General features: G+C 64.4%; 44 protein-coding genes and 1 pseudogene. 21 read left to right on the plus strand and 24 right to left on the minus strand.

Annotated features, from left to right (window positions below):
- From ACLL97_RS10835 to ACLL97_RS10850, 4 genes are all read left to right on the plus strand, one after another.
- Positions 1–1,514 (plus strand): TonB-dependent receptor domain-containing protein (locus ACLL97_RS10835; RefSeq protein ID WP_411280486.1); only part of this gene is annotated, 1,514 nt, incomplete at its 5' end.
- Between the two features lie 16 nt (positions 1,515–1,530).
- The gene (locus ACLL97_RS10840) at positions 1,531–2,922 is read left to right on the plus strand and encodes a hypothetical protein (protein WP_411280487.1); all 1,392 of its coding nucleotides are present in this window, start codon (positions 1,531–1,533) and stop codon (positions 2,920–2,922) included.
- 47 nt (positions 2,923–2,969) lie between these two features.
- Positions 2,970–3,428 carry a hypothetical protein gene (locus ACLL97_RS10845; protein WP_411280488.1) on the plus strand — a complete coding sequence of 153 codons (459 nt, stop codon included), beginning with the start codon at positions 2,970–2,972 and terminating at the stop codon, positions 3,426–3,428.
- An 82-nt stretch (positions 3,429–3,510) separates the two neighbouring features.
- A complete protein-coding gene (locus ACLL97_RS10850; RefSeq protein WP_411280489.1) occupies positions 3,511–5,184 on the plus strand; it encodes an amidohydrolase family protein in 1,674 nt (557 codons plus the stop codon).
- Positions 5,185–5,251: 67 nt separating this feature from the next.
- On the opposite strand, the gene ACLL97_RS10855 is transcribed toward ACLL97_RS10850, so the two are convergent.
- Both ACLL97_RS10855 and ACLL97_RS10860 read right to left on the minus strand, forming a co-directional pair.
- A complete protein-coding gene (locus tag ACLL97_RS10855; protein ID WP_411280490.1) occupies positions 5,252–6,064 on the minus strand; it encodes a metallophosphoesterase family protein in 813 nt (270 codons plus the stop codon).
- 3 nt (positions 6,065–6,067) lie between these two features.
- Positions 6,068–6,961, minus strand: a complete 894-nt coding sequence (locus ACLL97_RS10860) for a diacylglycerol/lipid kinase family protein (protein WP_411280491.1) — start codon at positions 6,959–6,961, stop codon at positions 6,068–6,070.
- Positions 6,962–7,020: 59 nt separating this feature from the next.
- Between ACLL97_RS10860 and ACLL97_RS10865 the strand changes: the two genes are divergently transcribed.
- A complete protein-coding gene (locus tag ACLL97_RS10865) occupies positions 7,021–7,656 on the plus strand; it encodes a phosphatase PAP2 family protein (protein WP_411280492.1) in 636 nt (211 codons plus the stop codon).
- 243 nt (positions 7,657–7,899) lie between these two features.
- The gene (locus ACLL97_RS10870) at positions 7,900–8,394 is read left to right on the plus strand and encodes a PA2169 family four-helix-bundle protein (RefSeq protein ID WP_411280493.1); all 495 of its coding nucleotides are present in this window, start codon (positions 7,900–7,902) and stop codon (positions 8,392–8,394) included.
- Between the two features lie 109 nt (positions 8,395–8,503).
- On the opposite strand, the gene ACLL97_RS10875 is transcribed toward ACLL97_RS10870, so the two are convergent.
- The 6 genes from ACLL97_RS10875 to ACLL97_RS10900 all read right to left on the minus strand — a co-directional run bounded on the left by ACLL97_RS10875 (position 8,504) and on the right by ACLL97_RS10900 (position 15,796).
- A complete protein-coding gene (locus ACLL97_RS10875) occupies positions 8,504–8,689 on the minus strand; it encodes a hypothetical protein (RefSeq protein ID WP_411280494.1) in 186 nt (61 codons plus the stop codon).
- Between the two features lie 200 nt (positions 8,690–8,889).
- A complete protein-coding gene (locus ACLL97_RS10880; RefSeq protein WP_411280495.1) occupies positions 8,890–10,041 on the minus strand; it encodes a hypothetical protein in 1,152 nt (383 codons plus the stop codon).
- A 108-nt stretch (positions 10,042–10,149) separates the two neighbouring features.
- On the minus strand, positions 10,150–12,135 hold the full coding sequence (locus tag ACLL97_RS10885; RefSeq protein WP_411280496.1) for a pyrroloquinoline quinone-dependent dehydrogenase: 1,986 nt from the start codon (positions 12,133–12,135) through the stop codon (positions 10,150–10,152).
- 123 nt (positions 12,136–12,258) lie between these two features.
- A complete protein-coding gene (locus ACLL97_RS10890) occupies positions 12,259–12,996 on the minus strand; it encodes a LytR/AlgR family response regulator transcription factor (RefSeq protein ID WP_411280497.1) in 738 nt (245 codons plus the stop codon).
- A gap of 2 nt (positions 12,997–12,998) precedes the next feature.
- The gene (locus ACLL97_RS10895; protein ID WP_411280498.1) at positions 12,999–14,096 is read right to left on the minus strand and encodes a sensor histidine kinase; all 1,098 of its coding nucleotides are present in this window, start codon (positions 14,094–14,096) and stop codon (positions 12,999–13,001) included.
- A gap of 218 nt (positions 14,097–14,314) precedes the next feature.
- Positions 14,315–15,796, minus strand: coding sequence for a S8 family serine peptidase (locus tag ACLL97_RS10900; RefSeq protein ID WP_411280499.1), 1,482 nt, complete (start codon positions 15,794–15,796; stop codon positions 14,315–14,317).
- A gap of 573 nt (positions 15,797–16,369) precedes the next feature.
- Here ACLL97_RS10900 and ACLL97_RS10905 point away from each other — a divergent pair.
- The 5 genes from ACLL97_RS10905 to ACLL97_RS10925 all read left to right on the plus strand — a co-directional run bounded on the left by ACLL97_RS10905 (position 16,370) and on the right by ACLL97_RS10925 (position 22,079).
- The gene (locus ACLL97_RS10905; RefSeq protein WP_411280500.1) at positions 16,370–17,095 is read left to right on the plus strand and encodes a PEP-CTERM sorting domain-containing protein; all 726 of its coding nucleotides are present in this window, start codon (positions 16,370–16,372) and stop codon (positions 17,093–17,095) included.
- Between the two features lie 606 nt (positions 17,096–17,701).
- Positions 17,702–18,832 (plus strand): hypothetical protein, encoded by a 1,131-nt coding sequence (locus tag ACLL97_RS10910; protein ID WP_411280501.1) that lies wholly within the window; start codon positions 17,702–17,704, stop codon positions 18,830–18,832.
- Between the two features lie 12 nt (positions 18,833–18,844).
- Complete coding sequence (locus tag ACLL97_RS10915; protein ID WP_411280502.1) at positions 18,845–19,282, plus strand: phosphate ABC transporter substrate-binding protein; 438 nt, start codon at positions 18,845–18,847, stop codon at positions 19,280–19,282.
- 101 nt (positions 19,283–19,383) lie between these two features.
- Positions 19,384–21,078 (plus strand): LuxR C-terminal-related transcriptional regulator, encoded by a 1,695-nt coding sequence (locus ACLL97_RS10920; RefSeq protein WP_411280503.1) that lies wholly within the window; start codon positions 19,384–19,386, stop codon positions 21,076–21,078.
- A gap of 167 nt (positions 21,079–21,245) precedes the next feature.
- On the plus strand, positions 21,246–22,079 hold the full coding sequence (locus ACLL97_RS10925; RefSeq protein WP_411280504.1) for a class I SAM-dependent methyltransferase: 834 nt from the start codon (positions 21,246–21,248) through the stop codon (positions 22,077–22,079).
- A gap of 51 nt (positions 22,080–22,130) precedes the next feature.
- Here the strand turns inward: ACLL97_RS10925 and ACLL97_RS10930 are convergent, their stop codons facing one another.
- The 6 genes from ACLL97_RS10930 to ACLL97_RS10955 all read right to left on the minus strand — a co-directional run bounded on the left by ACLL97_RS10930 (position 22,131) and on the right by ACLL97_RS10955 (position 30,926).
- Complete coding sequence (locus tag ACLL97_RS10930; RefSeq protein ID WP_411280505.1) at positions 22,131–23,234, minus strand: serine hydrolase domain-containing protein; 1,104 nt, start codon at positions 23,232–23,234, stop codon at positions 22,131–22,133.
- Between the two features lie 373 nt (positions 23,235–23,607).
- Entirely contained in the window at positions 23,608–24,702 is a 1,095-nt protein-coding gene (locus tag ACLL97_RS10935) for a DNA glycosylase AlkZ-like family protein (protein WP_411280506.1), read from the minus strand.
- Between the two features lie 128 nt (positions 24,703–24,830).
- Positions 24,831–25,628, minus strand: coding sequence for a DUF4397 domain-containing protein (locus ACLL97_RS10940; protein ID WP_411280507.1), 798 nt, complete (start codon positions 25,626–25,628; stop codon positions 24,831–24,833).
- An 11-nt stretch (positions 25,629–25,639) separates the two neighbouring features.
- Positions 25,640–26,998 (minus strand): RagB/SusD family nutrient uptake outer membrane protein, encoded by a 1,359-nt coding sequence (locus tag ACLL97_RS10945; RefSeq protein WP_411280508.1) that lies wholly within the window; start codon positions 26,996–26,998, stop codon positions 25,640–25,642.
- A 19-nt stretch (positions 26,999–27,017) separates the two neighbouring features.
- Positions 27,018–30,122, minus strand: coding sequence for a TonB-dependent receptor domain-containing protein (locus ACLL97_RS10950; protein ID WP_411280509.1), 3,105 nt, complete (start codon positions 30,120–30,122; stop codon positions 27,018–27,020).
- Between the two features lie 99 nt (positions 30,123–30,221).
- Entirely contained in the window at positions 30,222–30,926 is a 705-nt protein-coding gene (locus ACLL97_RS10955; protein ID WP_411280510.1) for a class I SAM-dependent methyltransferase, read from the minus strand.
- 156 nt (positions 30,927–31,082) lie between these two features.
- On the opposite strand from ACLL97_RS10955, the gene ACLL97_RS10960 reads away from it, so the two are divergent.
- The 8 genes from ACLL97_RS10960 to ACLL97_RS10995 all read left to right on the plus strand — a co-directional run bounded on the left by ACLL97_RS10960 (position 31,083) and on the right by ACLL97_RS10995 (position 41,915).
- Complete coding sequence (locus ACLL97_RS10960; protein ID WP_411280511.1) at positions 31,083–32,993, plus strand: CocE/NonD family hydrolase; 1,911 nt, start codon at positions 31,083–31,085, stop codon at positions 32,991–32,993.
- 8 nt (positions 32,994–33,001) lie between these two features.
- On the plus strand, positions 33,002–34,339 hold the full coding sequence (locus ACLL97_RS10965; protein WP_411280512.1) for a CitMHS family transporter: 1,338 nt from the start codon (positions 33,002–33,004) through the stop codon (positions 34,337–34,339).
- A 119-nt stretch (positions 34,340–34,458) separates the two neighbouring features.
- Complete coding sequence (locus ACLL97_RS10970) at positions 34,459–34,605, plus strand: hypothetical protein (RefSeq protein WP_411280513.1); 147 nt, start codon at positions 34,459–34,461, stop codon at positions 34,603–34,605.
- Positions 34,606–35,612: 1,007 nt separating this feature from the next.
- On the plus strand, positions 35,613–37,469 hold the full coding sequence (locus ACLL97_RS10975) for a CocE/NonD family hydrolase (protein WP_411280514.1): 1,857 nt from the start codon (positions 35,613–35,615) through the stop codon (positions 37,467–37,469).
- The gene (locus ACLL97_RS10980; RefSeq protein WP_411280515.1) at positions 37,466–39,187 is read left to right on the plus strand and encodes an amidase family protein; all 1,722 of its coding nucleotides are present in this window, start codon (positions 37,466–37,468) and stop codon (positions 39,185–39,187) included. Before ACLL97_RS10975 ends, ACLL97_RS10980 begins: the two co-directional genes overlap by 4 nt.
- Before the next feature lie 157 nt (positions 39,188–39,344).
- Complete coding sequence (locus tag ACLL97_RS10985) at positions 39,345–40,820, plus strand: hypothetical protein (RefSeq protein ID WP_411280516.1); 1,476 nt, start codon at positions 39,345–39,347, stop codon at positions 40,818–40,820.
- A gap of 87 nt (positions 40,821–40,907) precedes the next feature.
- Entirely contained in the window at positions 40,908–41,330 is a 423-nt protein-coding gene (locus tag ACLL97_RS10990; RefSeq protein WP_411280517.1) for a PaaI family thioesterase, read from the plus strand.
- A gap of 129 nt (positions 41,331–41,459) precedes the next feature.
- Positions 41,460–41,915 (plus strand): NIPSNAP family protein, encoded by a 456-nt coding sequence (locus tag ACLL97_RS10995; protein ID WP_411280518.1) that lies wholly within the window; start codon positions 41,460–41,462, stop codon positions 41,913–41,915.
- A gap of 3 nt (positions 41,916–41,918) precedes the next feature.
- Here the strand turns inward: ACLL97_RS10995 and ACLL97_RS11000 are convergent, their stop codons facing one another.
- From ACLL97_RS11000 to ACLL97_RS11045, 10 genes and pseudogenes are all read right to left on the minus strand, one after another.
- On the minus strand, positions 41,919–42,413 hold the full coding sequence (locus tag ACLL97_RS11000) for an FAD-dependent oxidoreductase (protein ID WP_411280519.1): 495 nt from the start codon (positions 42,411–42,413) through the stop codon (positions 41,919–41,921).
- A gap of 51 nt (positions 42,414–42,464) precedes the next feature.
- Positions 42,465–42,713, minus strand: a complete 249-nt coding sequence (locus tag ACLL97_RS11005) for a hypothetical protein (RefSeq protein ID WP_411280529.1) — start codon at positions 42,711–42,713, stop codon at positions 42,465–42,467.
- A gap of 121 nt (positions 42,714–42,834) precedes the next feature.
- A pseudogene (locus ACLL97_RS11010) lies at positions 42,835–43,074 on the minus strand (FAD-dependent oxidoreductase); the annotation flags it as partial.
- A 65-nt stretch (positions 43,075–43,139) separates the two neighbouring features.
- Entirely contained in the window at positions 43,140–43,508 is a 369-nt protein-coding gene (locus ACLL97_RS11015) for a YbjQ family protein (protein ID WP_411280520.1), read from the minus strand.
- A gap of 197 nt (positions 43,509–43,705) precedes the next feature.
- Positions 43,706–45,034, minus strand: coding sequence for a tetratricopeptide repeat protein (locus tag ACLL97_RS11020; RefSeq protein ID WP_411280521.1), 1,329 nt, complete (start codon positions 45,032–45,034; stop codon positions 43,706–43,708).
- 68 nt (positions 45,035–45,102) lie between these two features.
- Positions 45,103–45,873, minus strand: a complete 771-nt coding sequence (locus ACLL97_RS11025; protein WP_411280522.1) for a DUF4331 family protein — start codon at positions 45,871–45,873, stop codon at positions 45,103–45,105.
- A 29-nt stretch (positions 45,874–45,902) separates the two neighbouring features.
- Positions 45,903–46,673: a DUF4331 family protein gene (locus ACLL97_RS11030; RefSeq protein WP_411280523.1), complete on the minus strand. Its 771-nt coding sequence runs from the start codon at positions 46,671–46,673 to the stop codon at positions 45,903–45,905.
- Positions 46,674–46,792: 119 nt separating this feature from the next.
- Positions 46,793–46,930 carry a hypothetical protein gene (locus ACLL97_RS11035; protein WP_411280524.1) on the minus strand — a complete coding sequence of 46 codons (138 nt, stop codon included), beginning with the start codon at positions 46,928–46,930 and terminating at the stop codon, positions 46,793–46,795.
- A gap of 380 nt (positions 46,931–47,310) precedes the next feature.
- Positions 47,311–47,616 (minus strand): response regulator transcription factor, encoded by a 306-nt coding sequence (locus tag ACLL97_RS11040; protein WP_411280525.1) that lies wholly within the window; start codon positions 47,614–47,616, stop codon positions 47,311–47,313.
- Between the two features lie 664 nt (positions 47,617–48,280).
- A complete protein-coding gene (locus tag ACLL97_RS11045) occupies positions 48,281–49,636 on the minus strand; it encodes a cation:proton antiporter (RefSeq protein WP_411280526.1) in 1,356 nt (451 codons plus the stop codon).
- 217 nt (positions 49,637–49,853) lie between these two features.
- On the opposite strand from ACLL97_RS11045, the gene ACLL97_RS11050 reads away from it, so the two are divergent.
- Positions 49,854–50,309 carry a hypothetical protein gene (locus ACLL97_RS11050; RefSeq protein WP_411280527.1) on the plus strand — a complete coding sequence of 152 codons (456 nt, stop codon included), beginning with the start codon at positions 49,854–49,856 and terminating at the stop codon, positions 50,307–50,309.
- 92 nt (positions 50,310–50,401) lie between these two features.
- Positions 50,402–53,360: S41 family peptidase (locus tag ACLL97_RS11055; protein ID WP_411280528.1), on the plus strand; the 2,959-nt coding region annotated here is incomplete at its 3' end.

Below are 53,360 nucleotides of genomic sequence, written 5' to 3' on the forward strand. Positions count from 1 at the left end.
CGTTCATCACTACGGTGAATGGCGGCTACTTCGGCCAGACGCAAATTGGCTACAAGGAGTGGATCTTCGGTACCGCCGGTGGCCGCTACGACTTCTCCAGCGCGTTTGGCAAAAGCGCGGGCGGTGTGTTCTATCCGAAGGCGTCGCTGTCGGTCGTGCCGTCGGATCGCCAGAGCTGGACCAACACCATCGTGTCCACGCTGCGCCTGCGCGCGGCGATTGGTCAGTCGGGTCGTCAGCCCGGCGCCTTCGACCAGTTCACGACGTTCTCCCCGCTGGTAACGTCGCTGGGTTCCGGACTGCTGCCGTCGCAGCTTGGGAACTCGGACCTGCGTCCGGAAATCTCCACGGAACTCGAAGGCGGATTCGAAGCCGGCCTCTTCAACAACAAAGTGGCACTCGAGTTCACGTACTGGGATCGCAAGGTGAAGGATGCCTTGGTGCCGCGTACGTTTGCGCAGTCGGGCGGCTTCCGTGCCGCGCAGCTCACGAACATCGGTGAGATCTCGGCCAACGGTATGGAAATCGCGTTGCGCGGCAGTCCGATCCAGAGTGCCAATACAAGGCTGGAGCTGTTTGCCAATGCGGCGTATCTCAAGCAGACGCTCACGAGTTTGGGTGGTGCTCCGCCCATTCGCGTGTCGGGCGGCTACGCGCGCTACCGCATCTACCTGAAGGAAGGCGATCCCCTCGGCTCCATCTACGAGCCGCGCCTGGCGCAGGCGTGTGGCGCCGGCGGTCCGGCCACCAACAGTGCCGGCAAGCCGATCGCTTGTTATACCGCGGGTCAGCTGCCGATCAACTACGCTGGCCGAGGCACGGCCGCCACGCAGGCGGAACTGCTGGCCTATTTCGCGCAGCCGCGCAACATTCAGTCGTCGGCCGTGCAGAACGTGCTGCAGCCGTTGCTGGCCGATTACGACGGGAGCGGTATCCTGTTCGAGCAGCGCGTTGGCAGCTCCATTCCGGAGTGGACCGGCGCCTTCGGTGGCTCGTTCTCCTTCGCGAATCACTGGAAGATTCAGTCCACGCTCGAGTATCGCACGGGCTATCTCGTGTCGAACCTCACCGATGGCTTCCGTCTCTCCCAGCACCCATCGATCGGCTCGAACCGGAAAGAGTTTTCCGACGTGCAATCGGTCATGGAAAACCCGGCCAGCACGCCGGAACAGCGCGTGGCCGCCGCTACCGAGTACATCACGAAGTACCGTCGCCTTCTGGAGCCGGGTCTGAACCAAGGCCAAAACGGATCGTTTCTGCGCTGGCGTGAAATCGCGGTGACGTACGATTTGGGCGCCGACGCGGCGAAGCGGATCGGCTTCCGCAACGCCAACATCACGTTGGCCGGTCGCAACGTCTTTATGTGGACCAAGTATCCCGGCCAGGACCCCGAGTCCAACGAGAACGGTCGCGGCTCAACTGGCACGCTCGCCGACAATTTCCAGAACGCCACCGATGGATTCGGCCTGCCGATTCCCCGTCGCGTGTCGATCGCGTTGAACCTTGGCTTCTAACCCGGACCACTGCCCAATGACCATCGGAACCTCGATCGTGGGTACGGCGACCCGTCGCCGTCGATCCGCGGTAGGTGCACTCGCGTTCGGCGCACTCACGCTCTCCTCCTGCCAGATTTTCTCGACAGAAATCAAGAACCCCAACGCCGTCACGGAATCGGCCATTGCCGATGCCGCTTCGGCCGCCACGTCGTTGGTCAATGGCCTGTATGGGTCGGTGAACGCGGCCGGAAACCAGATCATCGGCACCGTGGGTGCCGCGTCCGACGAGCTTACGTGGGTGGGCTCCCGCGAGTATTGGAACTTGCTCGACGTGGGCGATGTGGGCGACCCGCTCAACGAGTACACTGACGGCATGTTCCCGTACGTTTCGCAAGCGCGCTGGTTATCCGACTACACGATCCCCAAGCTTGAAGCCTACAGCACGGCGGGGACGTTGCGGAATCGCGCGGACCTCGGTCAGGCGTACTTCCTCGGCGCCACCGTGTATACGCTCATCGGCGAGAACTACGAAGACTTCGTAATCTCGTCCGACCGCACTGTAAACGGCGCACCGGTGGGCGAGGCCAACATGCGACGCATGTTCGACTCGGCCACGGTGTTCCTCGACAAGGGCTTGGCACTGGCCACGGCGACCAGCAACACGGCGTTGCGGGCGCGCGTGCTCGGCCTCCGAGCTCGTGCGAAATTCTCGAAGGCGGTCTGGAGCTCACTGCGTGCACCGCGCGGCTTTCCGGCCAACCCGCTCATCAACGATGCGGGTGCTAACGCGGATGCCGCAGCGGCCCTCGTGGCGATGGGCCCGGACAACTTCCGCTACCGGTTCGACGCGGTCACCCAGAATAACGGTGGGTACTTTTCCACCGGCAGCGAAATGAACTCACGTCTCGAGATCCGCGCCGGCTCGCGCTACATCAACACGACTGGCGCCGGCACGCGACCGCTCGACGGTATTGCGGGCATTAAGCTCATCGATCCCATCACCGGGCAGCCGGATCCGGTGACGGCCGCCGCGATCGACGAGTGCTGCCGTCTTTCGTCAACGGTCGTCACCGGTTGGACCGTGACGTCGGCGAAGGAAATGCGGCTCATCCTCGCCGAAGCGGCACTCGCGAGCGGCAATACCGCCGAATTCGCGACGCAGATCAATGCCGTGCGCGCCGTGAATGGCCTGCCGGCTTGGACCGGAACACCGTCGGCCCGCGACATTCTGATTCACTCGCGCAGCGTCAACCTGTTCCAGCAGGGCCGTCGTCTGAACGACCACTATCGGTTCCAGATCCGTGCGGACAATTGGGTGTCCACGCGAGGCCTCCGCCCCTGCTTCTTCCCGATCTCGTACAACGAGCGCCAGCAAAATCCACTGACACCGCAACCGGCGGATATTCGACCGGCGGCGTGTCGGTAGCGCCTCGTTCCTCAGCGTCGTATCCGAACGACCGGCCACGGAGAACTGTGGCCGGTCGTTTCGGCGCTGCGCCGGTGCTCTCGCTGACCGCGTGGTCCCTCCTGGGCTGTTACGCGTATCAACCGTCGTCGGAGGTGCTACCCGCGGCCCCCTCCGCCAACGTGCGAGTGACGTTGAACCCCGCCGGCAGCGCGTTCGTGCGGCAGTCGCTCGGCAATGACGTGCGCGACATCGAGGGCGTCGTGTTGCGACGCACCGCCGACTCCCTGGTGCTGGCGGTGGAGCGGACCTACACGAGTGCGAACGAACGCTACCAGTCGTCCGGCGACACGGTGACGGTGGCCGTGTCGGGCACCGAGCGGGTCGACGTGCGGAAGATCTCCCGCTCGCGCAGTCTGTTGTTTGGGCTGGGCATCGTGGCGGCGGTCGCGCTGGCACTGGTCGGCATTGCGTCAAGTGTGGGCGGCGCGTCCGGCGACGGATTGCCGAGCCCCATCCAACCCTAGTTTTCTCCTTTCACGTGGGACGGCGCGCTCGCTCGCTCGTGCCATCGCGCTGAGACGCCGTTTCCCGCACCCAGCCCACATTATGCAACCTTCCCGCCCGCTGTCGTCCTTCTTTGGCGCGCTGTCGTTCGCCGCCCCGATGCTGCTGTCGCTTATCCCGCACGTCGCCTTTGCGCAGGCCCGACGCGCCCCGGACGCGCCGCCTGACTCCACCATGCAGGCGCGACTCGCCGCCGAACGCAGCGAGGATCCCAACCGCGCGCCGGCGCGCAAGGAAGGCGAAGGGCCCTTCCAAAAGCTCATCATCCGTGGCGTGCACCTGATCGACGGCTACGGCAGCGCGCCGCGCGGCCCGGTGGATGTCGTGATTGTCGGCAACAAGATTTCGGAGATCGTCAGCGTCGGTACGCCGAATGTGCCAATCGATCAATCCAAGCGACCCAAGGGCGCCACCAAGGAGATCGATGCCAACGGCATGTACATGATGCCCGGATTGGTCGACCTGCATGTCCACCAGGGCACGCAGCAGAAGGCGCCCGAGAGCGAGTATTACAACAAGCTCTGGCTCGCCAACGGCATCACGACGGTACGTGGCGTGCCCTTCGCCAGCTTCGACTACTCGGTCAAGGAACGCGACCGCAGCGCGAAGAACGAAATCACCGCGCCGCGGTACTCCGTGTACCAGCGCCCGGGCACAGGGTGGGGGCGTGGGGTGCCACGTACGCCCGAGACGGCGCGCGAGTGGGTACGCTGGGCCAAGGCCAACGGCGTGGACGGCCTGAAGCTGGGCGCGGAGCGCGCCGATATCATGGAGGCGTTGCTCGATGAAACTAAAAAGCTCGGACTCGGCTCCACCGCCCATTTGCAGCAGGGCGGCGTGGGACAAATGAACGCGGACATGGCCACCAAGCTCGGACTCGACGCCGTCACGCACTTCTATGGCATTTTCGAGTCGATGTACGAGAACAACCAGATCCAGCCGTGGCCCGTGGGCTCCAACCTGAACGACGAGCAGACACGCTTTGGTCAGGTGGCGCGGCAGTGGAATCTGGTGAAGCCGCACAGTGAAAAGTGGAATGCCTTCCTGAAGAACCTGAAGGATCGCGACGTCACACTCGATCCCACGATGACCACGTACCTCACCGGACGTGATCTGGTGAAGCGCATGAACGAGCCCTGGCATGCGAAGTACACCATCCCCTCGCAGTGGGCCTACTACCAGCCCAGTCGCACCAACCACGGAGCGTACTTCTACGACTGGACCACCGAAGACGAAGTGGCGTGGCGCAACTTCTATCATGTGTGGATGGAGTTTTTGAACGAATACAAGAACATGGGCGGGCGCGTGACGGCCAGCTCGGACGCGGGCTTCATTTACAACACGCCGGGGTTCTCCACCATCGAGGAGTTGGAACTGCTGCAGGAAGCCGGCTTCACACCCGGTGAGGCCATTCGGGCGGGCACCTTGCACGCGGCCGAAACGCTATTCAAGCCCATGAAGAAGCACATCGAGTTCGGTGTGGTGGAACCCGGCATGCTGGCCGACCTCGTGGTGGTCGATGCCAACCCGTTCGCCAATTTGAAGGTACTCTACGGCACCGGATGGTTTCGCCTGAACGACGCCACCGGCAAGGTGGAGCAGTACGGCGGCATCAAGTGGACGATCAAGGACGGCATCGTCTTCGACGCGAAAAAGCTGCTTGATGACATCGAGAAGATGGGCGACGCGCAACGCGCCGCTATGCCCTCCCGTTAGCTCACGCAACGTCATCGGCGACTGCTGGCCCTGTGGCGGGGATGCGGACGGCGGTGCGCAACGACCCTCAATGCTTTTGCGTTTTGGGGAAGCCACCGCTCACTCGTGCGAAGCTTCGCGTATCCGTGTGTTGGAACGCCGTTGTCTGTGCGTTCCACGAGTAGGTATCGCACTCGATCACGCGCGGATGAACGCGAAAGACAAAAAACGAGTTCGGCTCCCCCCGTGCACGGGTAGACACCGCGGTGCCCGCCACCAGCATCGGCGCCTCGTAACCAGTCACATACTTGGCGGTGCTGGCGGTGTGGGTGAGATGCAAGTGTCCAGACAAGTACAGGTCCACGTCGTGACGCGCCAAGGCCGTGATGGCGCGCTCGGCGCCGCGCACTATCTCCACGCCGGACAATCCGACCGGGACGTCGAGGGGGTGGTGCGCGACCACGATGCGAGCGACGTGGGGAGCAATCGGAGCAAGAAATGACGTGGCGGCCGTAAGCTGTTTCTCGCCGATACGACCGCCCTTGAACGTCAACGACCGCGCGGTATTGAGACCAATCACCGCGATCTCGTCGTCAAGAAACACGGGATCGAGCTCGGTGGCAATGTGTGTCCGATAACGACCGAGCGGCGATAGAAACCGGCGAACCACATCGTACAGGGGTACGTCGTGATTGCCGGGGACCACGAGTTGTGGCGTTGGCAGGCGTTCCAAATAGGCGCGCGCCGCGATGAACTGTGCACTGGTTGCGCGTTGGGTGAGATCGCCGGAGATGATCACGAGATCAGGCGCCAAATCGCTGAGCAGCCGAACGAGTGGAGTGAGCGTGTCGGCGATCGTCGTACCAAAGTGCAGGTCGGACAGCTGTACCACTGTACGCATCCCTTACTCCTTCGGCGCAAGGACACGCAGCGCGCCTACGCGCGAACGAAACAGGAGCGGCGTCGGAAGACGCAGCAGTTCGCCGTCTATCGATACGCGAACTACCGGCCGTTTCGACTCGACCGTGAAGTCGCGAGTGATCAACCGCTCAAAGCCCTCGCTGTCGCCGACGCTTCCAACCAGGGCAATCATCGCATCCCAGATCAATCGCCAACGACCACGCGCGCGTGGAATGTACACGGCCAGCACACCCGATGTGAGCGACGGACGGCGCGGTTCCAGTGAGTCGGCATTCGTGTACTGGTTGTTGCCGACGAACAACGCCGCGGTACGTCGGAGCAGCACCGTGTCGTCGGTGCGAATGCGCACGCCAAACTTCTGGAAGCGAACAAGCGCCTGCAGGGTCGCAACGATCGCAGCAGGCCACTTCCAGAGACCCGCCCGTTGCTTCCTCTCGCGACGCTCGACGATTTCAGGGTACAATCCAATGCCCGCGTTATTGAGAAAAATTCGGTCGTTCACGCCACCAACGTCGACTTCGCGTACCACGCCATGGCGCAGCAGCTCGACGGCATCAGTCAGCGTCGTCGGGATACCCAGGTCGGCCGCAAAGTGATTCAAAGTGCCGAGTGGAAGTACGCCGAGTATGATGGGGGTGTCGACAAGCGCCGAGGCGACGGCGTTGATGGTGCCATCGCCACCGCCGGCAACGAGTACTGTCGGGGCGTCCGTTACCGCTTGACGGATCAGCTCGTTCATCGTTACGTGCTCGTCCGTGCATCGAGCCTCGGCGTTCGGCACAGACACTGCCAGCAGCCCCAGCAGTTGTGCCCGATCGCTCTCATTTTTAATAGAACCGGCGCCGCTGTTGAGCAGCACGATCATGCTTGTCTTCACGAGCTTCGATGATTGACGGTGAGCGCCGTGACCCGATGGCGCTGACTACACTGTCTGCGATGATAATGTTCGGCGCGGCCGCATTGGTCGCGTTCGGCTTTCTCGCGCACTCCGTTTCGCACGGACGTGCATTGTCCGGTGTGGATCGGCATGTCTTCACGAGCTGCCGCGGTACGGTCACGGGCACGGCGGCGGGTGAACGGTTTTGGGTGCTCGCTTCGCTCGCCGGCTCACCAGCATCGATGACACTCCTCGCCGTACTCGGTGCCCTGTGGCTGGGGTGGCGACGCCGTACCCCGATGCTCGTCTGGTGGATTACCGCCTTTGCCGGCACGAGTCTGCTTATCTTCGTGCTCAAGCGGGCCTTCCACCGTGTGAGACCCGATGGCGCGGAGCTATTCCTGCACGGCGCGTCTCTCAGTTTCCCGAGTGGCCATGCCGCTGGAGCTATGGTTGGGTTTGGCATGCTCACGTACATGCTGTCGCGGTACGTGGTCAATAGCGCTATTCATCGTGCGTCCCTCGTCGTGATCGCGGCCGGTATCGTGGGCCTGATCGCATACAGCCGCCTCTGCCTTGGCGTGCACTACCCGAGTGATGTGATCGCCGGGCTCTTGCTTGGTACCGCGTGGTTGATCATCGGCGTGACGGCCAACGAGTTCACGTACCGCCAGCGCGTGCGCGATCGCGCCTGAGTTCGGTGTCGTTGAGCAGCCCTGACGCATCGACCAACGCCGGTATCATTCTGCGGCCTCTTGTAACCTTGGCCTGCGATTCCACAGGTGACGGGCTTACCACGATCGGATACCTGGATGCGACCGATCAGAATATTCCGTGATGGCCCGTCGCTTGCACGTGAGGTATGGCACGGCGTGCAGCTGTCGATGACGATCGCCGATCATCCTGTATCTCATCATGCAACACAGGGAGCCGTTACGATGTCGACCGATGCCAACGAGGAAGCCGTCTCCGCGATGAACGATCTGATCGAGACCTTGCGAGACGGCGAGAAGGGGTTTGCGGCTGCTGCAGCGCGCGCCGATCGTGGCGATCTCAAGCAGCTCTTCTCGACGCTTTCATCACAACGTGCCGCGTTTACGCATGAGCTTGAAGTTCAGGTCGAACGGTTCGGTGGAAAGCCCGCGGATATGGGGCACGTGGCGGGCGCGGTTCATCGCGGCTGGATGGCGGTGAAGGCGAGCGTGACGAGCGATGACGATCACGCGATTCTCGATGAGTGCGAACGTGGTGAAGATTACGCGAAGAAAGCGTATGCCGAAGCACTCGAGAAAGAGCTGCCGATTGATTTGCGTCCGTTGATAGCACGCCAGGCGGACGATGTGCGCGCGGCGCACGATCGCGTGCGTGATCTTCGAAACCAACAGCACCACGCACACGACGCACACGACGCGCACGACGGCCCGGCGGCGTAGGCTGGAATGCGTTGGCGCCCGCAGATACGAAGGTAGGACGTGCGACGATGATGATGCAGTCGTCGTACGTACCGCCCTCCGTGGTCGCACCGTGACGCAAGTCGGGTTGTCAGCCCGTTACGCGCGATCCGGTTATCGGTGTCGGGTGAGCCGCCTCGATCATTCCTGGTGAGACAGGCAGCTGTTGGCCTGTCAGCTCGTCGCGGGTGGCGATCAAGATCCATGAGACGGTGATGTAGAGCATCGCGCTCTGACACGTAATAGTGAGCACGCCGGTGGCCATCATCGGAGTCACGACGTCATGCTCGACCTGTCGTCCGCGTTGTATTCGATGTTCCAGCGGTCAACCATGGTGGGAGGTTGCGCCGACAGCGCGCTGCCCAAAGCGATGGTGCCGAGAACGCGTGTGGCGAACAGTCGACGCAAGGACCTGGAGGACTCCGCCAACCCCTAACCAGTTGCGGTAGCGCCAGGCGGCACGGCGCAGCGACCCAGCTACCGCACCATCTGCACCGCGCCGACCATCGACCACGTGCTGACCGGGGCCGAGCAGCTGTTCCCGACGAAGTTCTCAACCATGCGAATACTGAGGGTGTTCGGGCTGGTCAGTGTCACGAGCCAACTGAGCCATGGCTGGTCGATGTCCGGCCCGTAACAATAGATCAGGCCATCGTTGGTGACCTGCTCGAACGGTCGATTGACACGTCCGCTGCCGGATCCACGGCTCACGACCGCGACGCCAGCGCCAAGCACATTGGGCCCGAGACTGAGGGCAAGTTGATCTTCAGGGCGGTATGGGTAGTTCGCGAGTGTGATGTACGCGGTTTCGTTTCCGCGCAGCGGCGACGTCTCCGTGGGGAGCGCCCAGACGCCTTTGGCCGTGCCGGCAACATCGACCTGCATGGTGCCGCACCGTGGTGCACCGGCGGGCACCGTCCGCCTGCGCGACGGATCGCGAAGCTTGGCCAACAGCGGCGCTTGCACCGCCGACTCGAACTTATCCCAGGCGCAGATCGATTGCCGTGAGGGGTCAGGATGACGCCAATTCGCGACGTAGCCGTTATTGACGCGGTCGTCGAGCAATCCGAAATCGAGTCCCATCAGACCCAGTGCAATCGACAGTCCGCTGGTACCCATCACTTCTCCGGCCGCCACCGTGACCCCCTCCAGCTTCGCGCTACACGTCTCGACGGTTTCGAGCGACGTGTTGTACCGTTCGCACTCTTTCCAACTTCCGTTGACCGGTATGGCGGCGGAAAGCGTCGAGAGGTGCCCAAACCAGCCGGACACCTGCTTGCACAACTGAAATTCTGCCGTGAAGTCGGTCTTACCCTGACGGTTCGGCGACGTCACGTACGTAGTGCGACGCAGCTTCGTGATTTGCATCGCGCCCGGCGCTCGCACCACAGCACCTTCGGTGGCGAGGTAGAAGCCGGCGTGTGCGGTCGGCAACGTATGACCAGGAGCGCCCAGTCCACCGACCACCGTGATCAGATCGATGTCCGCCATTGCGACCGGACTGGTACTGAAAAACGGAGCTGCCGCACAGTTACCCGCGGCCGGGCCGACCAGTTTCACGCCCGGGTCGCAGGCCGCAAGTGCCATCACGCCCATAATGCCACAGAGAGCCCAAAGCATACGGATCATTGGCTGACCACCTAAGTGAGAGACGGTGATTCGGCAACAGTTTTATCATACGGCCGCATCAGCGGTGCCGCCACGCGAAATGGTTCGGTGGGCCATGCATCGCGCACACTACGGCAGCGCGAAGGCGATCACCGCGTCGCCGCGACCGAATCGACTCCCGTCTCCTCCGGCGGCGATCACCACGTACTGCCGACCATCGGCACCGACGTAGGTCATGGGCGTGGCCTTTCCACCTGCCGGCAACACGGTGCTCCACAGCTCACGACCCGTCTCCGCATCGAAGGCACGGAACTGCCGGTCGAGTGTGGCGGCGATGAACACCAGACCGCCGGCGGTGGCAATCGGTCCGCCAAGGTTGGGAGAGCCGGTAGCCGGAGTTGCGCCCGGCACCATGTTGCCGAGTGGAATGTCCCACGAAATGCGGCCGTTGGCGATGTCCATCGCCACGAGCTTTCCAAACGGTGGTGGTGTGCACGGCACGCCGTCGTCACCCACGAGCAGCCCGCGCACCTGGAGGAACGGCGTGCCGCGCAGCCGGTTCACCTGACCGCCCCGCGCCTCAGCCTCACGGCGCAGGGCGGCGATGTCCGTGCCCTCGGCGGGCACCAGCTGTACGTACGCCGCCACCGTGTTCACCGGCACGATGGCGATGTTGCCCGGGGCGTACCACGCCAGACCGCCCCAGTGCGCGCCGCCGATATTCGATGGCATGGCGAGGGTGCCGCGCAGCGAGGGCGGCGTAAAGATGCCTTCGTTGCGGAGACGACGAAGGCGCTCCGCACACGCGCCGCGCGTGGCGTCGGACCCGCCGAACGCCTGCTCGGCGTTGAGCGCGTGCGGGCTGAGTGGGGGCAATGTGCTGAAGGGCTGCGTGGGCCACGACTCCTCACCCTCGACGTCACTCGCGGGTACGGTGCGTTCCTCTACGGCAACGAGTGGCTCGCCGCTGTCACGATCGAGCACGAACAGCATACCCGTCTTGGTGGCCTGCAGCACGGCCGCGCGCCGCTGGCCGTTGATCGTCACGTCGACGAGGGCGGGAGGCGACGCGTTGTCGTAGTCCCACAGGTCGTGATGTACCGTCTGAAAGTGCCACGCGACCTCGCCGGTGGCGGCCCGGAGGGCGACAATGCTGTTGGCGTAGTCGTTGCGCCCCAGCCGCTTGCCGCCGTAGTAGTCCGGGCTGGCCGAACCGGTGGGAACGAACACCAGGCCGCGTACGGGATCGGCGGCGATCACACTCCACGCGTTGGCGGCACCGGTGCGATGTGCGCTGTCACCACGCCAGGTGGCGTACGCCGCATCCCGCGCATTCTGCGGCACGGGATCCCATGTCCACCGCTTGGCTCCCGTGCGCGCATCATACGCGCGCACCTCGCCGCTGGCCGCGTTGACGCGATTGTTGTCGGCCACGGCCGAACCCACCACGATCACGCCATTGAGCACGGCCGGTGGTGACGTGACTTCGTACTCCGCGAACTCGAACGGCGCATTGCGGAGCCCCTCGCGGAGTGACACGGTACCCTTGTTGCCGAACGTGCTACACGGCGTCCCCGTTTGCGCGTCCAGCGCGATGAGCCGGGCATCGGTGGTGGCCACGATGATGCGACGGCGGCAGGGCGAGCTGACCACGGCCGCGCTGTCGAGCCAGGTGGAGACGCCACGAGAGGTGAAGTCGCCAAAGCCGCTACGCACCGGCACGCCCGCGTCGAACGTCCACTTGGTGGTGCCGGTGACCGGGTCGAGCGCGAAGACTTTGCCAAGCGGCGTGCTCAGATAGATCGTGCCGTCCACCAGAATGGGGGTCGCCTCGAACGACCGCTCGCCCTCGTCGAGCTCACCCGTAGTGAACCGCCACGCTTCGCGCAGCTGCGCCACGTTGCGGCGATTGATCTGCGAGATGGGTGCGTAGCGGCTACCGCCCGCGTCGCCACCATAGGCGGGCCATTCGGTGGCAGCCAACGCCGCGCGGGTCGCGCGACCCGTGGACTGCGCGAGCAGCGGAACGGCTCCCAGGCCTACGACTAGGCCGGCGACAACAATGCGACGTCGGCGTCCAGCGACGACGATGTAGGACAGTGCAACACGCGCCATGGCACAACTCCTGATGAGTGAATGCCGAAGCTTCGCCCGTCCAGCGCACGAACACCGCACGGAGCGGGACGACCGGGACGCCCGCTCGGACAGGCGGAGAGAGCGAGCGCACGCGCCGACCACCTATTCCGCCGCTGCCGCCCGAAAGCGTCGGCTCCAACTCAGCGTGCGACCGTCGTGCAGCACCACGCGATAGTCGCCATGCGACCACGGCTGGATTTCGCGCACCGCGTCGAGTCGCACGACGTCACTTTTGTTGATGCGCAGGAAGCACGCTGGATCGAGGCGCTCCGCCAACGACGTGAGCGTGCGGCGCACACGAAACACGCGTCCACGCGCGTGCACGTCGCAGTGATTGCGGTCGGCGCGGATGTGATCCACCTGATCGACGGGCAAGAGATACGCCCGGTTCGAATCTCGCACGAGCAGCCGCGCCAGAAATCCACCCTGCGACTCCACGATGTCGCTAACCGACTTCATGCCGCGTGACCGGGATGCCGCCGTGCCCGCGAGTAGCGCGCGCGCCCGCTCCACGGCGGCCGCGAGTCGCTCGGGCTTCACGGGCTTGAGAAGGTAGTCCACCGCGCGCGCATCAAAGGCCTGGAGGGCGTGTTCGTCGTATGCGGTGCAGAAGACGGTGAGCGGCATCTCGTCACCCATGGCGTCCACCAGGCCAAAGCCGTCCAGCCGCGGCATCCGAATGTCGAGCAGCACGAGGTCTGGTGCCAGCGTCGTGATCGCCTGCACGGCCACTTCTCCGTCTTCCGCCAGACCGACCAGCTCCACGTGCGGAATCGCCGCCACCAAGCGCGTGAGACGCGCGCGCGCGGGCGCTTCGTCGTCCACGATGAGGACGCGCATGGTCACGTGATCGGCAGCGTAATGCGCACGAGGAAGCCACCGCGCGGATCGTTGCCCGCCTGTATGCGAGCCGCGCTCCCGTGCAACAGCTCCAGACGCCGCGCGGTCGTGCTGAGTCCCGTCCCCGATGCCAGCGGATCTCGCCCGTGGGCGATACCGGGTCCATCGTCGTGCACCTGCAGCGTGAGCGTTCCTGCATCGCGGGCGATGTGCACGCGGATGCGCGCCACGCCTTGTCGTTCGAGGCCACCGTGCCGGATGGCATTCTCCACGAGCGGTTGGAGCAGCACCGGAGGCACCCGCACGTCGGCGAGGCGGTGGTCACTCTCCACCGCCAGGCAGAGTCGCTCGCCAAAGCGCGCGTGCATGAGTGCCGCATAGTCGTCGAGCAAGGCGAGTTCGTCGCGCAGCGGCACCTCCGCCCCATGAGTGGACCGCAACGAGGCGCGCAGCAGGTCCGACAGGTGCCCAATCAAGCGGTCGGCCACCGCGGGATTTTCGTGCAGCTGCGCGGAGATGGTATTCAGTGCGTTGAACAGAAAGTGCGGCTGCATCTGGAGTCGCAGGGCACGCAGCTGGCTTTCGGCGAGCTCGCGCTCGAGTTCGAGTTGCTGCGTGTGCCGCGCTCGCCGGGCACGGACCTCGTCGGTGAGCGCAATCATGGTGAGCACGGTGGCAAAGCCGATGAGCGACCCCGGCAACTCCATGAAATAGCGCAGCGGCATGCGCCCGTAGTCGTAGTGCCCAAGACCAAGTAGTGGAAAAGCGACCGAGCGCGAGCCCCACATGAACGACGTGTTGGCGAAGCTGAGGAGTACGCCGAGCGTTAGGTAGCCGGGAACGTGACGCCAGACCTGCTCCGTGCGCCACGGCGACCGGCACCACGCGAGGTAGATGAACACGCTCAGCAGCGCCGAGCCGAGCGCGCCGCTCAGCTCCTCGACGAACGTGGGCAGGAACGTGTTCGACACCCCACGGACGACGTCGTCGAGCCACATGTAGGTGAAGCGCAGCACGAAGAACAACACGTGTACGCTGACCGACGCGATGAGGAACTCGCGCGGCGTGATGCGGGTGGGCGTTCGGTCGGGCGTGGTCACCTAGGCAATCTGGCCAGTGTGGCTGACGCGTCCAGTGTCGGCGGGAGGTCAGGGATCGCCGGCGGGACGACCGGGCGCACTACCGCCGTGATCGTATGTCTTCTGTCAGCACCGTCAAACGCGCGGTCAGGATCGCGTGTAACGTGTGCGGCGACGACGTGAACGCAGGCGTGTGGGGGTGAGTGCCGGCGCGATGACCCACCTCGGTCGACCTCGGATCAGAACGTCACCGACACCGATGGCGAACAGGTCGTCGACCCCGCGTTGCACACGACGTACGCGTACGTACCTTTCGCCAGTCGTGAGTCGCTCTGGTTGCCATCGTTCGGTGTCGTCAGGATCCTGGAGCCGTTGCGATATACGTCCACATTGGCCGTCGTCGCGCCGCTCCACACCAGCTTCGCGGTATTCGCGTTCTTCGACACCGACTTGGTGACACTCAGCTTGATGACCACCGACGGCGGTGGTGGTGGCACCACAGACGCGCCGTAGAGGGTCGTGAGCAACATGTTCGGTGAGCCAGTCCCGGCATTCGTGAGCAGGTTCGGCGTCGCGGCGTCCAGCATCGAGCCACGCACTTGATCGGCGGAATACGTGGGATAGCTACTCAGAATAAGCGCTGCCACACCGGCCACATGTGGTGACGCCATCGACGTGCCGCTGATCGTGTTGTACGCAATGGTGGAACCGATCCAGGAGGACGCGATGCTGGTGCCCGGCGCGAACAGGTCGAGGCACGAACCAAAGTTTGAGTACGGCGCACGATTGTCATCCGCTTCGCTGGCGCCCACGGTCAACGCACCGGGCGTGCTGGCGGGACTGGTCGAGCAGGCGTCGATGTTGCTGTTGCCGGCCGCGACGGCGACTATTACGCCGCTCGAGACCGCACGCGCGACCGCATCGTTCACGGATTGACTGAATCCGCCACCGAGGCTCATGTTCGCGGCCATCGGGACACTGGGATTGCTGGTCTTCTGACTGGTGATCCAATCGAGTCCGGCGATGACACCGCTCCAGGTGCCGCTGCCGGCGCAATCCAGCACGCGCACGGGTACGAGTGCAACATCATGCGCCACGCCGGTCGTGCTGCCGCCAACCGTTCCGGCCACGTGTGTTCCGTGCCCGTTGCAGTCGTCGGTGACGTTGTCACCGAGTGCGGAGTATCCGCTCAACACGCGACCGGCAAACTGCTCGTGCGATGAACTGATGCCCGTGTCGATGATGTACACGCGCACACCGGCGCCACTGGCAGCCCACGAGTAATTGCCATCGAGGGGGAGGACACGCTGGTCGATGCGATCCAAGCCCCATGATGCGGCGGCGATGGTGCCGACCGCATACACCGGACCGTCGAGTTCAACCCGCGCGATGCCGTCCGTGGCCTCGAGCGCCTGCGCGGCCTGGCTGTTGAAACGCGCGGCAAACCCCTTGAGGGCATGTTGATACACGGCCCGCATCACCCCGCGTTGTTGTGCCACCAACGCGTTCGCGCGACCGACCGGATTCGGCTCGTCGTCCTCGAACGAGACGATGTAATCATGTTCAGCGTTGCCGACTGCCCTCGCTGACGCCAGGCCTGACGCCATGGCCGCAGGGCCGACGGTGTTGTCGAGCGTCGTCGGGGACGGCGCGTCAGCGCACGCAATGATCGACGACGCGCACAAGAGCGCGGTGGCGGTGAGGCGAGCAGAGTGTGACATCGATGAGAATGGCAGAGTGAGCGTGACCGCGACGTCGGTACGTCGGGGCTTCACGACGAGCGGCGCCGGCGGCACCGCGGGGGGGATCGCACCCCACGTTCATCGCTCCGGCAAGCTGATGTACATCGAGCTCGCTGTCGAGTATCGCAAAATGCGACAGCGGTCGCTTGCTGTCGGTTGTTCGGCAATTCACAACCTCTGGCGATCGTGACACATTGCGGGTGCGCTGCACGATTGTGACCGCCCCGCGCACCAGGCGACGTCACTGTAAGGCATGACCGTCCTACATCCAGAATCGCCGACCGCCCAATAGCGACCGGCGATTTTTGTGACCCTCCAGCTCGACGGCCGGAATTCGATTCACTGTCGCGGATGCGACCTGTGGCGACGAAACCACATTACGTGCTTCAAATAGCACAGGTCATCCCATTCCTGAGCACCTGAGCGCGCCGGAATCATATTTATACGATTGCCGAGCAACGACTTCCATTTTCCGGAACGACGGGACCCGTGCACGGCGTGCAAAATGCGAGGCGAGCGGTCGGGTATCCCTTCCTCCCACCTGAGTAAGCCATGAAGAAGCTCTCTCTTCTGCTCGCGGGCTCGCTGCTCGCAGCCAACGCTGTCTCGGCTCAGACCGTCTATACCGGCCAGACGCTCAGCCCCGGTGGCGTCGTCGGCGGTGCCGCGCAGACCGCACGCAATCAGTTCATCGGCGCGTTGACGAACAGCGTGGCCACGAACTCCTTCGAGACGCTCGCCAACGGGGCCACCGCGCCGCAGGCCCTCAACTTCGGCTTCGCCGGTGTAGCGACGTTGACCGGCGACGGCAGCGTCGTCAACGCGCCCAATGCTGGTCGGTTCGCCACTTCCGGTTCGCAGTACTGGCGGCAAATAGTTGGCCCCGGCAATGCTTTTGACGTCACGTTCAGCCAGTCGGTAGCCGGCTTCGGCTTTTACGGAACCGATATCGGTGATTTCAACGGCAAGCTGACCTTGAATTTCTTTCTGGGTGCGGCGTCGGTCGGTTCGTTCCTGGTGCAAAACGGTGACAAGAGCGGGAACGAAGTCGTTGCGTTGGATGGAAATTTACGCTTCTGGGGAGTGACCTACGGCTCGAACGCCTTCAACAAGGTGGAATTCGTGCTGGAGGGTTCCTCCGATCTGTTCGGCTTCGACGACATGACCGTCGCCGACGCCTCGCAGGTCTCGCAGGTGGTGCCAGAGCCGGCGTCGCTGGCCCTGGTCGGTTCGGGCCTGCTGGCCCTCATCGGTTTTGCTCGCCGCCGTCGGGCCTGAGCAGTCATTCACTCGGACAACGTGGGTCGCTCTGGTTGCCGGCAGTTTGCCGGACGCCTGCGGTGTTCCCGGGCACGGACTCGTGTGCACAGGTTTCGACGCCTGTGCATACGGGCCTGATCGCGTTCTCGTGCCCCTGTCGCTACGTCTGAATGAAGTCCCACGCGCTACATAGTCACTGCGGTGCTGGCCCAATCGGCGGAAGGCGTCACTGCCACTCCACGCACGGCGCTGCTGTCCCGGGATATTTGCCAGTGTATTGAATGCGTCGAACAGACGCGCGAAACGCAGGCGACCGGCGTCCCAAGGATCGACGCCGAGATCGAAGACCATGTTGGCCACCGTCTCTCTCGCTTTGGGATCGTTGCCGGCAGCGAACACCGGCGAAGCGCGGCGGTGCCAGCGAGGTAGGCCGGCGTCGATGGCGGCGACAGATCACACGACAGCAGCAGGCGACGGGTCGCGCGGTCGCCACCCAACGCCAGTGGTCGCGTTCAAGTATTGCCCCTGGAGTCCGACATTCCTCAATTGGTCGCCGCAGCGATGCTGCGCGGCGCCCGTGGCATGGATGCCACGTCGCACCCTGGAAGCCAATCCCCTTCCGCAATGTCAGGTCAACATACGGCTCGTATCGCCGCCTCGGCGGCTGCCCTCTTGCTCGGCGCGTCAGCGCTGCGTGCGCAGGAGATTGCCGATCGCCTCACGTGGCACGCCTCGCTCAATGCCGGGTACGGTCGCTCCTCCGACCTCCCCACGCTCGGTATCCCGATCAAGGGCACGTCAGACTATCGCATCTTCACGTTGCAGACGCGCGTGAAGCTCTCCGCCAAGGACGAATTTGTCGGCCAGTTGCTGAATCGAAAATTCGGCACCAGCCCGCTGGCGGGCGCCCTCAACGACGTCACGGCGCAGTGGGCCTACTTCAACCATCGCTTCGACGTTGGAAATGCCACCGGCAACATCAAGGCAGGACGTACGCCGCTGCCGCGTGGCCTGATGAACGAGGTCCGCTACATCGGTGCCGTCCTCCCGTTCTTCCGTCCATCAATGGAGGCGTACAGCGACGCGTTCGACGCCCTCGACGGCGCTGTGGTGAGCATCCGTCAGCCAATTGGTGACTTCTCGGTGGAGGCGTATAGTTTCTTCGGCGGTAGCGACTGGCGCTCGGTCGTCACAACGACCACTGGGCAAGACGTGCGCATCCAGCGCATGGAGAATTATTACGGCTCTCAGCTCTACCTCGACGTGCCATTTGCAAACATCCGCTTGGGCGCGCATGCGGCGCGCATGGAAGTGCGCACGGCCACGACCAAGGGCATGATGACCAACACCTTGGTGAGCGCGCAGTCGCAGTTCTCGCGATTCACCCTGCGCGCCGAACAGTCCAATCTCAACGGGTTCACGCCGGCGCGCGACAATCACCACAAGTATGTGCAGGCCGTGGCACAGGTCACCGATCGATTCCAGCTGGCTGGTGAACACACCATCTCGCGCAGTCGCCTGTTCTTCACGACCAAAGGGCTGCGGGAGACGTTGCCCAGCGTAACGAGCACGGGTGGTGCCGCCATTTTCCATGTCGCGCCCGGCACCCTGATCAAGTTTGAGCATCACTGGCGCGCGGGCTATGTGTTCGACACCAACGTGTCCACGGTTCGCTCGCAGGTGCCGCCAACGGTAGTCCTCGCGCCCGAGCGCAGTACGCGCTACTGGATTGCCAGCATCGCCACCACGTTCTGAGGAATGATCATCATGACCCGTTTCCTGTCCCGCGTTGTACTGCTGGCCGGCCTCGGCGCCGCGGCGTTGGCCCCGCGCACGTCGGCCGCCCAGGGGTTCAAGATCGTGGTGAACTCCGACGTTCAGATCAGCGACATCGGTCAGACGTCGCTCTCCAACTTGTTCCTCAAGAAGGACCGCAAGTTTGCCACCGGCGTCGAGGCCGCGCCGGTGGACCTGTCAGCGAGTACTGCTGGCCGCGATGCCTTCTCCAAGGCCGTACACGGCCGTTCCACTTCGGCCGTGGTCACCTACTGGCAGCAGCAGGTCTTCTCCGGCAAGGACACCCCGCCGCCCAGCAAGGCGAATGATGATGCGGTAGTGGCCTACGTGAAGAGCACACCCGGTGGCATCGGGTATGTGAGCGAAGGCGCCTCGACCGATGGCGTGAAGGTCATCAAGCTCAAGTAGGTTGCGCGCCGCTCCACGCCTGTCCGACACCGGCGGTGTCGTGACGGGTGTTGGCGCGTGCGTCCATTGCCGAGGGAAGAACCGGGCTCCATCGTTCCAACATGCATCCTGATTCCGCCCTGCAGGCTGGTCGTATGGCCCTGGACCGCGGAGATACGGCCGCCGCCATCGTGCAATTTGACAACGTGCTGGCGACGGATCCGGAATCGGCCGTCGCACACGACGGCCGTGCCAGCGCCGCGTGGTGGGAAGACAAGGCCGATCTGGTCTTCGCCTCACGGGAGCAAGCGTATCGCCTCTTTCGCGCCAGCGGTGATGTGCGCAGTGCCGCGCGCATCGCGGTCTGGCTGGCGTGGGACCACGACGCGTTTCGAGGCGAGATTGCGGTGGCCAGCGGCTGGCTGGCGCGCGCGCGGGAACTGCTCGACGGACACCATGACACCGAGGAGTATGCGTGGCTGTCGGTGCGCGAGTCCGCCTTTGCACTGCTCGATCATGGAGATCCGGAGCACGCGCTGCGCTGCGCCGACAACGCCATTCGTGCCGCCCGCGTGGCGGGCTCGGTGGACTTCGAGATGGTGGGCCGCTCCCTGCGCGGTTTTTCACTCGCGACCTCGGGGCAGGTGGCTGAAGGAATGCGCGAGCTGGACAGCGTTGCCGCGTCGATTCTTGGCGGCGATGTGCGGGACCGTCTCGCCATCGGGCTCGCCTGCTGCTACCTCATCGCGGCCTGCGATCGCGTGCGTGACTACGATCGCGCGGTACAGTGGTGTCATCGGCTCAAGGCCTACTGCGAGCAGTGGCACTTCCTCACGCTCTTCGCGGTCTGCCGCACGCAATACGCCGCCGTGTGCATGTGGCGCGGCGCGTGGAGCGAGGCGGAAACCGAACTCGAAAGTGCGGCGAGTGAACTCGGCGCGGTCCGACCGGGCATGGTCTCCGAAGCCCTCGTTCGACTCGGTGAGTTGCGTCGCCGGCAGGGACGCCTCGACGAAGCGCACGCACTCTTCGAGCGCGCCGGCGGACATCCGCTCGGTGTCGTGGGGCGCGCAATGGTCGCCGCCGACCGCGGTGATTGGGAGGGTGCCGCGGAGCTCGCTGAGCGTCACCTGCGACAATTGCCGTCGCACAATCGCACGGAGCGAGCGGCGGCACTCGAGTTGCTCGTACGCAGCGCGGTCGCGCGTGGCATGCCCGACGAGACGGCGGCGCCGCTGGCGCAGCTGAACGCCATCGCCGCCGCCGCCGCCACACGTCCGCTGCGTGCGTTGGCGTCGGTGGCCCGAGGCGTGGCGGCGTCGGGCCATGGTAACGATGACGACGCGCGCCGACACTTCGAAGACGCAGTCGATCACTTCACGCGAAGCGGCGCGACGTTCGAGCGCGCCACGGCATCACTCGACCTCGCCGAGACGCTGTGGCGACTGGGTCGTGCCGACGCCGCGGTCCGAGAGGCGGTGCAAGCCGAGGTATTGCTTTCGGGTATCGACGCGCCCGCGGAGCTTCTGCGGGCGCGCGCTCTTCGTGCGATCGCGCTGCCGATCAGCGCGCCGGCCGTGTCCGTCGCTTCACAGTCCGCCGACGTGTCGGGCAAGGCACGAGTCGGCTCACTCACCGCTCGCGAGCTCGATGTGCTCAAGCTGATTGCGAACGGGCTCGGCAATCCGGCCATCGCCCAGACGCTCGGCATCAGCGAGCACACGGTGCATCGGCATGTGGCGAACACGCTCACCAAGCTCAGTGTCAGCTCGCGCTCAGCCGCGGTGGCGCACGCGGCACGGCTGGGGCTGCTCTGACATTTAGCGGCATGGCCCGATCAGGCCATGCCGCCATGCGGCTCAAAGATGGCCGGATCGGTGGACGCGGCGGCACACCACGACGCGTATCCTATTTGTGTAGTTCACGCCGACCGTCGGCAGGTTTCGAAATTCGCTGGATCACCGTGACGCCCGAGGATACTTCGATGACGAACATCGCTCCCACTCCGTCCGCGCCCACACCAGATTTCGCCGCGGTCAAGGCGAAGCAGCAGGTCGCGTGGGGCACTGGCAACTACGCGGTGGTTGGTACCACGCTGCAGATCGTCGGCGAGCAGCTGTGCGAGGCGCTTGATCTGCGCGCAGGCCAGACGGTGCTCGACGTGGCGGCCGGCAACGGCAACGCGACGCTCGCGGCGGCCCGACGGTGGTGCCAGGTGACATCGACGGACTATGTGCCGGCCTTGCTCGACGCCGGCCGCGCTCGCGCCGAGGCCGATGGGTATGATATCGCGTTCCGTGAGGCCGACGCGGAGGCGCTGCCGTTTGCCGACGGCACCTTCGATGTGGTGCTGTCGACCTTCGGGGTGATGTTCACGCCCAATCAGGCGCAGGCGGCGTCGGAGCTCGCACGCGTGTGTCGCGTCGGTGGCAAGATCGGCATGGCCAACTGGACTCCAAACAGCTTCATCGGTCAACTGTTCAAAACGATTGGCCGCTTCATTCCGCCCGCTGCCGGCGTCAAGTCGCCAAGCCTGTGGGGCAACGCGGCGCACCTCGAGGACCTGTTCGCCGGGAAGGTAAAGGCAATCCACGCCACCGAGCGTCAGTTCACCTTCCGCTATCGTTCGCCGTTGCATTGGATCGAGGTGTTCCGCACGTACTACGGCCCCATGAATCGCACCTTCGGGGCGCTCGATGCCACGCAGCAGGCGGCGTTCACCGAAGCCCTGTTGGAGATGATGGCGGAGCGCAACGTATCCGGTGATGACACGCTGGTACTGCCGAGTGCGTATCTCGAGGTTGTGATCGAGCGCTAGCGCAACTCGAGCGCCCCCGACCAGAGGGGCACGATCGCTTTTGCATCGGTCTTACTTTGGGAACACCAGCCGGAGCCGTTGCCACCACTGTTCGTCGAAAGCGCTCAGGGCCAGCGGATTGCCGTTGGCCACGTCGGCTTCCTCGCCATGGCGCGCGATGACCACGTCGAGTGACGGGATCACGTAAATTTTCTTGTCGCCCTTGCCCAGCGCGGCAATCAGGTCGATTGGTGCGCTGGGAATCAAGGCCCCAGGGAGCGTGGGCAACACATACGGACCGGGGATGCGATACGAACTCTTGCCGTTCAGCCACCAGAGGTAGCCGTAGCTGGGATTATTCGACGCGGCGGTGGTGAGTGCTGCCGCGAAATAGCTGTCGTCGCCGAGGATTGTGTGGCCGTTCCATCGTCCACGATTGAGGATCAAGTGTCCGAAGCGTACCATGTCGCGCGCTGAACAACTCAATACGAGCCCCAGCTCTCCTGTATCGATGTTCGGGACCCATCGTGCCGTGCGCATACCGATCGGGGCGAACAGCTGCGACGCACTGTAGTTCACCACACTCTGCCCACTGGCGGTGGCGACCACGCCGAACAGCTGATAGTAGGCCGGGTTGTTGTAGTAGAATCGCGTATTGGGTTCGACCACGGCCTTGAGCGAGTCGTCGAGGCCACTGCTCATGGACAGCAGGTGCTTCACGGTGATACGCGATTCAGTCAGCGGCGCTCGTGACCAGCTGGCGCCCAACCAACGCGTGGCCGGATCGTCAAACGTGAGCCGGCCCTGTTCGCGCAACCGTCCAACCAGCAGTGACACCACGGACTTGCTGGCACTGGCGATGATGGAATCCGTGGACGGCGTCCAGCCTTTCCAGTAGCGCTCGGCCACAATGCGCCCGCGCCACGCGATGACGACGGCCGTGGACTTCTGCGCGCCCGCCCAGTCGAGCGCCGCGCGCAACGCGAGCGTATCCCATCCCAGGTCGGCGGGCGTGATTGTGGCCCACTCGTCCGTGGTGATTGAGGGGAACGCCATCGGCAACGATTTGGGGTCGACCGGCGCTGGCGCGGTTGAGACTGCGAGGTCGGCCCCTGAGCACGCGGTCAGCATCGACCACACGGTCACGACCAGCGCAGTTCGGCGAATGCCGCGCATCCGGTTTCCTCCCACCTTCTCTCGCATCGTGCTGCTCCGCACGCAGTGTGGCTCCGCTATTCACCCGTGAGACGATCACGTCACGCGGCCGTTAACTCGGCGGTGCCGGGTGGGACTTCGCGCGTACTCCCACCCTCCCGATTGAAAGTCCTGTCCCGCGAAATATCGATCTCAGACGTGGCCCGTGAGGGCGGCACTTGGTCGCCGGCAGTTCGCTCTCGGACGTGACATCGTCGCAGGGGACCCTTCTGCCTCGTGCCCTTCGCAGCGTCGTTTCTGGTGCGTCGTTTCTGGTGCGTGGCTGGGCCGGGGACCGGTTGACGTTGTCCATATTCCGGACAATGCGCCTGTGAGCTGCAAGCACGGTCGGCGATCATTCCCGGTCTCGGCCCAGAAACAGCTCCACCCGTGCGAGTTCCTCTGCCAGCGCGTATCGGTACGCGGCATCGCGCGGCGCGCGGCCGGTGACATAGCCGAGCGCCACGTCGAAGGCGCCGTGGCGTGCGGTGACATTGCCCCAGCCGATGACGGCATCGCGCCACAGGAGCGGCAGGGCGTAGTAGCCACGCACGCGCTTGGGCGCGGGAGTGTACGCCTCAAAGCGATAGGCCCAGTCCCAGAATAGCTCGAAGCGACGGCGGTCCCAGACCACTGGATCGAAGGGGGCGAGCAGTCGGACGGATTCTGACAGGCGGAATTTCGCGGAACGCGGCGACTCGGTGGCGGGCCAGTACCAGGTCACCCCGTCGATCGTGGTGTGCGCGCATCGCGCCCGCGCGCGAACAAACGCGGCGCGACGTTCGGCGAGCCACTGCGGCACCGCGTGATACAGACGGCTGGTGAGATCGCGCAGCGACCGTTCCGGGAGCGGCGCATACTTGCCAATCGCCACGTCGACGAGGGCATCCATCGCGGCCTCGACGTCGGTGGGGCCGGGCGCTTCGTCGCGTGGCGCGTAGAGCCGAGTCCCGCCGTCGCGGCGCGCCACCCGCAATAGACCGCGGTAGTGCATGCCATCCAACAGCTGGGTCGTGGCGTTACTGCTGCCGCCGAACCAATTCGTGACCTTGCCGTGCGCAAAGTGCGCATCTACGTCGCGTGGATGCACGACGCCGTGTTGGCGCACGAACACCAGCACGTCGTTGGCGCGCGCGCGCTGGGCCTTGGTCCAGAGGGTGCGCGCGGTTCGCGGGTGCATCAACGCATGCGTGCTGCGCGGCACAAAGCCGTAATTGATGAAGAAGTCTTCTTCGATGTCGAGGCGGTGGTAGCGACGTTCGAGATCGCCGGCGCGGTACGCCGTGACGCGATGCCGCAGGGTCAGGTCCTGCGCTCGCGCGGGCGCGCGAATGGGATCGGCCTGGATGAAGCCGAGTTTTGCGATCGCGCGAGGTAGCGTGGTGGGGGTAAACAGCGATCGTGCGACGGCGTAGCGGCGGAGGTCGGCGAGGGTGGGTGCGCTGGGCATGGGGCTGCGGTGGGTGGTCTCGGCGGCCACGACGCGGTCGGTGGAAAGTTGGAACGCGACGGTCGGACTAACGACCGCGGGCCCGTGCCGTGTGCACGGGCCCGCGGTACGTCCGTGAGCGCGAGGTGCTAACGGTCGATCAGTACGAACGCCCGTAGCGGCGCGCCGCCAATGTTGTTGTCGGCGGCGACGATGGTCCGCACCGTGTTCGCCGTCAGCGCCAGTGACGCCACGTTGATCGCCACCGCGCCGGCCCGCGCCGCCGCCGCCGTACCGGCCGGCACCACGCGGACCTGGTAAGTCCCGGCAGGCACCGCGAGATAGGCCGAGGCCGTTCGCACGGCGACGTTCGCCAACGTGGGCGTGGCCGTTGCCAGATCAGCATTCGGTGCCGTGACAAAGATGTCCACGGCACCGGCGGTTGGGCTTAGGTGCACCACACGCACCCGCGCTTGCGTGGCCGACAGCGTGTTGTCGTCGGTGGTCACGAAGTTCGCGATCGTCGACGCTGCGGCCCCGCCGGCGGCGTAGACCGTCTGGTCCTGCGACGCGGCGACTGCGAAGGCGATCGTGGCCACCACCGTGTTGGTGTCGGCGGTCCGCTTGAGCACGAGGGTCCGGTTGCCCGCGTAAATCGGCGAATAGAGAGCCGTGTTGGGAGCGGGGAGCGCGGCCGGTGTGCTCGTCGCGTAGGTGAGATTCACGCCGAACGGTACGCCCTCCAAGATCGCGTTCACGCGGCCCCGCGTGGTGTCGGTGATTACGTTCACGAAGCGTACGCGCCCAGTAGGCCCCGTCGGCTCGAATGGGGCCGCGGCATCCTTGGTGCCGCACGCGGCGCTCAGCGCGGCGCCGGCCAGCAGCAGCACGTTCGCCACGCTCGCGGGCCGGCGACGAAAATCCAGCATGGTCGAAATCATGGTCATGGATGATGGCCTCACGGCTGACAAGCCGCGGGGAAGGTGGCCGGCTCCGCCGGATCGGCGGGCACGTTGGGATTCGCATTGCGATCGCCGATCGCGTACGGGAGCCAGCAGCGCTGCGCGTCGATCGGCACGCCGGGCGCACTCACTGGACCACGCACGGCGGTCCGACGCCGGGCGTCCTCCCAGCGCTGGCCAGTCCCGAACAGCTCATACTGGCGCTGCGTGTAGATCTCATCGAGCAGCTGTGGCTGCGTCAACGCCGTGCTCAGCGCCGCCAGGCAGGCCTTGGGATCGTCGAGGCCACGCCCACCCGTGCAGTCGGTGCGCACCGAGTCCACCACCGCTTGCGCGGCGACCAGCTGATTCTGCCGCGCAAGTCCTTCGGCTTTGATCAGCAGCGCCTCGTCGGGGAAGTACACCGGCAGTGACGCCTGTGGGCTGGCGTACCGGTTCCACGGATCGAGCAGGGCACCAACACGGCCGGTGAGCGTGGTGGACGGGATCACGAACCACACAAAGCGCTGGTCGCCCGCCGCCATGCCCGTGCGCCACTGGCGGCGCGGGGCGATGCCGTTCGTACCGCCGGTGACATTGGCGTAGAAGTTCACCGTGGGTGCGGGGAACTGGAACGCCGAGAAAGCGGTGGGCCCGCTACGCGGCACCAGGTTCGCATAGGCTACCGCGTTCGCATGGTCGTTGGCCACGCGGGCATACCGCGCCCGGAACAGCTGAATCATGGCGTTCAGGTTCACGCCGGGGGTCAGGATGTTCGATGTGAAGAACGTGCTCGCCGGCGTCGTGGCAAGCTGCTGCGCCGCCGAATCCAGCAGCGCGCGTACATAGGGCAACGCCTCGGCCCGCGTCACATACACCGGAGCTGTTTGGCCGAACGTGGCAATCGGCACCCGCTGGTACGACTGCAGCGCCTCACCGATCGCCTCCGCCTTGAGGGCCTGAGCCAGCGCGACCAGACCGCTGCGCGTGCCCGGCTCGAGCTGCGCCGCCAGCGCGTTTGCCCCGGCCAACAGATCGTCGGCCGATCGCACGGTGCGATAGGCAGAATTGAACACGTTGTCGGCAATCCCCGTGGTTGGGGCCACCGATCCCTGTTCGGCGTCGCTGATCGAAATGAGCGCCGCACTGGTGGACGCGAATTCATCGGTCACCAGGCCGGCCATGTACGCGAAGTTGCCGTACGAGCTGGCGAAACGGGCTTGCAACCCAGTGGCCAGCGCAATGACGCCGTCTGGACTGGTCGTGACCTGCGCCTCCGTTGGTGCATTCGGATTCTGCAGATCGAGACTGCAGCCGCCAAGAGCGAGGGAGGCGAGCGCGGTGGAGAGCACCGCGCATCGGATGTTCTTGCGCATGAATTGGTGTCTCCGGATATCAGTAAGTGAAGCGAGCACTGAGCGACCACGTCCGCGGAATCGGGTAGCCGCCGAAATCGAACCCGCGATCAGCCGCGGTGGTCTGCCCTGATCCCAACCCGCCGGCATTCGTGCCGAACAGGTTGATTTCCGGATCGTAGCCACCGTACGACGTCCACACCGCCAGGTTGCGGCCGGAGACCGTCAGGTCCACGCCTTCCTTGAACACGCGACGCAATGGCGCCCAGTCCACCGAGTACGTGGCCGAGAGTTCGCGCAGCTTCACGAAGCTGCCGTCCTGCACCCAGTACTCGAAGATGCCCTGCGTGCGGGCGTTGAAGTTCGGCGACGTCTTGCGCGAATCACCATAGGGCAACAGTTCGCGCTCGAACGTCTTCGAGTTGCTGGCAATGCCCGCGTTCTGGGCGCGCGTCGACAGGTTCATCACGTCGTTGCCGAACACCCCGTCCAGCAGGACGCGCAGGCGCAGCTTCTTACCGATCGTGAACTCGTTCAACAGCGATCCCAGCCAGTCCGGATTCGGGTCGCCGATCACGGCGTTCAGTGAGTCGTTACAGGTGCCGCCGCTGATGGCCCGCCGCTGCGCGAGTGTGGCGCCCATGTCGGCCGCCTGATTGCTGCGGCGATAGCGCCCCAGCGAGTCGGTCAGCAATGCGCCCGTGCCGCAGTTGCGCGCCGCGTAGGAGCCGTAGAACACGCCCGCCGGCTCCCCCACCCGAATGCGATTCGGGTAGCCGCCCGCCGACTGGAAGTCGAGAATGTTGAGCGATTCGACCAGGTTGCGATTGCGCGTGTACGTCACCGTCGATTCCCACTTGAAGTTGCGGGTATCGGCGTTGACCGTGCGCACAAGCAGCTCCAGCCCCTTGTTCGACATCGAGCCGATCGGGGCGAACTGCCGCGAGAAGCCAGTGCTCGTGGCGAGCGGACGGAAGAAGAGCAAGTCGTTCACGATGCGATCGTAGTACGTGGCCTCCACCCCCACCTTGCCGTTCAGCAACCCGACCTCGGCACCCACCTCAACCTCGCGCGCCCGCTCGTTACGCAGCGACGGGTTGCCAAACGTCACGTCGTTCGCGAAGCCAGGACGGCCCGCGAACGGCAGCTGGGCATACGTGATGTACTGCGAGTACGCGTTCACGATGCCTGGCTGCGACCCGGCCCAGCCCAGCGCCGTACGCAGACGCAGGCTGTTCAGGGCACCGGCGCGGTTCTCGAGGGCCACGTACGACAGCGACAGCTTGGGGAACGCCTGCCAGCGCTCTGATGGCGCGAAGGTGCTGGAGGCGTCGTAGCGCACGGCCCCGGTCAGAAACAGGCGATTCTTGAAGTCCACTTCCTGCTGGGCGTAGAAGCCCAGCGTGCGAAGCTCCACGTCGGTCTGTCCGGCCGAGAACACCGACCCCGCGCTTACCAGGTCACCCACCGGCGCCAAGCCGTTGGCGACGGCGTTGGTGGTGCGGAGGCGCTGCGACGTGTAGTTGAAACCGCCCGTGGTGCGCATGCCCAGCGCATCGCCCGCCCGCCACGAGTATGAGCCCACGCCATCCTGGTTGACGACGCGGGTGTCTTGGAACACCGACTGCGCGCGCCCAGTGGCCAGCGGAGCAGTGCCCAACACGGCATTTCGCGGCACGAACTGGCGCTGCTCGAAGCCGGTGTTGTCGATGCCCAGCGTGTAGTCGAGCAGAAGGTTCGGCTTCGGCGTCCACGTGAACTTGGTGGAGCCGATGAACCGATTGATCGTCTGCGGGTTGCGAATGCGGTCGATGGCCAGCAACGGGTTCGTACCGAGCGTCGGCGGCAACGGATACACCCCGTTCACCGGGCGGAAATCGACGTTGGTGGGGGCGAAGAACAGCGACCCCATGATGCCGTAATCGTTCTGCTCGCCGAACGCCTGGAACTGGTTGCTGGTGGTGACGAAGTTCGACGTCACGTTGGCCACGAGGTTGCTGGCCAGCTGCTGTTGCAGATTGATGCGGGCGCCGGTGCGCCGCGAGCTGGTCGACCGCAGAATGCCCTGATCGTCGGCGTAGTTTCCGCTCAGGAAGTAGCGCGTCTGGTCGTTGCCCCCTTCCACTGTGACGTTCTGGTCGGTGGTCGTCGAGCGGCGGAAAATGTCATCCTGATAGTTGAACCGCGTGCTTGGCAGGCCGTTGATATCGAACGGATACAGGTTGAACGGCTGCTGCTCGCGCAGTTCGTTGGTGCCGTAGCGCGTGGTGAGCGAGAATCGTGGCTTGCCGATGTTGCCGCGCTTGGTGAAGATCTGCACCACGCCGTTATTGGCGCGCGAGCCATACAGGGCAGCCGCGGCCGCGCCGCGAATGATCTCCACCCGCTCGATGTCGGCCGGGTTGATGTCGGCCAGTCGGTTCTGCGGATTCGAACGGCCGCCGAGGTCGGCGAGCTGGCTCGAGCCGTTGTCGACGATCACGCCATCAATGATGTACAGCGGATCAGAGCCCGAGATAAAGGAGTTCGTGCCGCGCAGGCGCACCGAGATACCGCCGCCGCCCGGCCCTCCGGAGTTTTGCGAGATCTGGGCGCCGGCCACTTTGCCCTGCAGTGCCTGATCGATTGTGACCGCCTGCGCCCGACCGATCAGCGTCGAGTCGAGCGAGGCGATGCTCGTACCGATCTTGCGCTTTTCGGTGGGCGCCGCCGATCCGGTCACCACGACCTCGCTCAGGTTCACGGCGCTGACCGTAAGCGACACGTCGAGCGACGCGGTCGCGCCGGCGGACACGGTGACGGCCCGCGTGACTGGCTGATAGCCGAGCCGTCGGACGCTGATGGAGCGCGCGCCTACGGGCACATTCACCAGTGTGAAATCGCCAGTGGCCGTCGTGATGGCGCCTACGCGGGTGCCGACCACCAGCAGCTGGGCATCTGGCAACCCCGCCCCTGAGCCGGCGGCGGTGATGCGACCGCGCACGGTGCCGGTGGCAGCAGTGGCCTGCGCACCGCTCTGCGCACCGCTCTGCGCACCGCTCTGCGTGCCGCTCTGCGCGTACGCTCGGGTAGGAATGCTGACCAACGGCACGGACAACAGGATCGCGCGGAACGCGAGCCTGCGGGGAAACAATCGAATAGTCATGCACACACTCCGAAGGGAGGACTCGTCAGGACGGAAGTGGGACGAGTGGTGTGGGGGATGCTAAACGCGTGATGGAGCGTATTCAACTAGGGGGAGATTTCAGTCCGCCCGATTCGCACACAGAATGAGGGACGCGGGGCGTCCCGTTTCTGGGAAAACAGGTTCATGGAGGGCGCGCATCGTCAGCCCCACCTGAGTGAGGAGCGCCACCCAGCTTGAAATGGTGCGGAAGTACCAAGGCGGGGCATCGGCGAACTCGCTGGAAAAGCCAGTCCAAGAGCCCTCGCGCCAGCCATCCACATACGGCACGTCGAGGCTCGCCATCACCGGGTGCAGCGTCTGGATCACCACGTGGCCTCCGGGGGCCATGAGTGCGGGCAGAGCGGCCAGCATCGTTTCTACCGGCGCCTCACCGATCAACGCGAAGTTGCTGACGATGACATCGAATGCGCCGACATCGTGATCGGAGAGCGCGCCCGTGGCGATGGCATCGTAGGCGAGGACGGCGTACGTGCCGGGTACCGCATCAACCGGATGGCTAGCCCGCGCGGCGTCGATCAGCGCGGGTACGACGTCGACACCAACGCACGACACACCGTCGCGGGCCATCGCGTGGCACAACCACCCTTCTCCACACCCGACATCGAGCAGATGGGTGGGGCGCAGTGAACGCAGCGTCGAGACGATCGCGTCGTTGGTGACGTCTACCCGACTGACAATCTCGCGTTGACGAATGGCGCGCACCCACGGCGCGGCGTTCGTGTGCCAGCTGGTAATGATGCGGTCGTCGAAGTCGCCGCTCACGAGGGCACTGCGTCCATAGACCGTCCGGCGATACTTGGCGAAGAAAGAAATCCGAGATCAGCGGGTCAACCTATGCCGAGCCGCCCCGCAGCGGTAGCGCGTGGCCCCGCCGACTCGCGTGTTGGCGCACGAGCCCGTTGCGTCGCACATTGGCGTATGCAACCCCTTCTCCTCGGCTCGATTGTCGTGATCCTGGCCAGCACGCGCCTGTCCGCACAGGTGGTGGCCACGCCCGATCCCTCGCGTATGCCGCCCCCGGGATGGGTGTCGTCGCCCAAGCAATTCGACGCGATCAAGGTCGCGACCGACTTCTTGATGCCCACGCGCGATGGGAAGCGGATGGCCACCGACATTTACCGGCCAGGACGCCATGGCGTTCCCGTGCTGGAACGCTTTCCGGTGCTGCTGAACCGCACGCCGTACAACAAGACGTCGCTGGCCGACCTCGCCGTGTTCTACGCCGAGCGTGGCTATGTCGTGGCGCTGCAGGATACGCGTGGACGCTACAAGTCCGAAGGGGTGTTTTCGAAGGTGCAGCCGATCGACGCGACCGACGGATACGACGCGATCGAGTGGTTGGCGAAGCAGCCGTACAGTAGCGGCAAGGTGGGCATGTGGGGCACCTCGTTCGCCGCGCACATGGAGGCCGGCGCCGCGCAATACAATCCGCCGTCGTTGAAATCGATGGTGCTCAACATGGGCGGCATGTCGAACGGCTGGGACCATGGCGTGCGCTATCGCGGCACGTACGAAATGGGACGGCAGCTCACGTGGGCCTGGACGCAAATGCTGGCCGACGCGCGCACCGACGACGTGAAAGCGCTACTGAAGAACGAGAAGGTGGAAGACTGGTATGGCGTACAGCCCATGCGCCGTGGGCTCAACCCGTTGTCCGCCGACTCGCAGTACGAGGGCTGGTACTTCGACTTCTTCGAGCACGCCGATTACGACGCGTACTGGAAAGATCCGATGCTGGCCTGGGACGAGCACTATCCGCAGACCGCGGACATCCCGATGATGCAGGTGGGTGGCTGGTTCGACATTTTCCTCGCCGGCACGTTCAAGAACTTCTCGGAACTCCGTCGCCTGAAGAAATCGCCGCAGTATGTGATGGTTGGTCCGTGGAAACACGGCGGCAACAATCTGCCCTACGCCGGCGATGTGGCGTTCGGCGACAGCGCCGCCATTCAGGATTTCCTGACGGATTTTCACCTGCGGTGGTTCGACTACCACCTGAAAGGCGTCAACAACGCCACGGAAGCCCTCGCCCCGGTTCGCGTCTTCGTCATGGGTTCCGGAGACGGTCGCAAAGACAACAACGGGCGCTTGATGCATGGCGGCTATTGGCGCAGTGCCGATCAGTGGCCGCTGGCTGGGACCAAGCTCCTCCCCTACTACTTTCATGGCGACGGTTCGCTGTCGCCGACAAAGCCCGGGGGCGTGAGCGCCAAGACGACATACACGTTTGATCCGCGCCATCCGGTGCCTACCATTGGCGGAGGGGCCTCGGCGCGTTTGAAGGACGGAGCGTTCAACCAGCGCGAAGACCCGCGCTTTCCGCCATCACAGGCACCATGGCTCCCGCTGCGATCGCGCGCCGATGTGGTCGTGTTCCAAACGGAACCGCTGAAGGAAGACATGACCATCATCGGACCGATCACGGTGAAGCTCTATGCATCGGCGACGACCGTCGATGCCGACTTCACGGCGAAGCTGGTGGACGTGTATCCGTCGAGCATCGATTGGCCGGGCGGCTTCGATATGAATCTTACCGATGCCATCGTACGCGGTCGCTACCGGGCCACGCGTGATCACGCCGTGTTGTTGACGCCCAGGAAAGTGTATGAGTTCACGATCGAACCGTTTCCCACCGCCAACGTGTTCAAGAAGGGGCACCGCATACGCGTCGATGTATCCAGCAGCAACTTCCCGCGATTCGATGTGAATCCGAATACCGGCGAACCGCTGGGGCGGAACCGACGCATGGTCACCACCGATATCACGATTCAGCACAATGCGACCTATCCGTCGCACATCGTGCTGCCGTTGGCTCCGGCGCGGAAGTAGGGCGCGCCATGCTCACGTTTCTCGCGTACGCCATGGTGCTCGTCTTCATGACGCTCATCATGACGAAGCGACTCTCGCCGTTGACCGCGCTGATTCTCATCCCGATCGCGTTCGGCGTGGCCGGCGGATTCGCCTCGTCGTTGGGTGACATGATGGTCAGCGGCATCACGAAGCTCGCCCCGACGGGCGTCATGCTGATGTTCGCGATCCTGTACTTCGCCGTGATGATCGACGCGGGGCTGTTCGAGCCCTTCGTGCAGCGTCTCGTGACCCTCGTGCACGGCGATCCGGTCAAGGTCGTGCTCGGCACGGCGGCGCTCGCGTTGTTGGTGTCACTCGATGGTGATGGGTCGACGACGTACATGATCACGACCGCAGCCATGTTGCCGCTGTATCGAAAGCTTGGCATGCGACCGCTCATTCTGGCCTGCGTGACGATGCTCGCTGGCGGCGTCATGAACATCTTGCCGTGGGGCGGTCCCACGGCGCGCGCCGCGAGTGCCCTTTCCATCGATGTGAGCACCGTGTTTGTCCCGCTCATTCCCGCGATGGTGGGCGGTGCATGCTGGGTCTTTTTCGTCGCCTACCGACTCGGTCTGCACGAGCGGGCGCGGCTCACGCTCACGCCGTACCCGATGGTTGGCATCGCAGCAGCCAATGACGTGCTGGATGAAGAACTGGCCAACCCGCAGTATCACGAGGACACGTCGCATCGACGGCCGGATCGATTGGTGGTCAACGCCCTTCTCACGCTCGCACTGCTCGTGGCGCTCATGATGGCGGTGCTGCCGCTCCCGGTCTTGTTCATGATCGGCTTTGCGATTGCGCTGATGCTGAACTATCCCGGCATTGACCAACAAAAAGCGCTGATTGCCCGACACGCCGGCAACGTGATGTCGGTGGTCGGGCTGATTTTCGCGGCTGGCGTGTTCACGGGGATTCTGTCCGGCACGAAGATGGTGGACGCGATGGCCGACAGCGTGATTCAGCTCGTGCCGACCGCACTCGGGCCCTATCTGGCCATCGTGACGGGTCTGCTCAGCGTCCCATTCACGTTTCTCATTTCGAACGACGCGTTCTATTTCGGTGTCCTGCCGATTCTCGCCAAGGCCGGAGAAGCCTACGGCATTTCAGCGGCGGAAATGGCGCGGGCGGCGCTGGTCGGGCAGCCGGTGCATCTGCTCAGCCCACTCGTCCCGTCAACGTTTCTGCTAGTCGGTCTGGCCGGTGTCGACTTCGATGATCATCAGCGATTCACGTTGAAGTGGGCCCTCGGCTCCACACTCGTGCTGCTCACGATCGGACTGTTCACGCTGGTGATCCCGTTCGTGGGTCGCGCACGATAACGCTCGTGTCCGGCATCGTGGTCAGCGTATGACGACCTGCGCGCAAATGACCGGCTCCGCCGCGCATTGAGGACGACGATCGGTGCGCGTCTCGTTATTCTCGACCGCCGTCGTCCAGCGTGCCCGCGCGTTCCCGGTGGACCGTTACGGATCTCGAGCAGTTGCCCGACGACGGGATCCGGTACGAGATCCTGCACGGCGAACTGCTCGTGACGCCGCTGCCGTCGGTGGGACATCAGGGATCGCGATGCGTCTCTGTTAGTTGATCGCGCCATGGTGTCGCGCTCACACCGGCTCGAAGATGCTGAGTCCGCCCACCCGTGCTCGCGATCGGCATCGCAAGACACCGGCCTATCTGTCGCACGGCGACGCCGGCTTCCAATGGAGACTTCCTCGAGCACGCCGAGCATGGCGAATTGGTAGCACGCATATCCCAACCTGAACGGCTGAATGGTGACGCGCCCGCACGCGAAGATCGGGCGTAGCGCAGGGCGCGCCAGCCCCACGGCGGCGCAATGCACGTGTACTGCCCCGTCGCTCGTCGGCACGCGGCCCCCGTGCAATACGATCTCGCCGCGCTCGATCCTTGACACGTGTCCCACGCGAACGATGTCGTCGATTTGACGAAAACATTTCAGTTCAGTGTCGCTGATGAAAGCGCCAGGTACCTGGTTGGCGCGACGCCAGGATCAATGCGAAGGAAGATGCCCTCTGCGTCGAGGCGCGCCTACCGATCCTGCACCGAAGTGACCTGTGCCAAGGCCTCGATCCGAATCGCTGCGCCGCGATAGAAGTCAGGGAGCAGAGCGCGCGTCTGGTGACACCGCCGGTTCGCCTACCAGGGTCGCGCGGCCGAATTTGTTGGATCGCCGAAGCGGGCACGCCCCGTTCCAGCAACCAGACGCAGGCATCCACGGCGGCCGTTTCCGCGCCGATGCTAACGAAACGCTCAGGGCGATCCGTGAGGCGCGCGATCTCGCCAGCAGGTGCGCAACGAACACCGTCGGCCACCTCGAACGGAGGCGCCCTAGTGGCGGCTACGGCGCCTTCGCGATAGGTGGCGTCGACGACCTTCCGGCGGACCGGCGCTGAGTACGACGTCGGCGCGAGCGTGGAGACAAAGCGGCCGTCGCCCACCGAGTCGCAGTTGGGGAAGTACCGGACCCGGCCAGCAAGCGGCGTGCGCTCGTCGTGGCCCTCCTGCTGAACGCCGCTGGCGCCAATGAGACGGTCATCGCCAAGCGAACCACGCCGCCAGGAGCGATACTGTCGTATGCGCCTACTGCGAATCCTTTCCGTCCTGTTCGTCGTCGCGGCGAATACCGCCGTTGGCCAGTCTGCCGATCCGGCCTTCACGCTCACCGAAGCCATGATCCCCATGCGCGACGGCGCGAAGCTGTATACGCGCATATTGGCGCCGCGCGCGCCATCGAGGCCGCTGCCGTTTCTCATGGTGCGCACGCCTTACGGCGTGAGTGGCAACACGCCACAGAATGTGTCGGGGCGTTGGGACTTCATGACGAACAACACGGCGGCGGACGGATATCTGTTCGTCTTTCAGGATCTCCGGGGGAAATTCCGCTCGGAGGGACAGTTCGTCATGCAGCGTCCACCGCGCGCGAACCGCGCCGACTCGAAGGCGATCGACGAAAGCACCGACGCCTACGACACCATCGCGTGGTTGCTGACCAACGTGCCGAACAACAACGGACGCGTGGGCATGACTGGTGTGTCGTATGACGGATGGACGACGGCGATGGCGATGCTCGACCCCCATCCCGCACTGAAGGCCGCGTCACCTCAGGCATCACCGGCCGACATGTGGAAGGGCGATGATTTTCATCACAATGGTGCGTTTCGCTTGAGCTACGGCTTCGAGTACGCGACAATGATGGAGTCGGGCAAGGATGTGCAGCAGTTCGCGATGGATGCCTTCGACACCTACGAGTGGTATCTGCGCCTCGGCTCACTCAAGACGGTGAATGACAAGCTGCTCAAGGGAACGATTCCCACCTGGAACGATTTCGCGCAGCATCCCAACTTCGATGCGTTCTGGCAGCGACAAGCGATGACGGGCTATCTCGACAAGGTCACGGTCCCCGCGTTGCACGTGGCTGGCTGGTGGGATCAGGAAGACTTCTATGGACCCGTCACCATCTATCGCGAGTTGGAGAAGCACGACAGGAGCAACAAGAACTTCCTCGTGGTTGGTCCGTGGAATCACGGCGGCTGGATGCGTGGCGACGGCGCTTCACTCGGACCCATCCAGTTCGGTTCCCCGACCGCGCGCTTCTTCCGCGACTCCGTGATGGCGCCGTTCTTCGCGATGCATCTCAAGGACGCACCAACCTTCACGATGCCCGAAGCGCTCGTCTTCGAGTCCGGCAGCAATGTCTGGAAGCGCTATGACACGTGGCCGCCGAAGGCCGCCGTGTCGGCGCGTGCGCTCTACATGCGCGAAGGTGGTGCGCTGGCCTGGTCGCCACCTCCGGCCACGTCGCCGACGCCCTACGACGCGTACCTGTCCGATCCGGCCAAGCCGGTGCCGTATCGCCAGCGCCCCGTGCAGATGACCTACGGCCCGGGCTCCACCTGGAGTACGTGGCTCACGGAAGACCAGCGTTTCGTACACAATCGCCCGGACGTGCTGAGTTGGGAACTCCCTACGCTCACCGACGATCTGACAATTGCCGGTGACCTCACCGTCACGTTGCACGCCGCCACGAGCGGCACCGACGCGGACTACGTCGTAAAGCTCATCGACGTGTATCCCGATTCGGGGATGCGTGACCTCCGCATGAACGGCTATCAGTTCATGGTGGCGAACGACGTATACCGCGCCCGCTTCCGAACAAGCCTCGAAAGGCCCGTGCCGCTGACACCGAACGTGCCCGAAGCGCTCACGATCGATCTGCATACGCAGGCGTACACCTTCAAGAAGGGACATCGGGTAATGGTACAGGTACAGAGCACGTGGTTCCCGCTCATCGATCGCAACCCGCAGACGTTCGTGCCGAACATCTTCGAGGCGAAGCCCAGTGACTTCCGCACGGCAACGCAGCGCATTTATCGCAGCCGCACGCGAGCGTCGAAGATCGTGCTGCCCGTGGTCACGGGGATTCGTCCGTGAGGCGTCGACCATTGGCCCATCACCTCGCCACCGGCCTGCTCACTGGTGTGTTCGCGTTGTCCACTGCCGACGCGCAGAAGGCCAAGGCGACGGCCGTGCCGTTCTCGGTGGCGGAGGCGAGTATCCCCGACCTGCAGAAAGCACTCGCGTCGGGTCGTGTGACGTCACGACAGATCGTCGAGCAGTATCTCGTGCGCATCGCACTGTACGATCGCCTGCTGCGCGCCACTATCAGTGTCAATCCGCGCGCGCTGCAGGACGCCGACCTTCTCGATCGCGAGCGCGCACAGGGCAAACTCCGCGGGCCATTGCACGGCATTCCCATTGCGCTCAAGGACAACATCCACACTAAAGACTGGCGCACTACAGGCGGAGCGCTCGCCTTCGCCGATCTCGTGCCGCCGTACGACGCCACACTCACGCGCAACTTGCGCGAGGCCGGCGCCATCATCATGGCCAAGACCCAGCTCACCGAGCTCGCGAACTGGAGTGCCAGCACCATGCCCGGCAACTACACGGCGGTTGCCGGGCAGGGTCTCAACCCGTACGACGCGCGCCCTGATCCGCGCGCCGGGATGGATGATGGCCGCCCGGTGATGTCCACCGGCGGCTCGTCGAGCGGCACCGGCACCGCCGCCTCGTTATGGCCGGCCGATGTGGGCACCGATACCGGCGGGTCGGTACTGAACCCGTCGAACTTCACGATGCTTGTTGGCATCCGGCCCACCACGGGGCGCATCAGTCGGTACGGTGTCATTCCGATTACCGCCGATCAGGACACGCCAGGCCCGATGGCGAAGACCGTGACCGATGTCGCGATCCTCTTCGGTGCCCTCGAGAGCGCCACGTCCGATCCGAACGATCCGGCCACGACGGTCTGCACTCCGCCACCCTCACGCGACTACACGAAATTTCTCGACCCGAACGCGCTCAAGGGCGCCCGCATCGGCATTCCGCGCGCCTTCTTCTACGACACAATCACCGTGCTCGGCCGTCGTCGCGGTGGACTGGCCGCGGCGCAGCGCGCGGCGATGAATGACGCGATTGCCACACTCAAGGCACAGGGAGCCGTGATCGTCGACCCGGCCAACATTCCGAGCGTCGTGGCCGAGAAGACGGAGGACAACCTCGTCGACTTTCCATACTGTCAGACCGCGGATCAAGGGCGCGGGCAGGATGCCGATTGCTCGGTGGTGTTCAAGTACGGCATGAAACGAGATTTCAACATCTGGCTCACCAGCCTCGGCAATCGCGCGCCAGTGAAGACGCTCACGGCCCTCCGCGAGTGGAACATCACACATCAGCGCGCTGGGGCCATCAAGTATGGACAGGCGCGTCTCGACATCTCCGACGAAATGGACGTGCGCCAGGATCGTGAACGGTATGAGGCCGACCGTGCCAAGGATCTTCGGCTGTCGCGCGCGCAGGGGCTCGATGCGGCGCTCGCAACCAACCGGCTCGACGCGCTGCTCTTTCCCGGGAATTCGGGTTCGGATATCGCGGCTCGGTCCGGCTACCCGTCGATTGCCTTACCCTTCGCGCGGGTTCCGGTGAGCGCGTCCGCGAACAACCCGTTCCCGGCGGGCTTTGATCCCCAGCCGGTGCCGTTCGGCGTGCAGATCCTCACCGCGCAGTGCGCGGACGCGAAAATGATTGCCCTCGCCTACGCCTTCGAACAAGCCACGAAGCGGCGCGTGCCACCACCAGCGTTTCCGTAGCGCCATCGCCGACCGAATTGGGCTACCGACAGGAATCGGGGCTATCTGTGACGTGCTCGTGATCAAAACGTGAAGGGGCGTTCAAATATTGAGGGGCTGCTTACGCGCCGGCGACCACCCGTCGCAGAGTTCCGCCTTCCGATTTGAGGTTCTTCACGTGAAGCGAAACGTTGCCCTGATACTGCCGGCGCTATTGCTGGCCGCCTGCTCGCCCGACCTCACAAGTCCTGCCGACGCCGCGCCGGCTTTCGGACGCGACGGCGATGCCGGACTCTCCGTAGGCGCCGGTACCATCGCGATCGTCACGCATCCGTACAACGCGGGGAAGGGATCCTTTCGTGAGGCAATTGCGCAGGCCAATACGGACTCGCGCATCGTGCGCGTCGAGTTCAAGCCTGAGGCGCGCACGATTGCGCTGGAGAGCAGCGTGATCTTCACCGGATCGCAGGCGCTGACGATCATCGGCAAGCGCGCCACTCTCGATGCTCGTAACGCGGGCGGACCGGCGTTCGTCGCCAACGGCGGCGGGAACCTGCGCATCGAGGATCTGACCGTCGCCAACTCGGTCAGCGAAGGGCTCACGGTCGAGGTGCCCGCGACGGCGACCGGCACCCTTACTGTCCGTTTCGATCGCGTGACCGCCATCGGCAATGCCGGCCACGGCATCCTCGTCAACGACCAGGTGAACTCATCGACCACCGATGGCGTGCAGCCGGATGCGCGCGGATCGGCGGCGTCGCTCGATGTGCGTGTGAACGACGCGCGGTTCCTCTCCAATGGGTACAGCGTTTCCGATCGCGATGGACTGCGCGTGAACGAGGGGGGCCTGGGTTCGCTGACGTTCACTGCCCGCGGTGCACGTGCCGAGGACAACGCGGCCGACGGGATCGAGCTCGACGAACGCGGTGATGGCGACGTCGTGATCGACGTCGAAGACACGCGCATCCTCCGCAACGGCAAGCTCGACCCGGACGACCTCGACGACGGGTTCGACGTCGACGAATACGACGCTGGCAGTATCGTCGGGATCCTGCGCAACGTGACAGCCAGCGACAACTATGAGGAAGGGCTCGACTTCAACGAGAACAACGCGGGCGATCTGCGCGTCGACCTCTACGGGGTCGAGGCGAACGGTAACCGCGAAGAGGGCATCGATTATGAAGAAGACGATGACTTTGCCGGCGGTGGCGATCTCGTGACCACCATGCAGAACGTCGTGGCCAATGGCAACGGCGCCGACGACGGCGATGCCGGCCTCAAGGTCCGCGAGAAAGGCACTGGGGATCTCACAGCGAACATCGCGGGTGTGGTGGCGTCGAACAATGCCATCGGCGGGATCTTCATCCGCGAGGACGCAGCAGGCCAGCTGGTGTCCAACATCGTCGGCGCCGAAACGAAGGGAAACGCGAGCCACGGCATCGACATCGATGAGAATCGTGCCACCAGCACCGATGTCGGTAATCTCACGGCCACGGTGATGAATGCCGTATCCACGGGCAACGCGGGCGCGGGCATTCGCGCCGACCAGCAGCTGCCGGGTGTCGGCTCGCTGACAGTTACGAACGTCATCCTCACGCCAAACGCCGGTGGATCCACGACCGGCAGCAACGTCGTGCTCACGATCGTTCCGTAAACGGGCAGGGTGGGCGTCGCCGCGGCCTGTGTGCCGGCCGGCGACGCCCTCTTCACCGCCCCGTGCTCCGGCGGTTAGCATTTGGTCATGCGAACGCTCCTCTCTCTCGACGTGTTGCAGCAGCGCGCGAACACATGCCTGCCCGCGCATCTCGGCATACGCATCACGCAGGTGGCGCCCGGTGAACTCCACGCGGAGCTGAGCCTCCGCCCGGAAGTCATGGCGGTAAACGGCTTCCTCCATGCGGGCACCGTGGTCAGTCTCGCCGACACCGCCGCCGGCTTTGGCTGCATAGCGCATTTGCCCGACGGCGCCGAGAACTTCACGACGGTCGAACTCAAAAGCAATCACGTGGGCACCGCGCGTGACGGCACGATCGCGTGCATCGCGACGCTGCTGCATGGCGGCCGCAGTACGCAAGTGTGGGATGCCACGGTCTCGCATGTGGAGACGGGCAAGGTTATCGCCTACTTCCGCTGCACACAGATGATTCTGTATCCGCGCGCGTAGCGGGCGTATACCGCGCAACGGATACCGCGCAACGGATACCGCCGCGTCGGACTTGTCGTGCTTGGCTTCGCCTCACGTGCTGGTCACCGTTGTCTGGCGGTCCGCGCCGCCGCTGCGCAGGTTATAAGCATGAATCAATATCCCGCGGTCACTCGTCCCCGCCGCCTTCGTGCCGTCTTCGCGCTGGGCCTCATGACCATCGCGCTGACCGGCTTCGCGGCCGGCGTGTCGGTAGGACAGTCGCGAGCCGCCCGCGTGTATGAGTTGCGCACCTATACCACGTTGCCAGGGCGCTTGCCGGCGCTGCATCAGCGGTTTGCGGCCCACACCATGCGGCTGTTCGAGAAGCATGGCATGCACAACGAGATGTACTGGACACCGACCGACAGTGCGCATCGGGACAACACGCTGATCTACGTTATTTCGCATGAGAGTGAGGCGGCGGCCGATCGGAGTTGGAAGGCATTTCGCGCCGACCCCCAATGGACCGAAGCCCGCGACGCCAGCGAGGCCGACGGGACGATTCTGGCGAAGCCGCCGGAGCGGGTGTTCATGACGCTGACCCCCTTCTCTCCCGGTCACTGAGCCTCACCCCGCCAGGGGGGTCGGCCAGGCCAGAGGGACGCCGTCGCGCGTCAACTCCGCCTGCAGTCGTTGTCGCAGTTCGTTTCGGTGACAGATGCCGCGTGGCGACTCACCCCACGCCAACGCACACGCGACCAGTGTACGAACGCTCTCGCCGACGTTCCATTCGATGGGGTGAAGGCGATAGCACCCGTTGGTGAGATGCGTGACCCCCAGGTTCTTCGCGGCCGGGAGCAAGTTCTCGAGGCGGCGAGGCAGCAGGGCCCCCAGCGGAATCTGAGACGGCACCGTGGCGCCGTACTGCCCACGATCACCACGCGTGGTGAGGTGCAGATCCATGTTGTAGTGTCCTATGCCGACACTGTCGTCATAGGACATTGCCGTCAGTGCCTCGCGCGCCTGTCCCGTTTCCGGCTGACGTCCCTCCACTGTGATATGCTGCTCGACGACGGTCAACTCGGCCCCAATCCGTCGGCTCTCCCGCACATACGGGTGCATCGCGAGACCATCCGCAGGGCCTACGATGTCGGGACGTCGCCGCAATCCTTTTCACCCGATGCCCCCGTCGAGGCGCGGTGCATCCGCTTGCAGCCAGTACAGTAGCGAGAGACTGAGCGACTTGGGGCGTGACACGTGCTTGGCGGCGATATCGTCCGGGACATCGACAATGGAGCCAGCGGAGTAGTCGTTCTGCCCCCAGTTCACGATGGTCACGTCGCGGGCCAGGGTGCCGGGCGCAAACTGATCGCGATCGAGAATACGGCGGTACCCAAAAGCCGGTGCGGGCCACCGGATCAAAGCCGATGCGCCGTGATGCCGGATCGTCGAAGCTCAGCAGCGGGTAGTAGGGCGCCAGCTGTCCTTCCAGCGCGGCGAGTGCGACGCGCGGCTCGCAGCACAGGCGCGACACCCAGCCGTTGCCGGGGTTGAGTCGCGGGTTGGCGCGGGCGCGCGCCGTGAGCGGGGTGTGCTGCCGGTAGTGTTCGCGGATTGCCTGTCGCCGCGCGAGATAGCGGCGGGTCCCACCGATGCTTTCAATCCATGCATTCTCATCCGGCGGAACCGCCTGCTGCGTGAGCTGCTCGCCGACCCAGTCGGTCTCCTCCGTCACGACGACCCGAAGCCCGCGGCGGAGGGCCGCCAACGCGGCCGCGCTCATGGTGGCCAGAAGCGATGGGGCCACCAGCGCCCGCTACAGGAAGGTCCGTCGGCTTTCGCTCATGATCACTCGTCCAACGCTTTCACCTGCACCGCCGTCCCATAGCACAATACCTCGGTCACGCCCTGCATCATTTCCGTGGCGTCATATCGGATACCGATTACGGCGTCTGCGTTCGCCATTTCCGCCTGCACCAGCATGGTGTCGAACGCTTCCTTGCGCGTGCGTTCCGCGAGCTCCGTGAAGAGCGTGATGTTTCCGCCGAACAACGACTGTATCCCGGCGCCGACCGTGCCGAACACCGATCGTGACCGAACCACCACGCCGCGTACGACGCCGACCGTCGCCACGATGCGATATCCGGGCAGCTCGAAGCCTGTGGTCGTCATGTTGTACGGAAAATCAGTGGCTTGGGAACGGACAATGGACGTCATGCTTTTTCGGGGAATGAGACACTCGTCAGGATGCTGCCGACCGTACGCCTCAACTATGCGGGGAGGGGCCGCGGTTCACCAGCGTGGTGTCGTAGACCCATCCGCCGGACCCGTCAAAGCCGATCAACGCATTCGGGAGGCGAACATCTTCAGCATCAGCGGCCTCCGAAACGAGAATCGGTGTGCGCCCCCATCCCCTACTGGCGCTCGCTGATCGCTCGCAGTTCGCGGCGGGCACGGTCGGCATTGACCGGATGGAAGTGCGCATTGAGCTCGAGTGCACGATGTAGGTGACTACGCGCACTCTCGTCATGTCCAAGCGCTTGCTCGATCATGCCACGATGGTAGTACAGATTTGCGTCGGGCGTGCCCAGCCGCATGGCCTGCAGCACAGCCGTACGAGCCGACAGGTGGTCGCCGCTCAGGTGCAGCGCCCACGCCAGTTGATCGTAGCCATACACATCGCGGCGTGTTCGGATCTCGCCCTGCAGCAGCGCAAGCGTCGCCGAGAGTTCACGCTCGTGTTCGAGACGGAATAGCGTCCACTGCCGATTAAACGGTTCCGGATTCGCCGCTGCTGAGCGTTCGACGGCACGAAACTGCCGCTCCGCTCGAGCGCTGTCGCCAGTGGCGAGATGCGCGTCACCGATGAGTGCCATGGTGGCGAGGTCGGCGCGATCACCGATGCGCTGACCGAGGGCGATCACCTCCTGCCAGTCGCCACGCAAGGCGGCGAGCCGCGCCGCCACCGACAGCAGACGTGGATCCCGCGCATCGATGGCGAGGCCGTTACGAATAGCGAGCGCCGCCTCCGGCAGGTCACCACGACGCAACTCAAAATCGGCCACGCGCAGATGGAACCAGGCGACCTGCTCACGTGGCAGGTCGCCTCGTGCATCGGCCTGTTCGCGCGCCGCACGGAGGATGCTTCGCGCCAGTCCGGTCTTGCCGGTGAGCTCGGCCCAACGCGCCAACCGTGGGGACACGGCGAGATTGGCACGCCATTGCCAGAGTTTGTCGAAGGTCACGCGCGCGTGGTCGTAGTCGCCCATCTCGAGTTCGAGCTCGCCAAGCAGTGCACGCGACGCTGGCTTGTCCTCGTCAGCGGCCACGAGGTCGCGTGCTGCAGCCAACGCTTCGGGAAAGCGATGCCTGGCAAGGAGACTCGACGCGAGAGCGAGGCGCGCGCCACCGTTGTGCTCCGGGCGCAGCGCCAGCGACTCGCGCGCCTTCGCCTCGGCGCGCCGGTAGTCTTCGACATTCCCGGTTTCGCGCGCGCGCTGCAGGAACAACGTCGCGAGCCGCGCCCGGTCAGATGCGCCATAGGGATCCTCCGCGGATCGGCGTTCGAAGAGGGCGATGTCCTCAGCCCGCAGCTCGGCCTCGAGCGCGATCGGCGACTCCGGCAGCTCAATGTCTTTTGGGACAACGGTCGCGGGTCGGATGGCCGCATAGCCCAAAAGTGCCGCACCAGCCGCGAAAGCGACGAGCGCGAGCTGCACCGGTCGCGAAGTAAACTTCGACATGTCGTGGGTGTGCTGACGGGGGAATGAGACTGCGGAGGACGGGATGCCTACCCCGCCCTCCGCAACGATTACTTGATGCTGCCGAACAGCGCAGCGGCAGCGTTGGGCACCGGCAAATACGGGAACGAGGCGAGCACCGTACCGTCGTTCACGGGCACGTTGTCGGTTGCGAGACCGGGCGACACGTTGTTCGCATCCAGGAGCGGACCGAAGGTGACGAGGAGACCTTTGTCGACCGTATCATCGCCGCGGAGCTTGCGCCCGCCGTAACCCATCGCGCCAGCGAGCGGTGGCACTGGGAGATACGTGAGCCAACCCACGACGTTGCCAGCGGCATTTGCCGGATCGTTGGCGATCGTCGCCGTCACTCCGGCGGCGCGATCCATGAACACCATCAGCATATCCCCGCCGCCCGTTGCACCGGTGCCGCGCGCGAAATCACCGACAAGTGTCGCGGAGATCGCGTCCGCGACACCCTGCGTACGGCCCGCGACGTTACGCACGAACCCGACGATGTCGTCGGTGAACTGCGCGCGATCTTCGACGGGGATACTCGTGTTGAAGTGACCGTGCTCCCGCTTTTCGACGAATACTTCGCTAACGAGGGGATTGGCGAGGCGCTCGATCTGGTCGAAGCGAATGACCGTATTGCCGAAGCGGATCGTGTCGCGCACGGTGGTCGTGATGCGCAGGGTGTCTGTGCGCCGCAGGGTGTCGGTCTTGAAGACCGTCTGCGTGATCGTTTCCGTATCGGTGCACGCGACGAGCGAACCGGCGACCGTCGCGATCGCCAACGCGGCGAGTACCGCGTGCTTTCGCATGTGAGGCTGGATGGACATGGGTTGTTATCCGATGAGTAAGTGAATGGTCAGCGGCTGATCGTCGCCCACACGCCAATCCGCCCTTCTGCTGCGGTTCCGCGGAGCGCACTCTCAGGCAATTCGATCACGATGGCCAGCGCATTGAAGCCGCGCAGGAAGTCCACGGCGCAGCCGCGCGTTCCATCGAAGGGCGCGGAGGTTGCCGGCAGCATGCCGTTCGGGCACCCCACCCGGAACGCCGATGCTGACGCCACAGGGCCGAGTGCTGCCGCCGGGCCACGCGACGGGCGACGGTCCGGCACGATGCGAAAAAACTGCTCGAGGTCGATGTAGAACGGATCGTCGCGCGGCCCGGCAAACACCTGCATCGCGGTCGCGGAGCCGAAAGTGGTGCCGAGTGACCCGGTGAGGGTCGGCGCGGCAGCGGCGAGGCGGTTGTCGGCGCCGGTATCGCGCGGCGCGATCGGTCCGAGAATGCTCACCTTCTGCGCACCGACGACTTGGCCCTGCGCATTGGTCGAGTCATCGAAGATCACCTGAAAGACGAGATCTTCGCGCGCGTCGCCGTTGTTGTCGACCTTGATCTGATAAAGTGCGTTCGGGTCGAAACGCGCAGCTGCAGTGGTCGACGGCGTCAGCGGCGAAGAGAGCGTGACGGCGAGGACGATGCGTGCATCGCTCGATCCGGGAAACGCCCAGACATCATTGAGGTCCATGCGCGGACTGAGCTCGACTTCGGGCGTGTCCTGATGGTCCGACGCCCGAATTGCCGTCGTCACACCAATGGCAACGAGTCCGACGGCGCCGGCGAGCAGCATTGCACGACCTCCGCGCGAACGGCGCGGTGGCGCAGGCTCATGGGGGATGTGGTCGATCATGGAATCCTTCCGCGCGATGGCGGCTAGTGGGGGGGATAGTCGCGAATGCGACCAAGGAGCTACGCCAATCGATGCAAAACGGATGTCGTCAGGATCAGCTCGCCGTTCAGTTGGAACGCTTCGCCATGCACCGGAAACATTGATGGCAAGATCGACGCCGTGAGCTTGGTGTCGCTATTGTCGACGGTCGTGGACACGACGTACCGGCGCCGCTTATGCATGAACGTCGGCGGCGCGGCCGTTGTCTCAAAGCGCGTCTTCGCTCTGCCGACCGGCCGGCCCGTCGGCTCGTCCACCGCGCACAACATCGGGAGCTGGCCCGGTAGGGCATCGACGTGTGCGGTGCCGCACTTCGGCGTCGACCTGCTAGTGATCCGCTGCGCTTGCCAGCGTTCGCGGCGAGCTGAAGCGAAACTCGATAGCAGGCGTCCGTCTGTCGGGTGACGGAGCACACTCGGCGTTGCGGTACCAGGGAAAGGTGGCGCCGCTCGCGTAGCACTCGAGGGTGGCCAGCTTGTCCACTGGAGGGAATTGCGACCACGCGTGGGGACTCGTCGTCAGGCGCGACCCTCGTGCCTCACTCGATGTCGACGAGCAACCCCAGCCGCCTCGCCTGTTCCGCAGCCGCGACGCGAGAGTGCACATCCAGCCGCTCGTACGCGCGCTTCAGCTGACTCTTGACCGTATTCGCGGAAATGCCGACCGTGCTTGCTACTTCGGCGACCGTCGTGCCGCGCGTAATCAGTCGTAAAACACGCCGTTTACTTGGTGTGAGTTCGACGTTCGACGTTCGACGGCTGACCGACGTGCTGCAGTGGTGAGATCCTCGATTCCCCGCGCATCGCCTAGCGCAGTCGGGCGGACATGATGCCAGCCGACTCACCCTTCAGCAAGTAGCCGTCCGCACCAGCGCCCAGGGCGGCGAACGTACGGTGCTTCAGCGAAACGACGCCGGGGTCGGGCAACCTGCAGTCGTTCTACTGTGGTATTGGTGGCAACCGTCGTGGCGAAGCCTTCTCCGATGAAATCGGCGGGTCGTGCGGGAGCTATGCGATGGCCAAGTCGGACATACAAATCGTTCTGGAGCCGGTAACGGTCGGGATGCTCGGTGCTGGATTGTTCGGGCTTCCGGCGGTAGCGCGGCGGCGACGGGCGGTCTGCATTGCAGCGGCGGCACGCTCACATGGATGCGGTGCCTTGCATCGTTGTGGGAGTGACGCGGTGGAATAAATGAAAGCACCGCGAATTATGGGGCTGCCTTGGATCGCTACCGCAGTCGTAGGGACGACCACGCAGCCGCATCGCGCCCTCGATCCGGCGTGTGGACCCCGACCGGATCGACATACGCCAGTCGTTTCGAGCGGGCTTGCACGCAACACGACCAGCTTCGCAACGCGTCCAACGGTCAACGCGCCGACGCGATCACCCGGACCGACAAGGCGCGCCGGTATGGTCGCCGCCGCTTGCCGCATCGACAACAGTGGCGGTCGAGCATCGCCGACCAGCTGACGTGCGATAGCTCGTCGCGCCGCACGCCTTCCTCCCGCTCAATAACGCCTGGCCAGTGACCGTTCATACCATTGCAGCACCGGGGTCACCGTGATGCCATGGATCACGATGCTGCAGGCGACCACCGTTACCACCACTGCGACCAACGGCGCCGCATCGCTGCTCGGCACACCGTGATTGAGCGCATAACTCAGGTAGTACAGGCTGCCAATCCCCCGAATGCCGAACCAGCCCAGCAACCACCGTTGAGCACGCGACGTGCGCGATCCGATCAGCGATAGCCGCGTGCCGAGGGGGCGGATGACAACGAACAGTACCACCGCCAACAGCGCGCCAGACCAGGTCCAGGCGGAGGCCACAGCGATGCCGACCAGCACGACCAACAGCACTTCGAGCATCCGCTCCAGCGTGTCGCCGAATGACAGCGCTTCGGCAATCAACACTCCGGCGGCCACCGCCGGCTCGTGGTTCGACTCGGCGCTTTCCCGCGCGGTGATCAGCGACTCCGCCGGTGGGTGCTCCTCGGGCCCCGCGCCACTGGGCAGGTGCAAGTCGGCCAGTTCGGGGTGTGGCGTCGCGCGCACCACGCGCACCTCGGCGTGCCGCAGCCCGACACCGGCTGCGAATACCGCGAGGAAGCCCCAGGCATGCGCGCGCTCGGCGGCGACGTAGGCGAGGGCAATCAGGGCCAGCGCGAGGAAGTCATTTGGTGCGCTGGCGTTGGTGCTGCGCGCCCGGATGCGGATCGCGAGTTGTCCCAGGCCGGTGCCAAGGAAGTAGCCGATGGCGAGCCCAGCCGGTACCGCCCAGATAACGCGGCTGAGAAACCATTCGCCAACCCAGGCATCGATACCGCCGGCACGCAAATACTCCAAACCGAAGATCACGAACGGAAACGCCGCACCATCGTTCAGGCCGGCTTCACCGGACAGGCCGTAGCGCACGCGATCGTGATCCTCCGCATCATTCACGGAGACCTCAGCCGCGAGCACAGGATCGGTAGGTGCAACGATGGCGCCAAGTAGGAGCGCAAAGGACAGCGGCAGGCCGAGCAGCAGGTTGGCCACCGCCGCCACCCCGACGATGGATAGCAGCATCACCGGTCCCGCGAGTCGGAGCGCCACACGCCATGACTGATGTCGCAGTGGCAGGCGCAGGCGCAGGCCGCCTACGAACAGTGAGACGATCACGGCAAACTCGGTGAGCGTCTCGAGCCATACCCGCTGCGATCCGATGTCGAGGCGCAGCAGTTCGAACCCCGCGGGACCCAGACCGAGCCCCACCAACAGGTAGATCAGCGATGTGGAGATCGGCAGTCGATCGACCTGAGACGACGTGAGTGCCATGAGCAGTAGCAGTCCGCCCACCGTGGTCATCCATCCCAGTACGCTCATATGGCCCCGTTGGTAGTACCCGCGCTCGCGCTCGCGCTCACGTCACTATGCATGCCCGGGGCCGTGCGCCACTTGGCCCTTGAAGAAGGGATGTCGGCAGCGAAAAGATCCACGATGTACGGCCGCCGAATTCCGTACCGCTTGGCATGCGCTGTGCACCATTCGATACCTCGATCAAGTATCTCGACCACCGAACAGTTCTCATAGACCCCAGCACATGTCAGACAATAACGAAGCGCCGGCGTTCTCCGACGAACCCCCATTCAAAGATGGACAATCGTCGTTCGGGGTATTCTACCCGAAGAACTATGTGCTCGCCGTGTTCGCGGACGTGGCCACGGCGAGAAAGGCCGGTGATGGTGCGCGCGCCGCCGGATTCTCCGAAGACGACATCATTGTGGCGTCGGGTGCGGACGTGATCGCACACGAACACGACGTTGCATCAGAGAAGGGAATGTTTGCGAAGATCGGCGAGCAATTGTCAAAGCTGTACACCGACGAGTCGGCAGCGTCACAAGCGCTGGTGAGGCTTGCTGCCGGCGGCGCGGGGTTTGTCATGATCTACGCGCCGGAAGAGGCGGACACGACGACCGCGGCCGCGGCGCTCGGTGGGTTTGGGCCGTCGGTTATGCGGAAGTACGGCACACTCGCCATCGCGGAATTGCCCGTGTAATGTCTGGCGAACTGGTGTGATTCGCGTTTCCATTCCAAAGGATACGCGATCTGCCGTGTTCGTCGTTCGACTTTTCTGCGGAGTAGGTGCCCATGGATGCAAGACGTACCTTGGCGCAGCTGGCTATTGCTGTGCTGCTCGCCCCATCGATCGCTGGTGCGCAGGCGCCGTCGAATGCACCGATCAAGTTTGCGCGCTATGCGCACATCGCGAACGATGGAACGATTGCGTTCACCTGGCAGGATGACGTCTGGATCGCCGACAAGGATGGCACCAATCCCCGCCGGTTGACGGCCCATGTGGCGCGTGATTTCATGCCGCGCTTTTCGCCCGACGGACAAACGATTGCCTTCACCAGTAATCGCATGGGCAACAACGACATCTATGTCGTGCCGACTGCCGGTGGCGAGCCGAAACAGCTCACTTGGTTCAGCGGTGACGACCAAGCGCTGTATTTCACACCCGACGGCCGAGAGCTGGTGTTTACCAGCACTCGCGGCACGCATCCCTTCGGCGCACCGCTTTATCGATTGCCGCTCGACGGCTCGGCACCGCGTGCAATGGCGATGGATTTCGGGCGCGCTGGCATGATGAAGCAGGATGCGACGATGGTCGCGTTCAACCGCACGCTGCCGTCGTACTGGCGGAAGGGGTATCGCGGCAATAGCAACGCCGATATTGCCGTGCAGGACCTCCGTACTGGAGCGATTACCGAACTCACTGATACCGAGCTCGAGGAGTACAAGGGTTTCACGCACGACGTGCATCCAATGTGGGGTGTCGACGGCATGATCTACTTCTCCTCGGAGCGTGACGGCATTTTCAACCTGTGGAAGATCGCGCCCACGGGCGGCGCACCGACGCAGGTCACGAAACACAAAGAGGATGGCGTGCAGTTTCCGTCGATCTCGCCTGATGGACGTCATCTCATCTATGAAAACGACTTCGACTTGTGGGTGATGGACGCCCCGGATGGAGTGCCGCGCAAGCTCGACCTGCGCGTCTCCGCCGACGCGAAAGAGAACGACATCAGCACCGTCACGTTCACCAACCGTGCCGATGGCTTCTCGCCGTCGCCTACTGGTGACTACCTGGCCGTGGACGTGCATGGCGAGATCATGATTGTACCGACCGAAAGCGGCATCGGCGAACGTACGCAGGTCACATCGTCGCCGTGGCGTGAGCGGTTCCAGAGCTATTCGCCCGACGGTCGCCGCATGGCGTACGTCTCCGATGAATCGGGTGACGAGGAAGTGTGGGTCTATGAGCTCGCGAGCGGACAGCGCCGGAAGCTCACTACGCAAGCGTCGGTGAAGGCCGACCTCACCTGGGCGCCCAACGCACAGAAGCTCGCCTACACCGGCAACAATAGGCTGTGGGAAGTGGATGCCACCGGCGGCGCCTCACGTGAACTCGCGTTCAATCAGGCCGGTGGATTCACCGTGGGGCAATACAGCGCCGACGGGAACTGGATCACGTACACGAAGCGCGACGACGATCAGAACGCCGATGTGTTCGTGTTCGACGTACGTGCACGCAAGGAGACCAATGTCACGCGCAATCCGTTCAATGACACGAATGGTGTGATGACGCCGGACGGCAAGCAGGTGCTGTTCACGTCGAACCGTGAGGGGGCGACGTCGCAACTGTTCATCGTGTCGTTGGCGCGGCTTACCGAAAATCCGAACGATCCGCTGGTGCGTGAACGGCAGCGCCGCGTAGCGAACGCGACCAGCGGTCTCACTGGCGGTGCTGGTGGCGGCGGAGCGCGTGCTGACACTGCGGGCGCTCCGATGAACGTGGTGCTCAACGTCGTGATTGACGCAGCGCGCATCGAGGATCGCGCGATGCAACTCACGCGGGGCAGCACGCCGGTAGGCTCGTACTTCCTGTCGCGTGACGGCCGGACGATCTATTTCACAGTCGGCGGCGCCGCTGGTGGCGGTGGCGGCGGTCAGCAGCCGGCGGTCGATCCTGACAGCCCGAATGTGGGTCTCTTCGCCATGGGTATCGATGGCTTGAATCGCCGTCGCATCGCCGGTGGGCTATATCCGCAGCTCACCCCGACCGCCGATCGTCGCGCGGTATTCTTCCGCCGTGCCGCCCGCAGCGCGGAGGCTGGTGACGCGCCGGCGCCGGGCTTCGAGATAGCCAAGCTGGTACTCGCTACACCGCAGCGCGCCGAGCCGGTGAATTTCTCGGTCGAGGTCATGGTGGACCATCGGGCTGAGCGCGAGCAGTTGTTCGAAGAGTCGTGGCGGGTGATGAAGTACCGCTTCTACGATGAAAAGATGCACGGGCGCGACTGGGAGGCGATCAAGACCCGCTACAAGCCGCTGCTGCGCTACGTGAGTACGAACGAAGACGTGTATGATCTCGCCAACGAAATGATCGGCGAACTCAACGCGTCGCACACTGGCGTGAGTGGGCCACCGTCGCGCCAGATGCCACGTGTGTACACCACGCGCTATCTGGGTTTCGAGCTCGAGCCAAGTGATGCGGGGCGGTACCGCGTGGGACACGTGTATCGCAGTGGTCCGGCCGACAAGGAGTGGCTGAACATCACCGAGGGCGATTACGTACTCGCGATCAACGGCCAGGAGCTCAAGAGCGGCGAAAACTACGAGCGCATGCTATCCACCGCGATCAACGAGTTCGTGCCGGTAAAGCTGGCGAAGTCCGCGAGTGGTGAGGGGGCGCGTACGGTGCGTCTCGCCAGCATGACCTCGCTCACCGACATCAAGTACGAGGAGTGGGTGACGACGCGGCGGGAGCAGGTGGAGAAGGAGACCAACGGCGATATCGCCTACGTGCATATCCGTTCCATGGACCAGCCCTCTCTCACGCGCTTCCGCAACGAGATCGACCAGTTTTCGAACAAGAAGGGCATCATCGTGGACATTCGCTACAACGGTGGTGGCAATATCGATCAGGAGCTGATCGATATCCTCGAGCGGCAGCCGTATCAATTCTGGAATCAGCGCACGGGAGCGCGCACCTGGGGTCGTCGTCCGCGACAGGCGATCGCGGGCCCCAAGGTCATGATGATCA

It is taken from the genome of Gemmatimonas sp., assembly GCF_046594945.1.
GTDB lineage: Bacteria > Gemmatimonadota > Gemmatimonadetes > Gemmatimonadales > Gemmatimonadaceae > Gemmatimonas.

Excerpts from the sequence above, each read along its gene's own strand:
- ACLL97_RS10990 (WP_411280517.1), top strand. The coding sequence starts at position 40,908 with ATGCGAACGCTCCTCTCTCTCGACGTGTTGCAGCAGCGCGCGAACACA.
- ACLL97_RS10920 (WP_411280503.1), top strand. The coding sequence starts at position 19,384 with ATGCATCCTGATTCCGCCCTGCAGGCTGGTCGTATGGCCCTGGACCGC.
- ACLL97_RS10930 (WP_411280505.1), bottom strand. The coding sequence starts at position 23,234 with ATGCGCGGCATTCGCCGAACTGCGCTGGTCGTGACCGTGTGGTCGATG.
- ACLL97_RS10925 (WP_411280504.1), top strand. The coding sequence starts at position 21,246 with ATGACGAACATCGCTCCCACTCCGTCCGCGCCCACACCAGATTTCGCC.
- ACLL97_RS10905 (WP_411280500.1), top strand. The coding sequence starts at position 16,370 with ATGAAGAAGCTCTCTCTTCTGCTCGCGGGCTCGCTGCTCGCAGCCAAC.
- ACLL97_RS10995 (WP_411280518.1), top strand. The coding sequence starts at position 41,460 with ATGAATCAATATCCCGCGGTCACTCGTCCCCGCCGCCTTCGTGCCGTC.
- ACLL97_RS10855 (WP_411280490.1), bottom strand. The coding sequence starts at position 6,064 with ATGCGTACAGTGGTACAGCTGTCCGACCTGCACTTTGGTACGACGATC.
- ACLL97_RS10865 (WP_411280492.1), top strand. The coding sequence starts at position 7,021 with ATGATAATGTTCGGCGCGGCCGCATTGGTCGCGTTCGGCTTTCTCGCG.
- ACLL97_RS10880 (WP_411280495.1), bottom strand. The coding sequence starts at position 10,041 with ATGATCCGTATGCTTTGGGCTCTCTGTGGCATTATGGGCGTGATGGCA.
- ACLL97_RS11025 (WP_411280522.1), bottom strand. The coding sequence starts at position 45,873 with ATGTCCATCCAGCCTCACATGCGAAAGCACGCGGTACTCGCCGCGTTG.
- ACLL97_RS11015 (WP_411280520.1), bottom strand. The coding sequence starts at position 43,508 with ATGACGTCCATTGTCCGTTCCCAAGCCACTGATTTTCCGTACAACATG.
- ACLL97_RS10900 (WP_411280499.1), bottom strand. The coding sequence starts at position 15,796 with ATGTCACACTCTGCTCGCCTCACCGCCACCGCGCTCTTGTGCGCGTCG.
- ACLL97_RS10935 (WP_411280506.1), bottom strand. The coding sequence starts at position 24,702 with ATGCCCAGCGCACCCACCCTCGCCGACCTCCGCCGCTACGCCGTCGCA.
- ACLL97_RS10940 (WP_411280507.1), bottom strand. The coding sequence starts at position 25,628 with ATGACCATGATTTCGACCATGCTGGATTTTCGTCGCCGGCCCGCGAGC.
- ACLL97_RS10850 (WP_411280489.1), top strand. The coding sequence starts at position 3,511 with ATGCAACCTTCCCGCCCGCTGTCGTCCTTCTTTGGCGCGCTGTCGTTC.
- ACLL97_RS11000 (WP_411280519.1), bottom strand. The coding sequence starts at position 42,413 with ATGCACCCGTATGTGCGGGAGAGCCGACGGATTGGGGCCGAGTTGACC.
- ACLL97_RS10965 (WP_411280512.1), top strand. The coding sequence starts at position 33,002 with ATGCTCACGTTTCTCGCGTACGCCATGGTGCTCGTCTTCATGACGCTC.
- ACLL97_RS10840 (WP_411280487.1), top strand. The coding sequence starts at position 1,531 with ATGACCATCGGAACCTCGATCGTGGGTACGGCGACCCGTCGCCGTCGA.
- ACLL97_RS11045 (WP_411280526.1), bottom strand. The coding sequence starts at position 49,636 with ATGAGCGTACTGGGATGGATGACCACGGTGGGCGGACTGCTACTGCTC.
- ACLL97_RS11030 (WP_411280523.1), bottom strand. The coding sequence starts at position 46,673 with ATGCTGCTCGCCGGCGCCGTCGGACTCGTTGCCATTGGTGTGACGACG.
- ACLL97_RS10915 (WP_411280502.1), top strand. The coding sequence starts at position 18,845 with ATGACCCGTTTCCTGTCCCGCGTTGTACTGCTGGCCGGCCTCGGCGCC.
- ACLL97_RS10890 (WP_411280497.1), bottom strand. The coding sequence starts at position 12,996 with ATGCGCGTCCTCATCGTGGACGACGAAGCGCCCGCGCGCGCGCGTCTC.
- ACLL97_RS11020 (WP_411280521.1), bottom strand. The coding sequence starts at position 45,034 with ATGTCGAAGTTTACTTCGCGACCGGTGCAGCTCGCGCTCGTCGCTTTC.
- ACLL97_RS11050 (WP_411280527.1), top strand. The coding sequence starts at position 49,854 with ATGTCAGACAATAACGAAGCGCCGGCGTTCTCCGACGAACCCCCATTC.
- ACLL97_RS10960 (WP_411280511.1), top strand. The coding sequence starts at position 31,083 with ATGCAACCCCTTCTCCTCGGCTCGATTGTCGTGATCCTGGCCAGCACG.
- ACLL97_RS10975 (WP_411280514.1), top strand. The coding sequence starts at position 35,613 with ATGCGCCTACTGCGAATCCTTTCCGTCCTGTTCGTCGTCGCGGCGAAT.
- ACLL97_RS10950 (WP_411280509.1), bottom strand. The coding sequence starts at position 30,122 with ATGACTATTCGATTGTTTCCCCGCAGGCTCGCGTTCCGCGCGATCCTG.
- ACLL97_RS10870 (WP_411280493.1), top strand. The coding sequence starts at position 7,900 with ATGTCGACCGATGCCAACGAGGAAGCCGTCTCCGCGATGAACGATCTG.
- ACLL97_RS10910 (WP_411280501.1), top strand. The coding sequence starts at position 17,702 with ATGTCAGGTCAACATACGGCTCGTATCGCCGCCTCGGCGGCTGCCCTC.
- ACLL97_RS10885 (WP_411280496.1), bottom strand. The coding sequence starts at position 12,135 with ATGGCGCGTGTTGCACTGTCCTACATCGTCGTCGCTGGACGCCGACGT.
- ACLL97_RS10945 (WP_411280508.1), bottom strand. The coding sequence starts at position 26,998 with ATGCGCAAGAACATCCGATGCGCGGTGCTCTCCACCGCGCTCGCCTCC.